This is a genomic window from Micromonospora aridisoli (genome assembly GCF_056150025.1).
Map to the genome: position 1 here is coordinate 57,497 of NZ_JAXCFK010000003.1, position 40,947 is coordinate 98,443.

Annotated in this window: 42 protein-coding genes, 1 pseudogene and 1 riboswitch (1 of these 44 running past the window's edge); of the genes and pseudogenes, 7 read left to right on the forward strand and 36 right to left on the reverse strand. The window is 72.7% G+C overall.

Translation table 11 applies throughout. The annotated features are described in order from the left end of the window. The 4 genes from SM447_RS07215 to rpe form a co-directional block, all read right to left on the reverse strand. Positions 1 to 202, reverse strand: the 5' portion of a protein-coding gene (locus SM447_RS07215; RefSeq protein ID WP_474571959.1) for a riboflavin synthase. 419 nt of this gene lie to the left of the window's left edge; the window shows 202 of its 621 coding nt (coding positions 1-202); the start codon lies at positions 200 to 202; its stop codon lies beyond the left edge, outside the window. Between the two features lie 2 nt (positions 203 to 204). Beyond that, a complete protein-coding gene (gene ribD / locus SM447_RS07220; protein WP_474571960.1) occupies positions 205 to 1,266 on the reverse strand; it encodes a bifunctional diaminohydroxyphosphoribosylaminopyrimidine deaminase/5-amino-6-(5-phosphoribosylamino)uracil reductase RibD in 1,062 nt (353 codons plus the stop codon). Positions 1,267 to 1,417: 151 nt separating this feature from the next. Further along, positions 1,418 to 1,590, reverse strand: a riboswitch (FMN riboswitch). A gap of 57 nt (positions 1,591 to 1,647) precedes the next feature. After that, positions 1,648 to 2,628, reverse strand: coding sequence for a response regulator (locus tag SM447_RS07225; RefSeq protein WP_474571961.1), 981 nt, complete (start codon positions 2,626 to 2,628; stop codon positions 1,648 to 1,650). Position 2,629: 1 nt separating this feature from the next. Continuing rightward, entirely contained in the window at positions 2,630 to 3,313 is a 684-nt protein-coding gene (gene rpe, locus SM447_RS07230) for a ribulose-phosphate 3-epimerase (protein ID WP_474571962.1), read from the reverse strand. 246 nt (positions 3,314 to 3,559) lie between these two features. On the opposite strand from rpe, the gene SM447_RS07235 reads away from it, so the two are divergent. Then, positions 3,560 to 4,447, forward strand: a complete 888-nt coding sequence (locus tag SM447_RS07235) for a septum formation family protein (RefSeq protein WP_474571963.1) — start codon at positions 3,560 to 3,562, stop codon at positions 4,445 to 4,447. A gap of 110 nt (positions 4,448 to 4,557) precedes the next feature. Then, positions 4,558 to 5,445, forward strand: a complete 888-nt coding sequence (locus SM447_RS07240; RefSeq protein WP_474571964.1) for a septum formation family protein — start codon at positions 4,558 to 4,560, stop codon at positions 5,443 to 5,445. Positions 5,446 to 5,577: 132 nt separating this feature from the next. On the opposite strand, the gene SM447_RS07245 is transcribed toward SM447_RS07240, so the two are convergent. Together SM447_RS07245 and SM447_RS07250 are read right to left on the reverse strand one after the other, a co-directional pair. Next, on the reverse strand, positions 5,578 to 5,772 hold the full coding sequence (locus tag SM447_RS07245) for a DUF397 domain-containing protein (RefSeq protein ID WP_474571965.1): 195 nt from the start codon (positions 5,770 to 5,772) through the stop codon (positions 5,578 to 5,580). Then, entirely contained in the window at positions 5,760 to 6,506 is a 747-nt protein-coding gene (locus SM447_RS07250) for a Scr1 family TA system antitoxin-like transcriptional regulator (protein WP_474571966.1), read from the reverse strand. The genes SM447_RS07245 and SM447_RS07250 overlap by 13 nt, the downstream gene beginning before the upstream one ends. A gap of 202 nt (positions 6,507 to 6,708) precedes the next feature. On the opposite strand from SM447_RS07250, the gene SM447_RS07255 reads away from it, so the two are divergent. Both SM447_RS07255 and SM447_RS07260 read left to right on the forward strand, forming a co-directional pair. Continuing rightward, positions 6,709 to 7,035 carry a hypothetical protein gene (locus SM447_RS07255; protein WP_474571967.1) on the forward strand — a complete coding sequence of 109 codons (327 nt, stop codon included), beginning with the start codon at positions 6,709 to 6,711 and terminating at the stop codon, positions 7,033 to 7,035. Further along, on the forward strand, positions 7,032 to 7,268 hold the full coding sequence (locus SM447_RS07260) for a flavin reductase (RefSeq protein WP_474571968.1): 237 nt from the start codon (positions 7,032 to 7,034) through the stop codon (positions 7,266 to 7,268). The genes SM447_RS07255 and SM447_RS07260 overlap by 4 nt, the downstream gene beginning before the upstream one ends. A 27-nt stretch (positions 7,269 to 7,295) precedes the next feature. Here the strand turns inward: SM447_RS07260 and SM447_RS07265 are convergent. From SM447_RS07265 to pyrR, 19 genes and pseudogenes are all read right to left on the reverse strand, one after another. Continuing rightward, a pseudogene (locus SM447_RS07265) lies at positions 7,296 to 8,721 on the reverse strand (RsmB/NOP family class I SAM-dependent RNA methyltransferase). After that, positions 8,699 to 9,625: a methionyl-tRNA formyltransferase gene (fmt, locus tag SM447_RS07270; RefSeq protein ID WP_474571969.1), complete on the reverse strand. Its 927-nt coding sequence runs from the start codon at positions 9,623 to 9,625 to the stop codon at positions 8,699 to 8,701. The pseudogene SM447_RS07265 and the gene fmt overlap by 23 nt, the downstream one beginning before the upstream one ends. Before the next feature lie 4 nt (positions 9,626 to 9,629). Beyond that, positions 9,630 to 10,190, reverse strand: coding sequence for a peptide deformylase (def, locus tag SM447_RS07275; protein ID WP_474571970.1), 561 nt, complete (start codon positions 10,188 to 10,190; stop codon positions 9,630 to 9,632). Positions 10,191 to 10,233: 43 nt separating this feature from the next. After that, complete coding sequence (locus SM447_RS07280; RefSeq protein ID WP_474571971.1) at positions 10,234 to 11,502, reverse strand: cytochrome P450; 1,269 nt, start codon at positions 11,500 to 11,502, stop codon at positions 10,234 to 10,236. Positions 11,503 to 11,552: 50 nt separating this feature from the next. Next, positions 11,553 to 12,536: an AAA family ATPase gene (locus tag SM447_RS07285; RefSeq protein ID WP_474571972.1), complete on the reverse strand. Its 984-nt coding sequence runs from the start codon at positions 12,534 to 12,536 to the stop codon at positions 11,553 to 11,555. Positions 12,537 to 12,821: 285 nt separating this feature from the next. Next, entirely contained in the window at positions 12,822 to 14,804 is a 1,983-nt protein-coding gene (locus SM447_RS07290; RefSeq protein WP_474572355.1) for a primosomal protein N', read from the reverse strand. After that, a complete protein-coding gene (metK, locus tag SM447_RS07295) occupies positions 14,801 to 15,994 on the reverse strand; it encodes a methionine adenosyltransferase (protein WP_474571973.1) in 1,194 nt (397 codons plus the stop codon). Before metK ends, SM447_RS07290 begins: the two co-directional genes overlap by 4 nt. Positions 15,995 to 16,082: 88 nt before the next feature. Beyond that, a complete protein-coding gene (gene coaBC / locus SM447_RS07300) occupies positions 16,083 to 17,294 on the reverse strand; it encodes a bifunctional phosphopantothenoylcysteine decarboxylase/phosphopantothenate--cysteine ligase CoaBC (RefSeq protein ID WP_474571974.1) in 1,212 nt (403 codons plus the stop codon). Positions 17,295 to 17,308: 14 nt separating this feature from the next. Continuing rightward, positions 17,309 to 17,572, reverse strand: coding sequence for a DNA-directed RNA polymerase subunit omega (rpoZ, locus tag SM447_RS07305; protein WP_007075826.1), 264 nt, complete (start codon positions 17,570 to 17,572; stop codon positions 17,309 to 17,311). Between the two features lie 53 nt (positions 17,573 to 17,625). Then, a complete protein-coding gene (locus SM447_RS07310) occupies positions 17,626 to 18,159 on the reverse strand; it encodes a nucleoside/nucleotide kinase family protein (RefSeq protein WP_474571975.1) in 534 nt (177 codons plus the stop codon). Positions 18,160 to 18,184: 25 nt separating this feature from the next. Next, positions 18,185 to 18,502 (reverse strand): integration host factor, actinobacterial type, encoded by a 318-nt coding sequence (gene mihF, locus SM447_RS07315; protein WP_007458370.1) that lies wholly within the window; start codon positions 18,500 to 18,502, stop codon positions 18,185 to 18,187. 171 nt (positions 18,503 to 18,673) lie between these two features. Next, positions 18,674 to 19,510 carry an orotidine-5'-phosphate decarboxylase gene (gene pyrF, locus SM447_RS07320; RefSeq protein ID WP_474571976.1) on the reverse strand — a complete coding sequence of 279 codons (837 nt, stop codon included), beginning with the start codon at positions 19,508 to 19,510 and terminating at the stop codon, positions 18,674 to 18,676. A gap of 157 nt (positions 19,511 to 19,667) precedes the next feature. Next, positions 19,668 to 20,942, reverse strand: a complete 1,275-nt coding sequence (locus tag SM447_RS07325) for an adenosylmethionine--8-amino-7-oxononanoate transaminase (protein ID WP_474572356.1) — start codon at positions 20,940 to 20,942, stop codon at positions 19,668 to 19,670. 17 nt (positions 20,943 to 20,959) lie between these two features. Next, positions 20,960 to 21,991, reverse strand: a complete 1,032-nt coding sequence (locus tag SM447_RS07330) for a quinone-dependent dihydroorotate dehydrogenase (RefSeq protein ID WP_474571977.1) — start codon at positions 21,989 to 21,991, stop codon at positions 20,960 to 20,962. A gap of 100 nt (positions 21,992 to 22,091) precedes the next feature. Next, positions 22,092 to 25,436 carry a carbamoyl-phosphate synthase large subunit gene (gene carB, locus SM447_RS07335; protein WP_474571978.1) on the reverse strand — a complete coding sequence of 1,115 codons (3,345 nt, stop codon included), beginning with the start codon at positions 25,434 to 25,436 and terminating at the stop codon, positions 22,092 to 22,094. Next, positions 25,429 to 26,592, reverse strand: coding sequence for a glutamine-hydrolyzing carbamoyl-phosphate synthase small subunit (gene carA / locus SM447_RS07340; RefSeq protein ID WP_474571979.1), 1,164 nt, complete (start codon positions 26,590 to 26,592; stop codon positions 25,429 to 25,431). The genes carB and carA overlap by 8 nt, the downstream gene beginning before the upstream one ends. Further along, positions 26,589 to 27,866, reverse strand: coding sequence for a dihydroorotase (locus SM447_RS07345; RefSeq protein WP_474571980.1), 1,278 nt, complete (start codon positions 27,864 to 27,866; stop codon positions 26,589 to 26,591). The genes carA and SM447_RS07345 overlap by 4 nt, the downstream gene beginning before the upstream one ends. Next, positions 27,863 to 28,789 carry an aspartate carbamoyltransferase catalytic subunit gene (locus SM447_RS07350; RefSeq protein ID WP_474571981.1) on the reverse strand — a complete coding sequence of 309 codons (927 nt, stop codon included), beginning with the start codon at positions 28,787 to 28,789 and terminating at the stop codon, positions 27,863 to 27,865. The genes SM447_RS07345 and SM447_RS07350 overlap by 4 nt, the downstream gene beginning before the upstream one ends. After that, on the reverse strand, positions 28,786 to 29,373 hold the full coding sequence (gene pyrR, locus SM447_RS07355) for a bifunctional pyr operon transcriptional regulator/uracil phosphoribosyltransferase PyrR (RefSeq protein ID WP_474571982.1): 588 nt from the start codon (positions 29,371 to 29,373) through the stop codon (positions 28,786 to 28,788). Before pyrR ends, SM447_RS07350 begins: the two co-directional genes overlap by 4 nt. A 315-nt stretch (positions 29,374 to 29,688) precedes the next feature. Here pyrR and bldD point away from each other — a divergent pair, with 315 nt between their 5' ends. Beyond that, a complete protein-coding gene (gene bldD, locus SM447_RS07360; protein ID WP_007458348.1) occupies positions 29,689 to 30,177 on the forward strand; it encodes a transcriptional regulator BldD in 489 nt (162 codons plus the stop codon). Between the two features lie 86 nt (positions 30,178 to 30,263). Here bldD and nusB read toward each other — a convergent pair whose 3' ends face one another. From nusB to aroB, 4 genes are all read right to left on the reverse strand, one after another. Further along, positions 30,264 to 30,674, reverse strand: coding sequence for a transcription antitermination factor NusB (gene nusB / locus SM447_RS07365; RefSeq protein WP_199172361.1), 411 nt, complete (start codon positions 30,672 to 30,674; stop codon positions 30,264 to 30,266). Positions 30,675 to 30,697: 23 nt separating this feature from the next. Then, positions 30,698 to 31,255, reverse strand: a complete 558-nt coding sequence (gene efp, locus SM447_RS07370) for an elongation factor P (protein ID WP_474571983.1) — start codon at positions 31,253 to 31,255, stop codon at positions 30,698 to 30,700. A gap of 493 nt (positions 31,256 to 31,748) precedes the next feature. Next, complete coding sequence (aroQ, locus tag SM447_RS07375) at positions 31,749 to 32,195, reverse strand: type II 3-dehydroquinate dehydratase (RefSeq protein WP_474571984.1); 447 nt, start codon at positions 32,193 to 32,195, stop codon at positions 31,749 to 31,751. Positions 32,196 to 32,250: 55 nt separating this feature from the next. Further along, on the reverse strand, positions 32,251 to 33,327 hold the full coding sequence (aroB, locus tag SM447_RS07380; RefSeq protein WP_474571985.1) for a 3-dehydroquinate synthase: 1,077 nt from the start codon (positions 33,325 to 33,327) through the stop codon (positions 32,251 to 32,253). A 132-nt stretch (positions 33,328 to 33,459) separates the two neighbouring features. On the opposite strand from aroB, the gene SM447_RS07385 reads away from it, so the two are divergent. Both SM447_RS07385 and SM447_RS07390 read left to right on the forward strand, forming a co-directional pair. Beyond that, positions 33,460 to 34,005, forward strand: a complete 546-nt coding sequence (locus SM447_RS07385) for a DUF2243 domain-containing protein (protein WP_474571986.1) — start codon at positions 33,460 to 33,462, stop codon at positions 34,003 to 34,005. After that, the gene (locus SM447_RS07390) at positions 34,002 to 34,820 is read left to right on the forward strand and encodes a cytochrome c oxidase assembly protein (protein ID WP_474571987.1); all 819 of its coding nucleotides are present in this window, start codon (positions 34,002 to 34,004) and stop codon (positions 34,818 to 34,820) included. Before SM447_RS07385 ends, SM447_RS07390 begins: the two co-directional genes overlap by 4 nt. Before the next feature lie 14 nt (positions 34,821 to 34,834). On the opposite strand, the gene SM447_RS07395 is transcribed toward SM447_RS07390, so the two are convergent. The 7 genes from SM447_RS07395 to SM447_RS07425 form a co-directional block, all read right to left on the reverse strand. Beyond that, positions 34,835 to 35,350, reverse strand: coding sequence for a shikimate kinase (locus SM447_RS07395; protein WP_474571988.1), 516 nt, complete (start codon positions 35,348 to 35,350; stop codon positions 34,835 to 34,837). Further along, on the reverse strand, positions 35,347 to 36,525 hold the full coding sequence (aroC, locus tag SM447_RS07400; RefSeq protein WP_474571989.1) for a chorismate synthase: 1,179 nt from the start codon (positions 36,523 to 36,525) through the stop codon (positions 35,347 to 35,349). Before aroC ends, SM447_RS07395 begins: the two co-directional genes overlap by 4 nt. Positions 36,526 to 36,618: 93 nt before the next feature. After that, positions 36,619 to 37,539, reverse strand: coding sequence for a glycosyltransferase family 2 protein (locus SM447_RS07405; protein WP_474571990.1), 921 nt, complete (start codon positions 37,537 to 37,539; stop codon positions 36,619 to 36,621). Continuing rightward, positions 37,536 to 38,153 carry a glycosyltransferase gene (locus tag SM447_RS07410; RefSeq protein WP_474572357.1) on the reverse strand — a complete coding sequence of 206 codons (618 nt, stop codon included), beginning with the start codon at positions 38,151 to 38,153 and terminating at the stop codon, positions 37,536 to 37,538. The genes SM447_RS07405 and SM447_RS07410 overlap by 4 nt, the downstream gene beginning before the upstream one ends. A 77-nt stretch (positions 38,154 to 38,230) precedes the next feature. Then, entirely contained in the window at positions 38,231 to 38,713 is a 483-nt protein-coding gene (locus SM447_RS07415; RefSeq protein ID WP_474571991.1) for a UDP-N-acetylglucosamine--LPS N-acetylglucosamine transferase, read from the reverse strand. 32 nt (positions 38,714 to 38,745) lie between these two features. Beyond that, positions 38,746 to 39,996 carry a hypothetical protein gene (locus SM447_RS07420; RefSeq protein WP_474571992.1) on the reverse strand — a complete coding sequence of 417 codons (1,251 nt, stop codon included), beginning with the start codon at positions 39,994 to 39,996 and terminating at the stop codon, positions 38,746 to 38,748. Continuing rightward, positions 39,993 to 40,895: a sulfotransferase domain-containing protein gene (locus SM447_RS07425; RefSeq protein WP_474571993.1), complete on the reverse strand. Its 903-nt coding sequence runs from the start codon at positions 40,893 to 40,895 to the stop codon at positions 39,993 to 39,995. The genes SM447_RS07420 and SM447_RS07425 overlap by 4 nt, the downstream gene beginning before the upstream one ends. Positions 40,896 to 40,947 lie beyond the last annotated feature (52 nt).

Sequence of the window (40,947 nt, forward strand, 5' to 3'; positions counted from 1 at the left end):
GCGTCTCGCCCATCACGTCGGCGGTGAACACCCCGCCGTCGACGTCGACCACGGTCAGGCAGACCCCGTTGACGGCGATCGAGTCGCCGTGTCGCGCGTCGGAGGTGACCAACGGGCCACGGACCGCTACCAGGGTCGAGTCCTGTGCCGTCGGGGTCACCCCGACGACCTCTCCCAGTTCCTCGACGATGCCGGTGAACATGCCTAGCCCTCCCTCTTCCGGGGCAGCGCGGTGATCCGCAGGTCGGGACCGACCTGCGTAACGTCGGTGATCTCCAGATCGATGGCCTCGGCGATGGTGGTCACGCCCGCGTCGACAAGTGCGGCGGGCCCGGCACCGAGCAGCCGGGGCGCGAGGTAGCCGACGACCCGGTCCACCAGGCCGGCGGCGAGGAACGCCCCGGCGAGCCGGGGGCCGCCCTCCAGCAGCACCGCCCGTACCCCTCGGACGTGCAGGGCGGCGAGCAGCGCCGGCAGGTCGACGCCACCGTCCGGGCCGGTGCCCACCTCGGCGGCGGTGGCCACCCAGGTACGGGCGGCGCCGTCGCGGACCCGGGCGTCGTCCGGCGTACGCCCGGCCGAGTCGACCACCACCCGCAGCGGCTGCCGGATGGCCAGGCTGCCGTCGCGCAGGTTGCGCACGGTCAGCCGGGGGTCGTCGGCGAGCACCGTGCCGACACCGACAACGACCGCGTCGACGGTGGCCCGCAGCGCGTGCACGTCCATCCGGGCCGCCTCGGAGGTGATCCACATGCTGGTGCCGTCGGCCGCCGCGGAGCGGCCGTCCAGGGTCGCCGCGTACTTCCAGATCACGTACGGCCAGCCCCGGCGCATCGCAGTCAGCCAGGCCACGTTGCCGCTCTCCGCCTCGGTGCCGCGTACCCCCAGGTCGACGCGGACGCCGGCGGCGCGCAACGTGGCGGCGCCGCCGGTGGCGACCGGGTTGGGGTCCGGTACCGCGATGACGACCCGGGCCACCCCCGCCTGGATCAGCGCGGTGCTACAGGGGCTGGTGCGGCCCACGTGGTTGCAGGGCTCCAGGGTGACCACCGCCGTGCCGCCCTTGGCCCGCTGGCCGGCCTGGGCCAGCGCGACGATCTCGGCGTGCGGTCCCCCGGCGTACGCGTGGAAGCCCTCGCCGACCACCTCGCCGTCGGCGTCGAGCAGCACACAGCCGACGACCGGATTGGGACTGGTCGTGCCGAGCCCGCGCGCCGCGAGTTCGATCGCGCGACGCATCGCCTCGTCCACGGAGACGCTCGCCATCGCCTGCCGTTGCCCTCTCGCTCGTTCGCGCGGGCGGGGAGCTCGGCCGGGTGGCCACGGGCAGGCAGCGGAATCCGGGTACGGCACAGCCGCCCCGGCCGGGACGCGCGCACGCCGGAGCCCGGCGAGCCACACGGCCCCCTTCCGTCCCGCGCGCTGTCTCCCATCCGGACTGTCTGGGCGCGGACGAACCGCACCCAACCGTCGGCCCCGGATTCTCACCAGGTCCACCGGGCGGACGAACCGCTCCCGGGTCGCGGGCTTACCACGGTCGGACCGTGGATCACCGCCGGTTCGGAATTACACCGAGTCCCGCCAGCGCGTGGTGGGTACTGAGCAAAGTCTTACACGTCCGGCCGCGCGCCGGGTCACCCGGGCGAGCTACTTCACATGACGGTGACCGGGGTCGGCGACGCCGCGTCGGCGATCCACCGCCACGTACGAGCCGGGTTGGCTCTTGGCCACGGTCTTCATCTCGGAGGCGATGGTCATCGCCTCCAGCGGGTTGGTGATGCGCTTGTCGGTGTCGGAGATCGCGACGCCGATGGAGAGGGTGACCAGCGCGGCCCGGCGGAGGTTGCCCCGCCGGTCCTTCAACTCCACGTAGCCGCGTTCCCGGTCGGTGGGGTCGTAGAGCGCGTCCGCCGCCTTCTCGAAGTCCGCCGACACCCGGGAGGTGAGCGGCCGCACCTGCTCCGGCGTGCACACGAAGACGAAGTCGTCGCCGCCGACGTGGCCGAGGAAGGCCGGTGGCAGCGCGACCGAGACCACCGCCCGGTGCAGGCTGCGGGCCAGTGCCGAGATGAAACCGTCGCCCCGGACGAACCCGTACCGGTCGTTGACGCTCTTGAACCGGTCGATGTCGATGTAGCCGACGGCGTAGTCCGCGCCACCCCGGACCCGGTCGGCGATCTCCCGACGGATGCGGCTGTTGCCCGGCAGGCCGGTCAGCGGCGAGACCTCCCGGAACTCCTTGTTGCGTCGCAGCGTGGAGCTGACCCGGGCCACCAGCTCCGCCGTGTCGAAGGGTTTGACGAGGTAGTCGTCGGCTCCGGCGCTGAGCCCGTGGACCTTGTCCACCGTCATCCCCTTGGCCGTCAACATGATCACTGGCAGGGCCGCGGTCATCGGGTCGGCGCGCAGCCGGCGGGTCAGTTCCAGCCCGTCCACCCGCGGCATCATCAGGTCGACAACGGCCAGGTCGGGCCGCTCCCGTTCGATCAGGTCGAGGGCCTCCTGGCCGTCGCCGGCGAGGATCACGTCGAAGCCGTGCAGCCGCAGGTTGAACTCGACGAAGCGGGCGATGTCCTCGTCGTCGTCGACGACGAGGATCACGTCCTTGCGATCGTCGTCGGTCTCCACGTCAGGCCCCGGCCGCCGCCGCGCGCTCGGCCAGCCCGCGCAGCCGGCGTACCGCCTCGGCGGGGTCGTCGGCGCCGTAGACGGCGGTGCCGGCCACGAAGGCGTCGGCACCCGCCGCGGCCGCCTGCTCGATGGTGTCGGCGGCGATCCCGCCGTCGACCTCGATGCGCAGCTCCAGGTGACCGGCGTTGACGTGCCGGCGCGCGGCGCGGACCTTGTCCAGCAGTTGCGGGATGAACCGCTGCCCGCCGAAGCCCGCCTTGATGGTCATGACCAGCAGCGTGTCGAAGCTCGGCAGCAGGTCGAGGTACGGCTCGATCGGGGTGTCCCGGTCGATCGCCAGCCCGGCCCGCGCCCCAGCCGCGCGCAGGTCCCTGGCCAGCGCCACCGGATCGTCACAGGCCTCGGCGTGGAAGGTGACGTTGTACGCCCCGGCGTCGGCGTAGCCGGGGGCCCACCGACGCGGGTCGGTGATCATCAGGTGCACGTCGAAGGGCAGCTTGGTGGCGGCCCGCAGGCTCTGCACCACGGGCAACCCGATGGTCAGGTTCGGCACGAAATGGTTGTCCATGACGTCGACGTGCAACCAGTCCGCGGCGTCCTCGACGGCGCGGACCTCCTCGGCGAGACGGGAGAAATCGGCGGCGAGGATGCTGGGCGCGACGATGGGCGGCGGTACGGTCACAGGGCCAGTGTACGAACGTTGCCGGCGGCCACGGCAGCGTGCCAGCAACCGGGACACCCCGTGACCCGGAGGTGACCAATGGTGCAGAATGACCCCCTTCGAACCGGTGAAACGGAATGAAGCTCGGCTTCGACTGGCTAGACGACCGATTCGCGGCAAGACTCCATCGGGGACGGTGACGGTATCGTGCAGGCCGGTGGGCACGGGAGCCGGCAGCCGGGCGGCTGCTCCCGGAAAGGGCGGACGATGCGACGGTGGCTCGCGGCACTGGCGCTGACCAGTGCTGCTGCGATGTTGCTCAGCGGCTGTGTGCGGCCGGGCGGGACCGACGGCGATCTCACCAACGACTGGCCGGCACTGCGGGCACCGACCATGTTCGTACCGGCCACCGACGCCTGCCTGCCCCGGATCACCTCGGTAGTCCAGGCCAGCACCTACGAGACCGTCGACTGCGCCCGCAACCACCTCGCCGAGACGGTGCACGTCGGCACCTTCACCGACGCCGCGGCCGAGGGCGAGCGGCCGGCACCGGGGTCGGCGGCGCTGCGTACCGCGCGGGCGGAGTGCGACCAGCGGGCCCGGTTGGTGCTCGGCGGCGACTGGCACACCGCCCGGTTGACGCTCAACATCTCCCTGCCGTCGGTACCGGCGTGGAACGGCGGTGCCCGCTGGTTCCGCTGCGACCTGAGCGAGACCGACAGCATCGACAACACCCGGCCGGTCAACCGCACCGGCAGCCTGCGCGGAGCGCTGATCGGCGACTCGCCGCTGGTGCACCGCTGCTTCGACCCGAAGCTGATCGGCGACAGCCTGAACTACATGGCCCCGGTGCTGTGCAGCGAGCCGCACGGTGCCGAGTTCGTCGGGGTCTACATCGAACAGGACATGAGCTGGGAGGAGTTCGTCGGCTCCTCCGCCCAGGCACACCGGCGCTGCATGGAACTGATCGCCGCCTTCGCCGACGTACCCAACAACGCCGACCTGCCCTACCGCGCCGGTTCCATCTTCTACCCGCCGTCGCAGCGGGAGTGGGAGGAGGGCGACCGGGGGGTGCGCTGCATCCTGTGGAGCGACGACCGCAAGCTGACCGGTTCGATGCGCGGTGTCGGGCCGCGGGGACTGCCCGTGACCTGACGGCTCCGACGACCGGCGCACGGTCGCGGGCGGCGTCGTCGCCGTGAGCCGGGGCTGGAGCCGGTGCCGTATGCTGCCGGTCCGACGGCGGGAGCGGGAGGTCGACGGGGATGCGACGAGTGTTGACCGGAGTCACGCTGGGCGTTGTGCTGACGGTGGCGTTGGCCGGCTGCACCACCACACCGGCGGGCACCGACGGTGACCTGGTCGACGGCTGGAGGCCGATGGGCGCTCCCGCGGTGTTCACCCCCGACTCCGGCACCTGCCACGCCCAGCCCCAGGACGTCGGCTACCTCAGCGCGTACGCGCCGGTGGACTGCGCCCAGCCGCACCGCGCCGAGACCCTGCACGTTGGCGCTCTGACGGAGGTGTCGGGACCACGCCCGCCCGCGCCGGGCAGCGCGGGGATGCGCACCGCCTACGGCGAGTGCGACCGTGAGGCCCGTCGGCGGCTCGGCGGCGACTGGCGGGCCGCCCGGATCGGACTCCAGGTCGTCCTGCCCTCGCCGAGGGCGTGGACCGGCGGCGCCCGCTGGTTCCGTTGCGACGCCCACGAGCTGCGCGCCCTCGACAACCCGGTCCCCCAGCGGCGTACCAAGAGCCTGGCCGGCGCGCTGGCCGGGTCGTCGCCGTTGCGGCACGGTTGCTTCAACGCCGAGACCAAGGGCGACGAGGTGACCGAGATGGTCGCCGTCAAGTGCAGCGCGCGCCATCGGGCCGAGTTCATCGGCATCTGGTCGGCCCCGAAGACCGGCTACGCGGCGTTCCTCAAGGACGCCGAACGGAGCCACCGGGCCTGCCGCAGCATGATCGCCAAGTACGCCAAGGTCCCGGACGACAGCAACCTCAAGTACCGCGTCGGCACCATCCTCTACCACCCGGAGCAGGACGAATGGCGCAACGGTAACCGGGGCGTGCAGTGCTTCCTGTGGATCAGCAACCGCACCCTCACCCGGTCGGTCAAGGGCGCCGGCACCGGACTGCTGCCGATCAACTGATCGCCCCGGCGCGCCCACGCGGCAAGGCGCGAGCGTGGTGGGTGTTGCGTCCGTTCGCTGACGACAAAGCGCCCGCCCCCGCATGGGGACGGGCGCTCGGGTGCGGGTCGGGCGCTCGGGTGCGGGTCGGGGTCAGGCCCGCTCGGCGAGCTGGGCGACGAACGATCGCCAGGCCGCCGGGGCGAAGACCAGCGCCGGACCGGCCTGGTCCTTGGAGTCCCGGACGCCGACGACGCCGGGAAGGTTGACGGCGACCTCGACACAGTCGCCGCCGTTCGAGCTGCTGCGGGTGCTTGTGCGCCACACGGCGCCGGTCAGGTCAGCCATGATCGTGCCTCAAGGAAGTCGATGGTCTGGCGACGCGGCAGCGCCACCGAGCGCAGCGTATCCCAGATGGACCAGAGCGCGGCGGTGTCGTTGGTCAGCCGCCCGGCGGCCTGGTCGTCCAGGTACGCGACGTCGCCGTCCTCGGTCGTGGCGATGACGAACGGCCCCGCCTGCCCGGCGTGCAGGCCGGCGTCCAGCGGCAGCACGTGCAGCAGGATGTTGGGCCGCTGCGCCAGTTTCACCAGATGGTCCAACTGTGGATGCATGATGTCCGGGGCGCCTCGCCGGAGGGCGGACTCGTCGATGACCGCGACGAGGAGCGGCGGCCTGCGCCGTTCGAGCACCGCCGACTGCCGACGCATCCGGGTCTCGACGTAGTCGGCCACCTCGTCCGGGCCGAGCAGCCCGCTGCTGAGCACCGCCGCGGCGTACTCGGGGGTCTGCAACAGCCCCGGGACGACCGCGACCTGAAAGGACCGCAGCGCGGTGGCCTGCAACTCCGTCTCCACCCAGGGCCGCAGCCAGGCCGGCTCCCGCCGCCGCAGAACGTCCGGCCAGATGTCCTCGATGTCACGCCCGAGCGCCGCGGCCGCCGCCGCACGGTGCCGAGGGTGCGGCACCCGTCCCGGTGTGACCCACCGCGCGACCGTCTTCGGATCCACGCCGATCTGTTCGGCAAGGCTCTCGGCGGTCTCCCCCGTGTCGGCCATCGCCGCCCTCAGCGCCTGATTCATGCCCACCTCCCGTGGAACGTCCTCAACGTCTACAGAACGAACACCGACGCCCTGTAGTCGTCCACATTCGATGGGCAATGTTTCTGGTGGGCGGCGCGCGCGGGCCTGGAGACGGTAGATCCGCTCGTCGTGTCGCCGGGGGTCGCCCCTGGGCGAGCAGACCGGGGCGACCCCCTCCAATCACGACGGAGGAGGTACCCGTGTGCGTGCGAGAACCGGCGCGTGGCAGGTGACCGGGCGGGAGGCCGGGACGCCCCGGGTCCACCCCGGCGTGTACCTGCTGACCCGGGAAGCGTCCCCGCAGTTCCACCAGCCGATCCTGGTCCGGGTGATCCGGCAGCTCGACCGCCCGACGTACGACGGCTGGGCGTGGATCGACGTCTACCAGCTCGACCGGCACGGGGACGCCACGCAGCGGCGGGCGCTGTTCCTGCGGCCGGCGGGAATGCGGCCGGTCAACGTGCCGCCGGTCCCGTACGCCGAGCGTCGCTCCCGGCCGCGCTCCGCCGCCGCGAACGTGACCGGGTGAACGGCCGGATAGCGGACCACGTCCCGTCCCGCCCGACGTGGCGGTGCCAAGCGTGCGGTATCCCCTGGCCCTGCTCGCCGGCCAAGCTGCGCCTGCTCGCGCGGTACCGGAACGACCGGCCGGCGCTCATGGTCCGCCTGATCCAGTTGCGCGAGGAGGCCGCCGGACAGCTTGCCGGATCCGGCGAGGACACGGCAGGGCTGCACCGGCGGTTCACCGACTGGGTTCCCTGACCCCACCGGAGGCGGCGGGGTGAGGGATCAGGTGCGGCGCAGGACGGCGAGGAACATCGCGTCGGTGCCGTGCCGGTGCGGCCAGAGCTGCACCGTCGGACCGTCCCCGAGCCCCGGCATGCCGGCCGGCAGCAACGGCCGCGCGTCAACGAAATCCACCGGTACGCCGCTGCGACGGGCCGCCTCCGTCACCGTCACGTGGGTCTCCACGGTGTGCGGTGAGCAGGTCACGTAGGCCACCACCCCGCCGGGGCGGGCAGCCCGCAGCCCGGCGGCGAGCAGCTCCCGCTGCAGCCGGGTCAGGGCCGACAGGTCGGACGGCTGACGCCGCCAGCGCGACTCCGGCCGGCGGCGCAGCGAACCGAGCCCGGTGCACGGCGCGTCGACCAGTACCCGGTCGAAGTGTTCCTCCGGCAGCTTCGCCTCGGTGCCCACCAGCCGACCGTCGGTGTGCAGCACCGTCACCGGCAACCCCCGGGTCGCGTTCTCGACCAGCCGGGCCCGGTGTTCGGCCACCTCCACGGCGGTCAGCCGCGCGTTCCGTTGCGCGGCGAGGGCCCCGAGCAGCCCCGACTTGCCGCCAGGCCCGGCGCACAGGTCGAGCCAACGGCCGTCCGGGCCGTCCACCGGCGCGACGGCGAGCGCGTTCGCCACCAGCTGGGAGCCCTCGTCCTGGACGTGGGCCCGACCGTCGGCCACCGCCGCCAGCTCACCCGGTGCGCCGCCGCCGAGATAGACGGCGTACGGCGAGAAGGCGCCGGGCGCACCGCCCACCTCATCGGCGAGGTCGACCGGATCGGCGAGGCCGGGCCGGGCGCACAGGTGCACCGGCGGGCGCTCATTGTCCTCGATGAGCAGGCGGGTGGTCTCGCCGAGATCGCCGCCGAGCGCCTCACTGAACGCGCGGACGATCCACTGTGGATGGCTGTACGCCAGGGCGAGATGACCGATCGGGTCGCTCTCGACCGGCGGCGCCAGCCGGGCCACCCACTCGTCGGCGTCGCGCGTGGCCACCTCGCGCAGCACCGCGTTGGCGAACCCGGTGGCCCCCTGGCCGACCGCCCGCACCAGGTCGACCGTTGAGGAGACGGCCGCGTGCGCCGGCACCCGGGTGTGCAGGAGCTGGTACGCGCCGATGCGCAGCGCGTCGCGCACCGGCGGGTCGATCCGCTGCACGTCCCGCCCGGCCGCGGCGGTCAGGATCGCGTCGAGGGTGCCCAGGTGGCGCAGGGTGCCGTAGGTCAGCTCGGTGGCGAAGGCCGCGTCCCGGCCGGTCAGCCCCGCGTCGCGCAGGATCGTCGGCAGCACCAGATTGGCGTACGCGTCGTCGCGGTGCACCGCCGCGATCGCCTCGTACGCCGCGAACCGGGGCCGGTCGGAGGGCAGTTGCCGGCCCCGACGCTCCCCGCCCCGGCGGGCGGCGGTGTCCCTCACGCGAACTCCTCACCGGCACCGACGCGGGCGCCGCGCGCCCAGTCGGTAGCCGGCATGGCCCGCTTGCCGGCCGCGCGTACCTCGCCGAGACGAACCGGCACGGTCGCCGTGCCGGCCAGCACCCGCGCCTTTTCCACGAGCAGCTCACCGGGCTTGAGGTCGGGCGCGTCTGGTGCCGGGGTGACCGGGCCGAGCTTCACCCGCTCGTCCCGGAAGGTCGTCCACGGACCAGGGGCCGGGGTGCAGGCACGGATGCGCCGGTCCACCGCGAAGGCGGGGTCGCTCCAGCGCACCCGGGCGTCCTCGACAGTCAACTTGGGGGCCAGCGAGACTCCGTCGGCGGGCTGCGGCTCGGCCCGGCCGGTGCCGTCCTCGATCGCGTCCAGCACCGCCACCAGCAGCCCGGCACCGCTGTGCGCCAGCCGCTCCAGCAGGTCCCCGGAGGTGTCCGCCGGGCGGATCTCGTCGGTGAGCGTGCCGTAGACGGGACCGGTGTCCAGCCCCTCCTCCAGTTGGAAGACGCTGGCCCCGGTCACCTCGTCGCCGTGCAGCACGGCGTGCTGCACGGGCGCGGCACCACGCCACGCCGGCAGCAGCGAGAAGTGCAGGTTCACCCAGCCGTGCCGGGGAATCTCCAGCGCGACGGGCGGCACCAGCGCGCCGTAGGCGACCACCGGCACGCAGTCGGGGGCCAGCTCACGCAGCCGGTCCAGAAACTCCGGCTCCCGGGGACGGGCGGGGGTCAGCACCTCGACGCCCTGCTCGTCGGCCCAGGCGCCGACCGGGGAGCGGACCAGTCCCCGGCCACGCCCGGCGGGCGCGTCCGGCCGGGTGACCACGGCGACCAGCTCGTGCCGGGAGGCGGCCACGGCGGCCAGGGCGGGGACGGCGACGGCCGGCGTACCGGCGAAGATCACGCGCATCGGTTCACCGCCCCAGACCGAAGGGACTGCCGGCGGCGTGCGGGCTCAGCTTGACCGTCGGCGGGGCGGCGGCGTCGTACCACTCGGCCTGACGGATCGCCTTCATCGCCTCCTTGCGGCCGGCCGGGTCCAGCCGGTCGACGAAGAGCACCCCGTCGAGGTGGTCGGTCTCGTGCTGCACGCAGCGCGCCATCAACCCGGTGCCGACGATCTGCAACGGGTCGCCGTAGCCGTTGAAACCCTTGGCGATGACGTTCTGCCGGCGCTTGGTGTCGAAGTAGAGCCCGGGGATGGACAGGCAGCCCTCCGGGCCGTCCTGTTCCTCCTCGTCGGGAAACTCCAGCACCGGGTTGACCAGGTGGCCGAGCACGTCGTCGACGTCGAAGGTGAACACCCGCAGGCCCACGCCCAACTGCGGCGCGGCGAGGCCGGCGCCGCTCTGCTCACGCATGGTGTCGGTCAGGTCGGCGATGAGCTTGCGCAGCTCGACGTCGAAGTCGACCACCGGATCGGCCGGCGTGCGCAGCACCGGATCCCCGAACAGACGGATGGGCTGGACGGTCACGCGGGTTGGCTCCTTCGCGGCGGGACGGGAGTGCCGTACCAGTCTACGGAGTGCCGGTTGCCGTGCCGGCCGGCGTACCACGATCCCCGGCCGGCAGCGGTTCACCGACGGTGACCGGCAGGCGGTCGTACCCGCGCAGCGTCAACCTGATCCGACGCCGGGGCTCCCCGGCCGGTGCCAGCGCCGGCAGCCGGCGCAGCAGCGCCGGGAAGGCGACCTGCGCCTCCAGCCGGGCCAGGCCGGCACCCAGGCAGTAGTGCGGCCCGGCGCCGAAGGAGAGCGGGTTCAGTTGCGCCCGCCACGGGTCGAACCGCTCCGGTCGCGGATACCGCCGGGGGTCGCGGTTGGCCGCGCCGAGCAACAGCAGGATCCAGCTGCCGGCCGGCACCTCGACGCCGCCCAGCCGGACGGGTGCGCCGCTGGTGCGGGTGGTCAGCTGCACCGGCGAGTCGAACCGGAGCAGCTCGTCCACGTACGCCGGGGCGTGCTGCGGATGCTCGCGCAGCACGTCCGCGTCGCGGGGGTGGGCCAGCAGCACCGCCAACCCGTTGCCGAGCAGGTTGGTGGTGGTCTCGAACCCCGCCACGAGCAGGATCATGAGGTTGGCCAGCAGTTCCTCGCCGGTGAGCCGGTCACCGGCGTCGTGCGCCTGCACCAGCGCGGTGGTCAGGTCGTCGCCCGGCCGGCGTCGCCGGGCGGCCACCAGCTCGGTGAAGTAGTCCCGCAGCTCGGCCGCGCCGGCATCGGCCACGGCCAGCTCCGCCGCGGTGATCTCAGGCTCCAGGACGCCGGTCAGGTCGGCCGTCCACCGCCGGAACAGGGGACGGTCGGCGGCGGGCACGCCGAGCAGTTCGCAGATCACCCCGACCGGTAGCGGATAGGCGAACTCGGCCATGAAGTCGACCGGGACGCCGCCCCGGCCGGCCGCCGCCATCGCGTCGATCAGCTCGTCCGTCTGCGCCGCGATCACCTCGCGCATGGCACCGATCCGACGCGGGGTGAAGGCACCGGCGGCGAGCCGGCGCATCCGGCTGTGGTCGGGCGGGTTGGTCCGCAGCATCGACCGGGCGATCGACGACACGGACGGGCTGTCCCGCCAGTCCGGCAGGATGCCGTCGCGCAGATGGTCGTCGAGCACCCGGATCCGGGCGTCCCGGAGAAGTTCGTCGGCCTCGGCGTGGCCGGTGACCGCGTACAGGCCCGGCCCGGCCGGCACGATCGGACCGTGCGCACGTAGCCGCTCGTACGCCGGGTAGGGGTCGATCCGCCCTTCGGGCGACATCAGCGACGCGAGCGCCTCGGCGGCGTCCATTCGGCCTCCTCGGGTGTCGGAGGCTCCATCATGCCCGGGCGACGCCCGGCTCAGCCGGCCGCGCCGCTCTCGCCGGCCAGCACCGCGTCGCCGGCCAGCAGGGCGTGCTCCGGCAGCGGCAGGTGGATGCCGTGGGCCGCCTCCCAGTCGTGGATCAGGCTGGGACGGGTCTGCGCGACGAAGTAGTCGATCGCGCTCACCCCGCCGACCACCGGCTCCTCGACCTCGGCGACCAGCCGGCCCGGCACCAGCCGGAAACCGTTGCGCAGCGCGGCGCTGAGCCGCCGGTGCCCGTTGACCACGAAGAAGTACTCGCCGGTGTAACCGATCTCCAGCGGCTCCAGGCCGGTCTCGCCGGCCGCGGCGACCTCGCTGGTGAACGTCGAGTCCCACAGGCCGCGCAGGCCGGCGGCGTCCTCGGTCGGGTAGACCCGGCCCGGGTCGAGCAGCAGCAGCGGCGGCGCACCGCGCAGCACCTCGGGCGCGAGCCGCCCCTCGTACGCGTCGACGATGCGCTCGATCACCTCGTCGGCCGGCGCGCGGGTGGTGTCGCAGATCAGGTCGTAGTTGCGCAGCCTGGCCTTGTCCACGCCGTAGCGGATCAGGAACCGGCCGCGCTCGCTCTCGCTGCGTTCCCTCAGCTTGGCCTTGGCCTCCTCCAGCGAGGTGTAGCTCTCGGCCGGCCCGGAGGGACGCAGCAGCACGCGACGGGCCGCCTCACCCGGCTCGGTGATCATGTGCACCTTGAGTGCGTCCGTGAAGAAGTGCCAGGCCAGTCGAGAGTCCATGACCAGGCTCTCGCCGGAGGCCGCGATGTCCCGCTGGAGCTGGTCGACGTATCCGTCGACGGCCTGGTCCAGCTCGGCGTGCAGGTTGAGCTGAAGGGCGGTCATCTGCCGCTCCTGGGCCATCTTCCGGTAGAGGTCGCCGACGCTGACCCGGCGCAGGCCGAGCCGCTTGGCGATCTCGACCGAGACGGTGCTCTTGCCGCTGCCGAGGTCACCGTTGAAGACGATCGACTGACGAACGGTCACGACTGGTCCACCCCTGATCGCCGGCTGGTTGAGATCATCGAATTTCGCACCGGACGGACGCGGTTCCGCCGTCGTCGCGACGCTCTCCCACACCCTGGAGTCGCCGTACGCCCCGGCATGAAGGGCGATGCTACCACTCCGGCCGGGTCCGGCCTGAGGACGCGACCACGGGTGGGCGCGTCGACACTCAGTGCCATGTTCGGGTCACATAACGCGACTATCCGGGCATGGACCCCCGCCGGCTGTCACCCTTCGTCACCGCCGGCTCCGGGCCGAGGCGTCGGCTCAGAACAGGGTGAGCGGATCGACCTGGAGGCGCACCGGGTCGTTGGCCTTGCGGGCGCTGCGCGCCCCGGCCGCCGCGTGCAGCGCATCGGCCATCGCCGCGGCGCGGGCTCTCGGCACCCGTACCAGCATCCGCTCCCGCTCCCCGTCGGCGGGCACCGGACCGAGCACCTCCGCACCGTCGGGCAGACGCGCCTGGGCCAGCAGGTCGGCCACCGCGGCCGGCAGGCCCGTGACGCTGGCCATCCGCACCGCCGGCGGGAAGCCGAGTTCCCGCCGCTCGGCCAGTTCCCGGGCGGCGAACCAGCCGGCGTCCCAGCGCAGCAACGCCTGCACGGGTGCGAGTGCGCCGTCGGCGACCACCACGACCCGTCCCCCGTCGGCCGCCGGTCGGGCCAGGGCGGCCGCGGTCATCCAGCGGCGCAGCGTCTCCTCCCCGGCGCGCAGGTCGGCCCGGGTGAGCAACGCCCAGGTGTCCAGCAGCAGCACCGCCCCGTAGCCGCCGCCCGCGACCGGCTCGGCCCCCGGGGTCGCGATCACCAGGCCGGCACCGCCGGGCACCTCGGCCAGCACCTCCTCCCGTCCGGAGGTGCGCACCGGCACCCCCGGGAACGCCCGTCCGAGTTCCTCGGCGGTCCGCCGGGCACCGGTGACCGAGGCGCGCAGCCGCCGCCCGCCGCACTGCGGACAGGCGTACGAGGCGGCGATCCGGGCGCACCAGCGGCAGGCCGGCGCCCCGCCCGCGGACGGCAACGCGAGCGGCCCGGAACAGTGCGGGCAGCGGGCCGGGGTACGGCAGTCGGCGCAGGCCACCGAGGGCAGATAGCCACGGCGGGGCACCTGCACCAGGACCGGCAGCTCCGCGCGCAGCGCGTCCCGGGCGGCGGTCCAGGCCAGGCTCGGCAACCGGGCGGTCGCCGCGCCGGGGTCGCGCGCCAGCTGGGGATCGTCACCGGTCGGCACGATCGCCGGGGTACGCGCCCGCAGCACGGCCCGGTCGGCGCTCACCTCGCGGGCCCAACCGGTCTCCAGCAGCAGCTGGGCCTCGGCGGTGCGGGCGTAGCCGCCGACCAGTGCCCCCGCCCCGGCCAACTGGGCGCGGGTGAGCAGCACCTCACGGGCGTGTGGGTAGGGTGCTCGCGGCTCGGCGTGCAGGTCGTCCCCGTCGTCCCAGATGGCCACCAGTCCCAGCCGGGCGACCGGGGCGAACATCGCCGCCCGGGTGCCGATCACCACCGGCGCGTCGCCGCGACGGGCCGCCAGGAAGGCGCGGTAGCGGCGCGCCGGGCCGAGGGCGGCCGACAGGCAGACGTGCCGACCCGCGCCGAGCTGAGCGGTGAGCGCGGCGTCGAGCCGGTCCAGATCCCGCCCGTCGGCGACCACCACCAGCGCGCCCCGGCCGGCGGCCACCGTCGCGGCGACAGCGGTGGCGTAGCGGGCCGCCCAGTCCTCCCCGGGCAGCGCCGACCACACCGCCCGCGGGTCGCGCCCGTCGGCCAGGGCCCGCAGCAGCGCCGGCCCGGCCGGGTAGTCGCGCCAGCCGCCGGGCTCCGGCACCGTGTCGGGGTGCGACCCGCTCGCCGGGTCCGCCTCGTCCGGGGCCGGCTCCTTCTCCACCCGGGCGTGCCGCGGCGGGACCGCCAGCCGCAGCACGTCGGCCAGGCTGCCGGCGTACCGGTCGGCGACGACCCGGGCCAGCTGGGCCACCTCCGGGGCGAGCACCGGCACCGGCGAGACGACCTTGTCCAGGTACGTGAGCCGGGGATGCTCGGATCGTTCGGTCCGCTCCAGCAGCCACCCGTCGACCAGTTGGCCGGCGAAGCGCACCTTCACCCGGACACCGGGTACGGCGTCGGCGGAGAGCGCCTGCGGAACCAGGTAGTCGAAGGGCCGGTCCAGGTGGGCCAGCGGCACATCGACGCAGACACGGGCGACCGGCGACCCGTCAGCGGGCCGCCGGTCGTCACGCCGGGTGGTTGTCAGGCTCCCGCGGCCGACTTGAGGTCGGCGGCACGGTCGGTGGACTCCCAGGTCAGGTCGGGAAGCTCACGGCCGAAGTGGCCGTAGGCCGCGGTCTGGGCGTAGATCGGGCGCAGCAGGTGCAGGTCCCGGATGATCGCGGCCGGACGCAGGTCGAAGATCTCGGTGACGGCCTTCTCGATCGAGGCCACCGGCACCGTCTCGGTGCCGAACGTCTCGATGAACAGGCTCACCGGGTGCGCCTTGCCGATCGCGTACGCGACCTGCACCTCACACCGCTCCGCCAGGCCCGCGGCCACCACGTTCTTGGCCACCCACCGCATCGCGTACGCGGCCGAGCGGTCGACCTTCGACGGGTCCTTGCCGGAGAACGCGCCACCGCCGTGCCGGGCGTAGCCGCCGTAGGTGTCCACGATGATCTTGCGCCCGGTCAGACCCGCGTCGCCCATCGGGCCACCGATCTCGAACCGACCGGTGGGGTTGACCAGCAGCCGGTAGCCCTCGGTGTCCAGGCCCAGGCTCTCCAGCTCGGGAGCGATGACGTGGTCACGCACGTCCGGGGTGAGCAGCGACTCCAGCGAGATGTCCGCGGCGTGCTGGCTGGACACCACCACCGTGTTGAGGCGTACCGGACGCAGGCCGTCGTACTCGATCGTGACCTGGGTCTTGCCGTCCGGACGCAGGTAGGGCACCGTGCCGTCCTTGCGTACCGCGGCGAGCCGGCGGGCCAGCCGGTGGGCGAGCGCGATCGGCAGCGGCATCAGCTCGGGCGTCTCCGAGCAGGCGAAGCCGAACATCATGCCCTGGTCACCGGCACCCTGCGCGTCCAGCGCGCTCTCCGACGCCCCGGTACGCAGCTCGAACGCGTTGTCCACACCCTGCGCGATGTCCGGCGACTGGGAGCCGATGGAGACGCTCACCCCGCACGACGCCCCGTCGAACCCCTTCTTCGACGAGTCGTAGCCGATGCCCAGGATGGTCTCCCGCACGATCGTCGGGATGTCGGCGTAGGCCTTGGTCGTCACCTCACCGGCGACGTGCACCTGACCGGTGGTGATCAGGGTCTCCACGGCCACCCGGCTGTGCGGATCCTGCGTCAACAGGGCATCGAGGATGCCGTCACTGATCTGGTCGGCGATCTTGTCCGGGTGGCCTTCCGTGACCGATTCGGACGTGAAGAGGCGGCGTGTCACGGTACTCCTAAGTTCTTGGACGTCGTTCCGCGGCAGTGTAGTCACCAACCGTCCACGGCACCGTCGACGGTCGTCTTGAGTCCAGCCGTCAGGAGGAGCCACCGGTGAGCCGTGCGACCACCAGGTCCCACACGCCGTCGGCGAGATCCTCCTTGGACTGCTCGGGCATCCGGCTGACCGAACCGTCCACGCTGATGACGGTGGCCGCGTTGGTCTCGGCGCCGAAGACCTTGTCCGGCCCGACCTCGTTGATGACGATGAGGTCGGCCCGCTTACGGGCCAGCTTGGCCCGTCCGTTGGCCTCGGCGTCGCCGGTCTCGGCGGCGAACACCACCAGCACCTGCTCCGGTCGACGACGCTGCCCCAGCTCGGCGGCGATGTCCGGGTTGGTCACGAGTTCGATGGTGGGTGCGGTGCCGTCGTCCGACTTCTTGATTTTGCCAGGCGCGTACGTCGCCGGCCGGAAATCGGCGGGAGCGGCCGCCATCACCACCGCGTCGGCGTCCACCGCCGCCTTCAGCGTCGCCTCGCGTAGTTCGCCGGTGGTGCCGACACGGATCAGATCCGCGCCGGCCGGGTCGGGCAGCTCGACGTTGGCCGAGATCAGCGTGACCCGGGCACCACGGGCAAGGGCGGAACGGGCGAACGCGTAACCCTGCTTTCCGGACGAGCGGTTACCCAGGAAGCGCACCGGATCCAGCGGCTCCCGGGTGCCACCGGCGGTGACCACCACCCGGCGGCCGGTCAGGTCGGCCGGCGCGTCGACGCCACGCGCCAGGATGCGGCGGGCCACGGCGAAGATCTCCGTCGGCTCGGGCAGCCGCCCCTTGCCGGTGTCGACACCGGTGAGCCGCCCCACGGCCGGCTCGACGACCCGGACGCCCCGGGCCCGCAACGACGCGACGTTCTCGACGGTGGCCGGGTGTTCCCACATCTCGGTGTGCATGGCCGGGGCCAGCAACACCGGGCAGCGAGCGGTGAGCAGGGTGTTGGTGAGTAGATCGTCGGCGAGGCCGTGGGCGGCCCGGGCCAGCAGGTCGGCGGTGGCGGGCGCGACCACCACCAGGTCGGCCTGCTGACCGAGTCGCACGTGCGGCACCTCGTGCACGTCGGACCAGACGTCCTCGGCGACGGGCTGCCCGGAGAGCGCCGCCCAGGTCGGTGCGCCGACGAAGCGCAGCGCGGCCGCGGTCGGCACCACGCGGACCTGGTGACCCGACTCGGTGAACAGGCGCAGCAGCTCGCACGCCTTGTAGGCGGCGATCCCGCCGCCGACGCCGAGGATGATCCGGGCGCTCATCGACGCGCGGGAGGTTACGGCTGGTCGGTCGGCTCAGCGGTGAGCAGGCCCGCGTTGATCTCGCGCATCGCGATGGAGAGCGGCTTCTCCTGGGGAGTGGTCTCGACCAGCGGGCCGACGTACTCCAGCAGGCCCTCGCCGAGCTGGCTGTAGTAGGCGTTGACCTGGCGGGCGCGCTTGGCCGCGAAGATGACCAGCGCGTACTTCGACGTCGTCTTCTCCAGGAGCTCGTCGATCGGCGGGTTGGTGATGCCTTCGGGGTTGGCGATGGATCCCACGGATAAACCTCTGCGTCTTTCGCACGGACCGCGCGTGAGCGCGGCGCCGGCGCTCAACCGCGCGGACGCGGCCGGGCCGGAGCCAGGAAGGAAGAACCGATGAATCCTACCAGTTCGTCCACGACCCGCTCGATGCGGTCGTGGGACACGCTGAGGTCGAACGCCGCCGCCACGGCCGGGTTCGGAAGCCGACCGGGCGGATGGAGTAGCACGAGTCGGGCCCGGGGCCACCCGGTCCGCACCAGCATCGCCCCGTCGAGGTCGAGCGGGAGCAGCACCGGCTGCCCGGCGGCGAGCCGGCTGCGCAGCGGGGTGATCTCCGTGCCACGCCGGTGGGCACCGAGCCGGCTCCACTCCAGCAACTCGCCGGCGGCGAGCCGGTGGTCGAACTCCTCCGGCGTGACGAAGTGGCGGTGGACGCCGTCCAGTTCGCTGGCCCCGCGAGGCCGGGTGGTGACCGTGACCGGCGTCCACACTGACGGAGAACGCGCCCGGATCAGCTCGACGACACTCTCCCTGCCGGCGCCGGATGGGCCGGCCAGGACAGTGAGCCGAGCCGCCGGGCGCGCCTCGTCATCCAAGCTCACTGCTTGTTTCTACACGCAGTCGTGCTCAGTTGGCGGCGAACTCCCCAAGCAGGGCCTTGCGCTGCTGCTCGCCGAGGCCACGCAGGCGACGGCTATCGGCGATCTTGAGCTTCTCCATGATCTGGGTAGCCCGGATCTTGCCGATGCCCGGCATGGCCTGCAGCACGGCCGACACCTTGAGCTTGCCGACGACATCGTCGGACTCGGCCCGCTCAAGAACGGCTCCGAGGGTGGTCTTGCCCTGCTTGAGCTGCTCCTTCAGCTCGGCACGGGCTTTGCGGATCTCCGCAGCCTTCTCCAGCGCGGCTGCGCGCTGCTCGGGGGTCAGTGACGGGAGCGGCACCAGTTCTCCTCAGGTCCCTATCGCGACGGGCGGGACGCGCCGCCGCATCTGTGAAACGTGGTGTCGCTGTGAACCAAGGGGTTCCCAGCGCGGGGAAAACTAGCGGTCAACGGAGCTTTCGGCAACGTGGGCACGCAATGATCACCGCAAAGTGACCGAGCCGTCAGTCAGTCATGACATCGCCAGGACCGCCCGGCAGTCCGCCACGGCCCGGTCCGCGGCGGCCCGCAACGCCTCCGGGTCGGGCCCGGCACCCAACACCTCCCGGGAGTACGCGGGCAGCACGGCGGGCAGCGCGGAACCGAAGACGATCCGCAGATCCGCCGCCGTGGCGCCCTGTGCCCCGAGGCCCGGAGCGAGCAGCGGTCCGTTCACCGACGACAGGTCGCAGCCGGTCTCACCGACGGTCGCGCCGATCACTGCTCCGACGCTCCCCAGCGGCTCGGCACCCGCGTTGAGCTGGGAAATCTCGTCGAGAACCGTCTGCGCGACGGTGCGGCCGTCGGCACCGCGGGCCCGCTGCACCGAGGCGCCCTCGGGGTTGGAGGTGAGCGCGAGGACGAAGACGCCACCGCCGTGCTCGGCGGCCAGCTCGAACATCGGGGAGAGCGAACCGACCCCCAGGAACGGACTCGCGGTCACCGCGTCGACATACATGGGGCTGGATGGATCAAGGTAGGCCGACGCGTACGCGCGGACCGTCGAGCCGATGTCGCCGCGCTTGACGTCGAGCAGAACGAGCGAGCCGAGATTTCGTAACTGTCGGATAGTTGACTCAAGTACCGCCACGCCTTGGGACCCGAATCGCTCGAAGAACGCCGACTGCGGCTTGACCACCGCAACCCGGTCACCGAGGGCGTCCACGACGGTCCGGGCGAAGCGGTCGAGCCCCGCCACGTCGTCACCAAGACCCCACCGCGCCAGCAGGGCCGGGTGCGGGTCGATCCCCACGCAGAGCGGACCCCGCTCGCCGATCGCCCGGTGCAGCCGGGCGCCGAAGCTCTCCATACCGCCAGTGCCTTCCTCTCGTCCTCCGCCGACCGGGTTCTCCGCCGCCGCCGACCTACTCAGCAGGCTCGGACAGGGGCGGCACCCGGGTACTCCAATTCGCAACAGCTGCCGATCACCGCTACTCAAATCGAGTCGGGCGTCGGCGTTCGCCTACTCAGCCCGCCGCGACCGCCGCCGCGATACCCGCGGTGATGATCGACAGGTCGGCGTCCGAGGTGACGTACGGCGGCATCGCGTAGACCAGATCCCGGAACGGGCGCAGCCACACCCCCTGCGCCACCGCGGCGGCCGTGGCCGCGCCCAGGTCCACCTCGTGGTCCAGTTGGACCACGCCGATGCCGCCGAGCACCCGCACGTCCACCACCCCCGGCGCAGCGCGCAACGGCTCCAGCCCGGCCCGCAGGCCCCGCTGGAGCCTCGCCACCTGCCCGGCCCAGTCGCCGGCGCGCAACAGACCCAGCGAGGCGTTGGCGACCGCGCAGGCGAGCGGGTTACCCATGAACGTCGGGCCGTGCGCGAGCACACCGCCCATCCTGATCCCCCGGGCGACCTCCGCCGTACACAGGGCGGCGGCCAGCGTGAGGTAGCCACCGGTGAGCGCCTTGCCGACACAGAGCACGTCCGGGGTGACCCCGGCGTGCTCGGCGGCGAACATCGTCCCGGTACGGCCGAAGCCGGTCGCGATCTCGTCGAAGATCAGCAGCACCCCGTGCGCGCGCGTCACCTCGCGCAGCACCCGCAGGTAGTGCGGGTGGTGGAAACGCATCCCACCCGCGCCCTGCACCACCGGCTCCACGATCACCGCGGCCAACTCGTGGGCATGCCGCTCGACCGCGTCGACCAGCGCCGCCTCGTACGCCGGATCCGGCGGCCCGTCGAAGCCGCCCGGCGGCGCCGGGGCGAAGACCTGTCGCGGCAGCACGTCCCCCCAGAGGTGGTGCATGCCGCCCTCCGGGTCGCAGACGCTCATCGGGTGGAAGGTGTCGCCGTGGTACCCGCCCCGCCAGGTGCCCAGCCGGCGGCGCTGCGGTCCGCCGGTGGCCCGCTGGTACTGCAGGCACATCTTCACCGCCACCTCGACGCTGACCGAACCGGAGTCGGCCAGGAACACGTGCTCCAACCCCTCCGGCGCCAGCTCGACCAGAGTCCGGGCCAGCTCCACGGCCGGCGCGTGGGTGAGGCCGCCGAACATGACGTGACTCATCCGCCCCAACTGGTCGGTCACCGCCGCGTCCAGCACCGGATGCCGGTACCCGTGGATCGCCGCCCACCACGAGGACATCCCGTCGACCAGCTCACGCCCGTCCGCCAGCCGCAGCCGCACCCCCTGGGCGCTCTCCACCACGTACGGCACCACGGCGGGCGGCAGCACCGCGTACGGATGCCACACGTGCGCCGCGTCGGCGGCGACAATCTCCTCCGGCGTCATCCGGTCGGGGGTGCGGGTCATGGGGGTGGGGGTGGGGCTGAGCGGGATGCGCGGGCGACGGCGCGGGGCAGTGCGGGGCCGCGGTAGATGAAGCCGGTGTAGAGCTGCACGAGGCTGGCGCCGGCGTCGAACATCCGGGCCGCGTCGTCGGGATCGACGATGCCGCCCACCCCGATGATCGGCAGTCGCCCGCCCGTCTCGCCGTGGACGAAGGCGACCACCTGCCGCGCCCGGTCGGCAAGCGGTCGCCCGGACAGCCCGCCGGCCTCGCCGGAGCGTGCCCGGTCGGCCGGGGCCAGCCCGTCCCGGCCGAGGGTGGTGTTCGTGGCGATCACCCCGGCGGCGCCCCGGGCCAGGCAGACCTCCAGCAACTCCGCGATGGCCGGCTCGGTGAGGTCGGGGGCGATCTTCACCAGTACGGGCTTCTCCCCCACCAGGGCCGCCAGCAGCGCGTCCAGGTGCCCGCGGTCCTGCAACGCGCGCAGGCCGGGCGTGTTCGGTGAGGAGACGTTGACCGCGAAGTAGTCACCGTGGCCGCGCAGCGCGAGGTACGACTCGCGGTAGTCCGCCACCGCGTCGTCCAGGGCCGTCACCTTCGACTTGCCCAGCGAGATGCCCAGCGGTACGCCGAGCGGTCTCGGCAGCGCCGCCAGCCGGTCCGCCAGCGCCTGGGCCCCGGCGTTGTTGAAGCCCATCCTGTTGATCACGGCTTCGCTGTCGGCGAGCCGGAACAGCCGGGGTCGGGGGTTGCCCGGCTGCGGGCGCGCCGTCACCGTGCCGACCTCGACGAAACCGAAGCCCAGCGCCGGCCACGCCGGCAGCGCCACACCGTCCTTGTCCATCCCCGCGGCCAGGCCGACCGGGTTCGGGAAGCGGACCCCGAACACCGTGCGCGGCGCGTCCACGGCGTACCGGGCCCGCAACGCCGCCAACGCGACCGGCGTCCGCGACAGCGCGCTCAACCGCCGCAACGTCCACTCGTGCGCCGCCTCCGCGTCCCCCCCACCGACCCGGAACAACCCCCGCCGCACCGTCCCCTCAAACATCAACCCCGCCCTCCCCCTGGCCGCCGGGCGTCGATCATGAAGTTGTCGTCCAAACACGCCGAGGCGGTCGACAACAACTTCATGATCGACGAGAGCCGGGGAGTCACTGGGCGGACCGGAGGGTGGCGTGCAGGGCCTGGAGGGGGCGTACCTGCATGTCACCCCGGATCCGGGCCTCGATGCCCATGACGGCGGCGGCGGCGCCGGGCACGGTGGTGATGCAGGGGATGTCGGCGGTCACCGCCGCGCTGCGGATCTCGTAGCCGTCCGAGCGGGCGCTGGCACCGGAACCCTGCGGCGTGTTGACGACCAGGGCGACGTGACCGCCCAGGATCAGCGACACCGCGTCGTCGTCGGAATCAGCCTCGTAGTGCTTCGGGACCTGCTCACAGGCGATGCCGTGCCGGCGCAGCACCTCGGCCGTACCGCTGGTCGCGACGATCTCGAAGCCGAGGTCGGCCAGGCGCTTGATCGGGAAGATCATGCCGCGCTTGTCGCGGTTGGCCACCGAGACGAAGATCCTGCCCTCGGTCGGCAACGACCCGTACGCGGCCGACTGCGACTTGGCGAAGGCGTGGCCGAAGGAGGTGTCGATCCCCATCACCTCGCCGGTCGACTTCATCTCCGGGCCGAGCAGCGAGTCCACGCCCTTGCCGGCGGGCGTGCGGAACCGCTTGAACGGCAGCACCGCCTCCTTCACCGCGATCGGGGCGTCCGGCGGCAGCGAACCACCGTCCCCGGTCGCCGGCAACATGCCCTCGGCGCGCAGCTCGGCCAGGGTCGCGCCGAGCGCGATCCGGGCCGCCGCCTTCGCCAGCGGCACCGCCGTGGCCTTCGAGACGAACGGCACGGTACGCGAGGCGCGCGGGTTGGCCTCCAGCACGTACAGCGCGTCGTCCTTCAGCGCGTACTGCACGTTGAGCAGGCCGCGTACGCCGATGCCCCGCGCGATCGCCTCGGTGTACCGGCGGACCTGGGCCACGTGCGAGCTGGCCAGGGTGATCGGGGGCAGGGCGCAGGAGGAGTCGCCGGAGTGGATGCCCGCCTCCTCGATGTGCTCCATGATCCCGCCGAGGTAGACCTCGCCGTCGGCGTCGCAGAGCGCGTCCACGTCGATCTCGATGGCGTCGTCGAGGAACCGGTCGACCAGCACCGGATGGTTCGGCGAGATGTCCGTGGCCCGGCCGATGTAGTCGCGCAGCGTGGTGTCGTCGTAGACGATCTCCATGCCGCGCCCGCCCAGCACGTACGACGGGCGGACCAGCACCGGGTAGCCGATCTCGTCGGCGATCTCCTTCGCCTCCTCGTACGAGGTGGCGGTCCCGTGCGCTGGCGCGCGCAGACCGGCCCGGGCCAGCAGCGAGCCGAAGGCGCCCCGCTCCTCGGCCAGGTGGATCGACTCCGGGGAGGTACCCACCACCGGCACGCCGGCGTCCTTGAGCCGCTGGGCCAGCCCGAGCGGCGTCTGCCCGCCCAACTGCACGATCACCCCGACCACGCCCGGCCCGCCGGCCGCCCGGCCGGAGGTGTCCTCCGCGTGCCAGACCTCCAGCACGTCCTCGAAGGTCAGCGGCTCGAAGTAGAGCCGGTCGGCGGTGTCGTAGTCGGTGGAGACCGTCTCCGGGTTGCAGTTCACCATGACGGTCTCGAAGGCGCCCCGCAGGGCCATGACCGCGTGCACGCAGGAGTAGTCGAACTCGATGCCCTGCCCGATCCGGTTCGGCCCGGAGCCCAGGATCAGCACCTTCGGCCGCGCCGAGCCGACCACCTCCGTCTCCGCGTCGTACGAGGAGTAGTGGTACGGGGTGGTGGCCTCGAACTCGGCCGCGCAGGTGTCCACGGTCTTGTAGACCGGCCGGATGTCGAGGCGGTGCCGCAGCGTACGCACCCCGTCCTCGGCGGCCAGCTCGGGGCGGAGCGCGGCCAACTGCCCGTCGGACAGGCCGGCGCGCTTCGCCCGGCGCAGCAGCCCGGCGTCCAGCACCGGCGCCGCCACGATCTCGGCCCGCAGCTCGACCAGGGCGGCGATCTGGTCCAGGAACCACGGATCGATACCACCGGAGGCCGCGCTGACCTCGGCGACCGAGGCACCCAGCCGCAGCGCCCGCTCCACCGTGTACAGCCGCCCGTCGTGCGGCATGCCCAGGGCGGCCAGGGTGTTCTCCCGGGTGGCCCCCGCCGGGTCGGGGACCGTCCAGAAGCCTGCCGCCTTGGTTTCCATCGAGCGCATCGCCTTGTTCAGCGCCTCGGTGAAGTTGCGCCCGAGGCTCATCGCCTCGCCGACCGACTTCATCGTGGTGGTCAGCTCCGGGTCCGCGCCGGGGAACTTCTCGAACGCGAACCGGGGAATCTTCACCACCACGTAGTCCAGCGTCGGCTCGAAGGCCGCCGGGGTCTTGCGGGTGATGTCGTTGGGGATCTCGTCCAGGGTGTAGCCGATGGCCAGCTTCGCGGCGATCTTCGCGATCGGGAAGCCGGTCGCCTTCGACGCCAGCGCCGAGGAGCGGGACACCCGGGGGTTCATCTCGATGACGACGATCCGGCCGTCGGCCGGGTTCACCGCGAACTGGATGTTGCAGCCGCCGGTGTCCACCCCGACCTCGCGCAGCACCGCGATACCCAGGTCACGCAGGTGCTGGTACTCCCGGTCGGTCAGCGTCATGGCCGGCGCCACGGTCACGCTGTCGCCGGTGTGCACGCCCATCGGGTCGAGGTTCTCGATCGAGCAGACCACCACCACGTTGTCGTGGCGGTCCCGCATGAGTTCGAGCTCGTACTCCTTCCAGCCGAGCACGCTCTCCTCGATCAGCACCTCGTGCACCGGACTGGCGGCCAGCCCGGAGCCCGCGATGCGCTCCAGGTCGGCGTCGGTGTGCGCCATGCCCGAACCGAGGCCACCCATCGTGAACGACGGCCGGATCACCACGGGCAGGCCCAGCTCGGCCACCGTCTCGCGGACCTCGTCCATCGAATGGCAGACCCGCGAACGCGGCACCAGGCTCGACGGGTCGGCCACGCCGAGGCGTACGCCGGCCTTCGCCACGATCTCCTTGAACAGCTGCCGGTCCTCGCCGCGCCGGATCGCGTCGATGTTCGCACCGATCAGCTCGACGCCGTACTTCTCCAGCACCCCGGCCTCGTGCAACGCGACGGCGGTGTTCAGGGCGGTCTGCCCGCCGAGCGTCGGCAGCACCGCGTCCGGGCGCTCCTTGGCGATGACCAGCTCCACGAACTCCGGGGTGATCGGCTCGACGTAGGTGGCGTCGGCGAACTCCGGGTCGGTCATGATGGTGGCCGGGTTCGAGTTGACCAGGCTGACCCGGATCCCCTCGGCGCGCAGCACCCGGCACGCCTGAGTGCCGGAGTAGTCGAACTCGCAGGCCTGGCCGATCACGATCGGCCCCGACCCGATGACCAGGATGTGCTTGAGATCGGTCCGCTTAGGCATTCGTACGCCCCCCACTGAGGGCCCGGCCCTCGATCAGCTCGGCGAAGCGGTCGAAGAGGTAGTCCGCGTCGTGCGGGCCGGCCGCCGCCTCCGGGTGGTACTGGACGGTGAAGGCGGGCACGTCGCGCGCCCGCAGCCCCTCGACCACGTTGTCGTTGAGGCAGACGTGCGAGACCTGCACGCCCCCGAACTCGGTCTCGATCACCTGGTCGGGCACGACCGCCCCGGCCCGGACACCCGGCACCTCGACGGCGAAGCCGTGGTTGTGGCTGGTCACCTCGACCTTGCCGGTGGCCCGGTCCAGGACCGGCTGGTTGATGCCCCGGTGCCCGTAGCCGAGCTTGTAGGTGCCGAAGCCGAGCGCCCGACCGAGAATCTGGCTGCCGAAGCAGATGCCGAACAGCGGAATCCGCCGGGTCAGCACCTCCCGGGCCAGCGCGACCGGCCCGTCGGCGGTCGCCGGGTCACCGGGGCCGGGTGAGAAGAAGACCGCGTCGGCGCCGGTGGCCAGCAGGTCCTCGATGGTCGAGTCGGCCGGCAGCACGTGGGTGGTGACGCCGCGCGCGGCGAGCCGACGCGGCACGTTGCGCTTGATGCCCAGGTCCAGCGCGGCCACGGTGAACCGGTGCTCGCCCTCGGCGTGCACCACGTACGGCCTCGCGGTGGTCACCTCGGCGGAGAGGTCCGCGCCCACCATCTGCGGCGAGGAGCGGACCCGTTCCAGCAACGCCCGGGGGTCGTCCTCGATGCTGGAGACACCCACCCGCATCGCGCCGCGCTCGCGCAGGTGGCGGGTCAGCGCCCGGGTGTCCACCCCGCTGATGCCGACCACTCCCTCGGCGGCGAGCCGGTCCTCCAGTCCACCGGTGGCCCGCCAGTTGGAGTGGATCCGGGCCGGATCGCGTACCACGTAACCGGCCACCCAGATCCGGTCGGACTCGTCGTCCTCGTTGTTGACGCCGGTGTTGCCGATGTGTGGGGCGGTCTGCACCACCACCTGACGGTGGTACGACGGGTCGGTCAGCGTCTCCTGGTAGCCGGTCATGCCGGTGTTGAAGACCGCCTCGCCGAAGGTCTCCCCCACACTGCCGTACGCCTCGCCGTGGAACGTGCGCCCGTCCTCCAGGACGAGAATCGCTGAACGCCTACGACTCACTTGATCGCCTTTCCGTCGAGGACCGTCGCCTCGCCACGCAGGAAGGTCGCCACGATGCGACCCGGCAGCGTCATTCGGGCGTACGGGGTGTTGCGACTGCGGCTGGCCAGCTCCGCCGGCTCGATCAACCGGCGGGCCGCCGGGTCGACCAGGGTCAGGTTGGCCGGTGCGCCCGGAGCCGGGTCATGGCCGTGCTCGGTCAGCCCGGCGATCCGGGCCGGGGTGCGGGACATCCGCTCGGCGATCAGATCCCACTCGGGGCCCAGCACGTCGAGCGCGATCGACAGCGCCGTCTCCAGCCCGAGCATGCCCGGCCGGGCGTACGCCCACTCGCACTCCTTGTCCTCCACCGCGTGCGGGGCGTGGTCCGTGGCGATGATGTCGATCACCCCGTCGACCAGGGCGGCGCGCAACGCGGCGATGTCGGTGGCGGTACGCAGCGGCGGGTTGACCTTGAAAACCGGGTCGTAGGTCTCCGCACTGGTGTCGGTGAGCAGCAGGTGGTGCGGGGTCACCTCGGCGGTGACGCGTACCCCCCGGGCCTTGGCCTGGCGCAGCACCTCCACGCTGCCGGCGGTGGAGACGTGGCAGACGTGCAGCCGGCTGCCGACGTGCTCGGCCAGCAGCACGTCCCGGGCGATGATCGCCTCCTCGGCCACCGCCGGCCAGCCGGTCAGGCCCAGCCGGGTGGAGACCTCGCCCTCGTGCATCTGCGCGCCCTCGGTGAGCCGGGGCTCCTCGGCGTGCTGGGCGATGATCCCGTCGAAGGCCTTCACGTACTCCAGCGCACGACGCATCAGCCGGGGGTCGGCGACGCAGTGCCCGTCGTCGGAGAAGATCCGCACCCGGGCCGCCGAGTCCGCCATCGCACCCAGCTCGGCCAGGCGCTCACCAGCCAGGCCGACGGTGACCGCGCCGATCGGCTGCACGTCGACCAGTCCGGCCTCCCGGCCGAGCCGCCACACCTGCTCCACCACCCCGGCGGTGTCGGCCACCGGTGAGGTGTTCGCCATCGCGCAGACCGCGGTGTAGCCGCCGAGCGCCGCCGCCCGGGAACCGGTCTCGACGGTCTCGGCGTCCTCCCGGCCGGGTTCGCGCAGATGGGTGTGCAGGTCGACCAGGCCGGGCAGGGCGACCAGCCCGGCGGCCTCGACCACCGTGGCGTCCGGCGCGGACAGCCCCGCGCCGGTCTCGGCGACGACACCGTCGCGGATCAGCAGGTCGGTCGGTGCGGCGCCGAGGACGCTGACGTTCCTGAGCAGGTACGAGTTCACCGGTTGTTCCCCCCGAGCAGCAGGTAGAGGACGGCCATCCGGACGGAGACCCCGTTGGCGACCTGTTCGACGATGGTGGAGCGGGGCGAGTCCGCGACCTCCGGCGTGATCTCCATGCCCCGGTTCATCGGGCCGGGATGCATGACGATCGCGTGCTCCGGCAGCCGACCCATGCGCGGGCCGTCCAGCCCGTAGCGGCGGGCGTACTCGCGGGCGGAGGGGAAGTAGGAGTCGTTCATCCGCTCCCGCTGCACCCGCAGCATCATCACCACGTCCGACGACGGCAGCACCGCGTCGAGGTCGTAGCAGACGTCGGTGCCGGGGGCCAGCGCGGCGGCGATGTCGACCGGGATGAGCGTGGGCGGTCCGACCAGGGTGACCTTGGCGCCGAGGGTGGACAGCAGCAGCACGTTGGAGCGGGCCACCCGGGAGTGCAGCACGTCACCGACCACCGCCACCGACAGACCGGCCAGCCGACCCAGCCGGGACCGCATGGTGTACGCGTCGAGCAGCGCCTGGGTGGGATGTTCGTGGGTGCCGTCGCCGGCGTTGACCACCGAACCGTCGACCCAGTCGGCGAGGCGGTGCGGGGCACCGGAGGCGGGATGGCGGACCACGACCGCGTCGGCCCCCATCGCCTGCAGGGTCAGCGCGGTGTCCTTCAGGCTCTCGCCCTTGGCGACACTGGAGCCCTTGGCCGAGAAATTGATCACGTCGGCGCTGAGCCGCTTGGCCGCCGCCTCGAACGAGATCCGGGTACGGGTCGAATCCTCGTAGAAGAGGTTGACGACGGTCCGGCCCCGCAACGCGGGCAGCTTCTTGACCTCGCGCCCGGCCACCGCGGCCATCTCGGCGGCGGTGTCCAGGATCTCGGTGGCGGTGTCGGCGTCGAGGTCGGCGCCCGAGAGCAGATGCCTGATCATGCGGGGGCCTCCTCGCCGTAGAGCCGGACCTCGTCCGCGCCGTCGGTCTCGGCCAGCGTCACCTTCACGCTCTCGGCCAGCGCGGTCGGGATGTTCTTGCCGACGTAGTCGGCGCGGATCGGCAGTTGCCGGTGCCCGCGGTCGACCAGCACGGCGAGCTGCACCGAGGCCGGCCGCCCCAGGTCGCCGAGCGCGTCCAGGGCGGCCCGGACGGTCCGGCCGGAGAAGAGGACGTCGTCGACGAGGATCACCCGCCGGCCGTCGATGCCGCCGGTCGGCACCTGGGTCGGGCCGACCGCCCGGGTGGCGTGTCGGCGCAGGTCGTCGCGGTAGAGAGTGATGTCGAGCACGCCGACCGGTACGGAGATGCCCTCGAAGGCGCTGATCCGGGCGGCGAGGCGGCGAGCGAGAGGGGCGCCCCGGGTGGGGATACCGAGCAGCACGGTGTCGGCCGCGCCCTGGGTCTTCTCGAGGATCTGGTGAGCGATGCGATCGACGACGCGTTGCACGTCGGCGCTGCTCAGGATCACCTTCACCGAGGGTTGTCGCGGTGGCGACGACTGGGCAGCCGATGGGTAGGCCACGGCGGACCTCCTTCCCCGCCTCACGGGACGGGTCGTTAAAGGACGTCGGATCCTCCCGGCCGGCCGCGTACGACCGGCGGAGGGGCTTCGGCAACGTTACCAGTGGTCGCCGCCGCGTCGACGCGCGGGCACCAGGGACGACGGCCCCACGGGGCGATGTTCGCTGACCGACCGGTCAGCCAGGCGAAACGGGACAACTCACCCGGCGTGCTCAACGGGAAGGTCACGACCACTTGACCACGTGTACGAATCCCCGTACCGTCACGCTCCGTAGCGATCGCTGGGAGAACCCCGAGCAGCACTGGGAGTGTCCGAATGCCCTCTGAATACGCCAAGTCTCTGGGCGCCCGCCTGCGCTCCATCCGCCAGCAGCAGGGCCTGTCCCTGCAGGGGGTGGAGGAGAAGTCGAACGGGCGTTGGAAGGCGGTGGTGGTCGGCTCGTACGAGCGCGGCGACCGGGCCGTCACGGTGTCCCGTCTGGCCGAGCTGGCCGAGTTCTACCGCGTGCCGGTCTCGGAGTTGCTGCCCGACGGCAGCGGGGTGCGGCACGAGCCCACCAGCAAGATCGTTCTGGACCTGGAGCGCCTCTACGACGAGGCCAGCGAGGACCTCGCCTACGTCGCCCGCTACGCGCGCGCCATCCAGCAGCAGCGTGGCGACTACAACGGCCGGGTGCTGTCGATCCGCGCCGACGACCTGCGCGCCCTCGCCATCGTCTACGACGCCTCGCCGTCCGGCCTGATCGAGCGGCTGACCGAGCACGGCGTGCTGGTCGCCGACCCGCGGGCGTTCTTCGCCTCCTGAGCAACTAGGCAGCGAAAGGCCCGTGCCGGGGATGGCACGGGCCTTTTCGTCGCCGCTGCGGCAACCCCGGTGGCGTACGCCTGCCGTCAGCGGGTGGCGTACTCGGCGATCCGGCCGAGCAGTCCGTTGAGAAAGCGGGGCGAGTCGTCGGTCGACATCTGCCGGGCCAGCTCCACGGCCTCGCTGATCGCCACCGCGTCGTCGATCTCGTCGAGATACAGCAGCTCGTAGACCGCGATGCGGGCCAGGTTGCGGTCGACCACCGGCATCCGGTCCAGCGTCCAACCCTCGGCGTAGCTGGAGATCAGCTCGTCGATCCGGTCCAGGTGCCCGGCCACCCCCTCGACCAGGCCGACGGCGTACCCCAGGTGGTCGGGGCGCGGCTTCTCGATCCGCTCGACGTACCCCGCCAGCACCTCGGCCGGCGGACGATCACGCAGGTCGGCCTCGAAGAGCACGTCCAACGCCCGCTTGCGCGCCTTGCGGCGCGCCGGCATCTGCTGCTTCGGACCCTCGGCCATCAGGCGCGGCCGAGGTAACGGCCGTCGCGGGTGTCGACCTTGATCTTCTCGCCGGTGGTGATGAAGAGCGGCACCTGAACGGTCGCGCCGGTCTCGACCGTCGCCGGCTTGTTGCCACCCGTCGAGCGGTCACCCTGCAGACCCGGCTCGGTGTACGTGACCTCCAGCACGACGGAGGTCGGCAGCTCGACGTAGAGCGGCACGCCCTCGTGGGTGGCCACGATCGCCTCGGCCTCGGGCAGCAGGTAGTTGGCGGCCTCGCCGACCGTCCCGCCCAGCACCGTGATCTGGTCGAACGTCTCCATGTCCATGAAGACGTAGTCCTCGCCGTCGGCGTACAGATACTGCATCGTGCGCTTGTCGACGGTCGCGGTCTCAACCTTGGTGCCCGCGTTGAAGGTCTTGTCGACCACCTTGCCGGAGAGCACGTTCTTCAGCGTGGTACGCACGAACGCACCACCCTTACCGGGCTTGACGTGCTGGAACTCGACGACGGACCAGAGCTCCCCGTCAAGGTTGAGTACCAGGCCGTTCTTCAGGTCGTTGGTGGTGGCCATTTCCTGCCTTGATCATCATTTGGCGGACAGACCTGGCAAGTCTACTAGCCGCCCGGCAACCCACCGACCGCCGCCGCCCACGCCCGCCGCCCACGCCCGCCGCCCACGCCCGCCCAGCCGCCCCGGCGCGGCTCGGCTGGGCCTGCATCCGGCCATGTGCAGGTGCGACCCGGCCACAGCGCGATTCCGCCCGACCCGGAACGACACGGCGCGACCGCCCCGGACCCCGGCACTTTCTGTCATGCCTCGCCCCGGCCCTCTTGCCCCGAGTGGCCCCTTTGCTCTGCTTCAACCCACGCAACAGTCACTTTCCGTGGCGAAAACGCCGCGGACCACTTCCGCACGAGGTGGGAAAGATGCTGGTCAGCGACCTGTGCGTCACTTGAAGCAGAGCAAAGGGCCGACAAGGAAGTTGGGCGGGGGCGCCGGCCAGGCACGGAGAGTAGAAATCACGGTACGTAGTTGTGGCGGCGAGCGGGGCGCTGCCGGGGCGTCAGGTGGTCTGGTTGACGCGGCTGGCCAGGTGGTGCAGGGCCAGGCGGTAGCCGTCGACACCGAGCCCGCAGATCACGCCGGTCGCCACCGCCGAGACGACCGAGTGGTGCCGGAACTCCTCCCGGGCGTGGATGTTGGAGATGTGCACCTCCACCAGCGGCCCGCGCAGCATGGCGCACGCGTCCCGGACCGCGACGGAGTAGTGCGACCAGGCCGCCGGATTGAGGACCACGGCGGCACCCTCGTCCGCGGCGGCGTGCAGCCAGCCGAGCAGCTCATGCTCGGCGTCGGTCTGTCGCACGACGACGTCCAGGCCGAGGTCCCGCCCGGTCGTCTCGCAGAGCTTCACCAGGTCGGCGTAGGTGGTCACCCCGTAGACGTCGACCTGCCGGGTGCCCAGCCGGCCCAGGTTCGGCCCATTCAGTACGTACACCCGGGCGCTCACTGAACCGTCCCCGTCCGTGACTGCGGGGCCCGCAAGCCCGGCTCGCTGCTCGCACTCACCGTGACACCGCGCCGTAGGCGGCGTGCAGCAGGTCGTCGCCCGGACCGTCCAGGATCGCCGGTCGGGCCAGCCCGTCGAGCACCACGAAGCGCAGCCGGCTGCCCCGGGCCTTCTTGTCGACCCGCATGGTGGCCAGCAGCTGCGGCCACGCGGCGGCCGCGTAATCCGTGGGCAGGTCGAGCGCCGTCAACACCGCACGGTGCCGCCCGGCGGTGGCCGCGTCCAGCCGGCCGGCGAGGCGGGCCAGCTCCGCGGCGTACACCAGGCCGACCGACACCGCGTGACCGTGCCGCCAGCGGTACCCCTCGACCTTCTCGATCGCGTGGGCCAGGGTGTGCCCGTAGTTGAGCACCTCGCGGACGCCCGACTCGCGCAGGTCCCCGGCCACCACGTCCGCCTTGACCCGGATCGCCCGTTCGATCAGCTCCCGGGCGACCGGCCCGGCCGGATCGGTCGCGGCGGCCGGATCGTCCTCGACCAGGTCGAGGATGACCGGATCGGCGATGAACCCGCACTTGACCACCTCGGCCAGCCCGGCGGCCAGGTCGGCCGAGGGAAGGCTGTCCAGCGTGGCCAGGTCGGCCAGCACCCCGACCGGCGGGTGGAAGGCACCGACGAGATTCTTGCCGGCGGCGGTGTTGATCCCGGTCTTGCCACCCACCGCCGCGTCGACCATGCCCAGCAACGAGGTGGCCACCGGCACCCAGCGCACCCCGCGCAGCCAGCAGGCCGCCACGAATCCGGCCAGGTCGGTGACCGCGCCACCGCCGAGCCCGACCACCGCGTCGGTACGGGTGAACCCCGCCTCGCCGAGCCGGTCCCAGCACTGCGCCGCCACGTCGACATGTTTGCCGGCCTCGGCGTCGGGCACCTCGATCGGCAGCGGCGTCACGCCGGCCGCCGTCAGCCCGGCGCCGACCGCGTCGGCCAACTCCTTGAGCGGCGGCGCGTGCAGCACCGCCACCCGATCGGCGTCGGGCAGCAGACCGGGCAGCGCGTCGAGCAGGTCGCGCCCGACCAGCACGTCGTACGGCCGCTCGCCGCCCACCGGGATCCGGGTCACCTCGTCCATCGCCGGGAGCCTAGCCCACCGACCGACGTGGCGACCGTCGCCGCCCACCGCGTGCCCGAGGGTTGGAACGAGGTTTAGCGCTGGGCTTACCGGGCACGGCAGGCGGAAAACTGCTCGGGCGAGGAGACCTGCATGAACGGGCGGACGATCGACGGTGCCGACATCAGGTTGCCGGCCACCATCCTCGGCGTCGGTCTGGGCGGCTTCGTCGACGGCATCATGCTGCACCAGGTCCTCCAGTGGCACCACCTGCTCAGCAACACCGGCGACGACAACATCGGGATCCGCGAGTACCCGGTCGACACCGTCGCGGGTCTCCAGATGAACACCCTGTGGGACGGCCTCTTCCACGTCGTCACCTGGGTGGCGGTGCTGACCGGGCTGGCGATGCTCTACGCCCGGGTGACCCGGTCCCGGGGCCGGCTGTGGCGCTCGCCGATGCTGTGGGGTTGGGCCCTCATCGGCTGGGGCCTGTTCAACCTCGTCGAAGGCATCATCGACCATCACATCCTGGCCATCCACCACGTGCGCAGCGGTCCGCACCAGCTCTGGTGGGATCTCGGCTTCCTCGCCCTGGGCGTCGTGCTGATCGTCGTCGGGTGGCTCGTGCAGCGCCGCGCCGCCGCCGTGGACGTCTGCGTCGACCGGCCGGAGCCGGATCGGAATCGCCGCCGGTGAGCCCGGCACTGCTCTCCACGCACGCCGCCGGGCACGCCGCGACCGTCAGCACGGCACTGCTCGTACCCCTGCTGGCCGGCTGGCTCTACCTGGCCGCCGCGCTGCGGCAACGCGCACCGGACCGGGCCGGCTGGAGTCACTGGCGCACCGCCGCCTTCGCCGTCGGATGCGCCCTGCTCGCCGTCGCCCTGTTGGTGCCGGCCGACGGGTTCGCCGCGCACATGTGGCAGCACCTCCTGCTCGGCATGTTGGCCCCACTCGGGCTGGTGCTCGGCGCGCCGGGCCTGCTCGCCCTGCGCTGCCTCGACCGGCGGACCGGGCGCGCGGCACTGCGGGTGTCGGGGCACCCGGCGCTGCGGCCACTGATCCACCCGGTCACCGGGTTGCTGCTCACCGCCGGCGGGCTGTGGCTGCTCTACCTCACCCCGCTGTACCGGGCCACCCTCGCCAGTCCGGCGCTGCACGACCTGGTCAACCTGCACTTCCTGCTCAGCGGGCTGCTGTTCACCTGGTCGATCGCCGGTCCGGAACCCTACCGACATCGGGCCCGGGTACCGGTCCGGCTGGTGGTGCTCGGTGCGGCGGTGATCGCCCACGCCAGCCTCGCCCAACTGCTGTACACGGGCCTGCTGGTCGACGTTCCGGCGACTCCGGAGCAGCTGCGCGCCGGCGCGACGGTGATGTACTACGGCGGCGATCTCGCCGAGATCCTGCTCGCCCTCGCCCTGCTGATCACCTGGCGCCCGGCACCGCCACAACGGCGCGTGCCAGCGTCAGATGTTAAGAAGGGCCCCCTGCTCTACCGCAGGCGTTAATAAGGTGCCCTTCCTTACTGCTTCAGCAGGGCGACGATCTCGGCCACGATCTCCTCGGGCGTACGGCCGTCGGTGGCGACCGTGGCGGTGGCGACCTCGGCGTACAGCGGTCGGCGCTGGTCCATCAGGTGCTTGAGGGTGGCCCGGGGGTTGATCGCCAGCAGCGGCCGCCCGACGCCGAGACCGACCCGCTTCACGGCGTCGGCAAGCCCGACGTCGAGATGGACCACCCGGTGACCGACCAGTTCGGCTCGGTTCTCCTCGGCCAGCACCGCACCGCCGCCGAGGGCGAGCACCCCGGAGCAGGAGGCCAGCGCCGCGGCCAGCGCCGCCCGTTCGAGGGTACGGAAGTGGGCCTCCCCCTCGTCGACGAAGATCTCCGGAATGGGCTTGCCGGCGAGGCGCTCGATGTCGGCGTCGGTGTCCCGGAACTCGACGCCCAGCGCTTCCGCCAGGCCCTGCCCGACGGTGGTCTTGCCCGAACCGGGCGCGCCGACCAGCACGCAGACCGGCCGGGTGGCACCGGTCACCGGATCACCAGCGCGTCGAGGTAGCCGGCCAGGTTACGGCGCATCTCGACGACCGAGTCACCGCCGAACTTCTCCACCGCCGCCTCGGCCAGCACCAGCGCCACCATCGCCTCGGCGACCACCGCCGCGGCCGGCACCGCGCAGACGTCGGAGCGCTGGTTGATGGCGGTGGCCGGCTCTCCCGTGGCGACGTCCACCGTGGCCAGGGCGCGGTTCAGCGACGAGATCGGCTTCATGGCCGCCTTCACCCGCAGCGGCTCCCCGGTGGTGATGCCGCCCTCCAGGCCACCGGCCCGGTCGGTGACCCGGCGTACGCCGGTCGCGGTGGGCATGATCTCGTCGTGCGCCTCGGAGCCCCGGGACCGGGCCTGCTGCCAGCCGTCGCCGATCTCCACGCCCTTGATCGCCTGGATCGACATCAGCGCGGTGGCCAGCCGGGCGTCGAGCTTGCGGTCCCACTGCACGTGGCTGCCGAGGCCGGGCGGCACGCCGTACGCCAGCACCTCGACCACGCCGCCGAGGGTGTCGGCGGCCTTCTTCGCGGCGTCGACCTCGGCGACCATCCGGGCGCTGGCCTCAGGGTCGAGGCAGCGCAACGGGTCGGCGTCGATGCGTTCGGCGTCCTCCGGGCGCGGGCGCAGCCCCGGCTTCGCGGCGACCGGGCCCAGCTCGACCACGTGCGAGACGATCTCCACGCCGAGGGCCTGCCGCAGCAGCGCCTTGGCCACCGTGCCGACGGCCACCCGGGCGGCGGTCTCCCGCGCGCTGGCCCGCTCCAGGATCGGCCGGGCGTCGGTGTGGCCGTACTTCTGCATGCCGGCCAGGTCGGCGTGCCCGGGCCGGGGTCGGGTCAGCGGCGCGTTGCGGGCCTGCCGGGCCAGCTCGTCGGGGTCGACCGGGTCGGCGGCCATCACGGTGCGCCACTTGGGCCACTCGGAGTTGCCGACCCGCAGGGCGACCGGGCTGCCCAGCGTCACGCCGTGCCGCAGCCCGCCGATGACCTCGATCTCGTCCTGTTCGAAGGACATCCGGGCGCCCCGGCCGTAGCCGAGCCGGCGGCGGGCCAGCTCCCCGGCGATATCGGTGGAGGTCACCTCGACACCGGCCGGCACCCCCTCCAGCATCGCGACGAGGGCGGGCCCGTGTGATTCCCCTGCGGTCAACCAGCGCAACACAGCCATGAGTCTGTCACGCCCGGTGCCCGCCGCCCCGCACCGCCCGCCCCGTCCCGCCCTACGGACGCCCGCCCACGCCGGCGGGCTCGACGGTCAGATGCCCCGGCCGCGCTTGTGCAGGGTGCGCAGCACCGTGTCGGCGCGGACCACCCGCCCGGCAACCGCCAGGGCCAGGTACGCCCGGGGCTCGCGTGGGTTGCGGCGGATGGTCCGCCGGGCCCAGCGCATCGCGCCCCGGGGGTCGCCCGAGGCCGCGTGGGCGAAGGCGATCTGCCCGGTGACCCGCGCCTGTCCCGCCGGCTGGCTGGCGAACTCGGGGTAGCGGTCCAGCAGCCACTGCAACGCCTCGGAGATGGTGTCCCACCGCTGGGCGAAGTACGACCGCTTGTGCCAGCGCACCGTCACGTACGGGGTACGCAGGTTGACCAGCGGGGCGCTGCGGGCGGCCCGGAGCAGGAACTCGTAGTCCTCGGCGTAGCTGCCCGGGATCTCCTCGTCGACGAGCCCGAACCCGTCGCGCAGTGCCGCCGCCCGGATCACGAACGTCGACGGGTGCAGTTCGGTCATCCGGTCGCGCAGTAGCTCGTCCAGGCTGATCGAGGCGCGGTCCAGCACCCGCTCGACGGTGTGCCCGTCGTAGCTGACCCGGATGCCGCAGCTGACGAACTCGGCGCCGGGCACCTCGGCCAGCGCCTCGGCCTGGGCACGTAGCTTGCCGGGCAGCCACTCGTCGTCGTCGTCGCAGAAGGCGACCAGCTCGCCGGTGGCCGCCAGGGTGCCCGTGTTTCGGGCACCGGCCAGGCCCGGGGTGCGGGTGTTGGTGACCACCCGCACCGGCCGGTCCGGGGCGGACAGCTCCGCCAGCGTCGGGTCCGGCTCGGACTGGTCGTACACCACGACCACCTCGACCGGGGCGGGGTAGTCCTGGGCGACGATGGCCCGTACCGCGGCCCGCAGCAGCTCCGGCCGGTTACGGGTGGGCACGACGGCGCTCACGCTCGGGTACGGGGTCACCGGTTCCGCCTTCCGTTCGGGCCGGGTCGGTGCCACGGCCGCCACCAGGGTCGGTGGTGCCGTTGCGCGGCGGCCGCCACCAGGTCTTCGACGATCACTCCCACCCGCCGCACCGCGGCCCGCCGTCCGTCGGCCGCGCCGGCGTCCACCGCGACGGTGAACCGGGACCGGTCGGCGAGGCCGGTGGCGAGCGTGTCCAGCAGCTCCTGCCGGGACTCGCAGAGCGCCACCAGGCCGGCCGCGCCGAGCCGGCGGGCGAACAGCAGCTGGTGGTCGTCGACATGCTCGCCGCGCGTCGGGTCACGGGGCACCACGATCGGCAGGTGTCCGTGCCGGCGGGCCTCCAGGATGGTGGCCGGTCCGCCGTGGCAGACGACCAGGTCGGCCTGGGCCATGGCGGTCTGCAGCTCGGCGTGGCCGAGGAACGGCACGGCGTCGGGCAGGCCGGAGACCCGGGTGTGTCCGTGCTGCACGGTCAGCCGGATCTCACCGGCGAGCTCGTCGTGCCACCGGCTCAGCCAGTCGACCAACCGGTCGAACGGGTGCTTGTCGGTGCCGACGGCCACCAGCACCTGTGGCCGGCCGTCGGGGCGCGGCTCGCGGGGCTCCGGCACCCGTACCGTCGGCGCGTCGGGGGCCGGGCGGGGCCGCACCGGCGCGACGCGGTGCCCGTCGCCGGGCGCGTCGCCGCTCACAGCAGCGTCCCCACGACGGTGGCCTCCGGGTACTGGCGACGCTGCTCCTCCCACTGGACGAGCATCGCGGACAGGAACGGGCGGCACAGCCGGGCGGTCAACGTCGGTGTGTCGATCCGGTCGTAGACCTCGATGTAGACGGTCGGGATCCGGCGCAGTCGGGCCAGCACCACGAACGGCACCGCCACCCCCGCGCCGGTGGTGACCACCGCGGCGACCCGCCGTCGGCGCAACACCCGGGCGGCCAGCCACGCGTTTCGCAGCAGGTTGCCCAGATGGCGGGTGGTCGGATGGTACGCCGGAACGACGTCCTCCCCGTCGAGCAGGGACAGCGCCTCCGGCGTGTCGAAGGTGACCCAGCACCGTCGCCACGTCTCGTACCAGGGCCGCAGGGCGAGCAGCTGGGCCAGGTGCCCTCCGCTCGATCCGACCAGCAGCAACTCGGGCTGCCGGTCGGGTTCCTCGATGGTGTTGTCCACGTGACTCCCCACAAGTCCGCCTGACATCTCGGTCAGTTGTGTCGTTTCCGGATGGTGTCCAGCAGGGCGGGATGCAGCGCGCGGTTCCAGCCGGCACCGGCGTCCGCCAGCCGCCAGGTCCGCAGCCACATCTCCACCAGATAGGCGTCGGCGACCAGCCGCTGCCGTGCCCGGTCGAGCCCGAGCGCGTGGCCGTACCGGGCCAGCCACGCGTCGACCTGCCGGGCCGCCTCGGCGGCCGGCTCACCCCGTGCCACGAGCGCGCGCTGGAACGCGTCATGGGCCAGGTCGAATCCGACGGGTACCTCCGACCCGCTGTGCTCCCAGTCCCAGGCGACGAGGTCCGCGCCGTGCCGACCGAGGTTCCACGGCACCCAGTCGCCGTGCCAGTGGCCGAACTCGACGGCGACGTCGGCGTGCCGGCGGGCCAGGTCGGCCACGGCCGCCGACGCCCGGTCGTCGACGGTGTCGGCGGCGCGCCGCGCCTCGGTGCTCAGCCGGGTCAGGAACGGCGAGCCGGCCAGTGGCCGCGGCTCACCGGGCGGGCGTCCGCGGCGGGCCACCGCGAGCAGCGCCGCGAGGTCGGGTGGCGCGTCGACGGGCACGCCCCGGATCCGCTCCGGCAACGGCTCGACCACGGCCACCGCCTGGCCGGCCCACCCGAACTCGGTGAGCAGGCGCGAGGTGCCGGGGTGTCCGGCGCTTCCGGCCAGCCCGGCCACCTCCCGCAGCGCCGCCGCCTCGGCGGTGACCAGCGCCCGCGTCGCGTCGTTCCAGCCGATCTTCGCGTACCCGCGCGGGGTGCCCCGGTCGTCGAAGAGTTGCAGCGTCGGCTTGTGGTTCGGGTCCGGTGGGCGTACCCCGCAGGCGGCGTGCACCGGTACGCCGAGTTCGGCGCCGACCCGCTCGGCGAGCAGCACCTCCGCCGGATCGAGCCCGGCGGGCAGCGCCACGGTCAGCACCGGAAAGGGTGCCCGGTCCACCGCGCCGGCCCGAGCGGCCACCCCGAGCACCGCCCGTACCGCCCGCACCTTCGTCGGTCGCAGCGCGTTGTACGCCAGCAGCGCCGCCGCCGCGACCCGGGGCGAACCGAGGGGCAGCAGGAACCGCGCCCGGGCCACCGACGGCACCACCGCGTAGCGTGCCGCGACGGTGTGCCCGGCCGGCGGACCGGCGTCGACGGTCACCGCGACCCGCGAGTCGGAGAAGACCGCCCGGGTGACCCAGCCCAGCCCGTCGTCACGGCACCGGGGATCACCCGCGGTCGTGGCCGACGCGGTCACGCGACCTGGTCCGGCCAGTCGAGCCGCAGCCCCAGCCGCTGCCGCAACGCCTCGTTGTGCGGGCGGTAGTAGGCGGTCAGTTCGGCGCGCAGCGCCGGCTCCAGTGGCGCGGACCGCCGGTCGTTGTAGACCTTGAAGTCGGGCAGGTCGAACGGGGGCAGGCCGAGAAACTCCAGGGTGCGTCGGTAGGTCGCCCGCGCGTCGCGGTACAGCTCCTCGCTGGGCAGGAAGAGGAGCTGCGACCGGTCGAAGCGCTCCAGCCACGGCTCCAGGTGCTCCAGGTAGCGGCCCCGGGCCCGGTAGGTGTACCAGTCGTAGGGTTCGCTGAAGTAGTTCGGCTCGGCGATCAGCCGGTCCCGTTCCCCCGCCGTACGCTCCGCCTCGGCGGCCAGCGCGGCGGCGAAGTCCAGCGGCTCGACGCCGTTGGTCCGCCGTTCCTTCCAGTGCGAGTAGGCCCGCTCCACCGGATCGCGCAGCAGCACGATCAGCCGCACCGAGGGCATCAGCGCGCGGACCCGCTCGGCGGCGAGCGGGTGGAACATGTACAGCGGCGCGGCCTCACCGACGCGGACCGGGCCACCGTGGCGGTTCTCCAGCACCTCCCGCTGCCGCACGGTCGGGAAGTGCGAGCGGTACCAGGCCTCGCCACGACTCCAGTGCTCCTCGAAGTAGTGCGAGGACTTCGTGTTCCAGGCCGGGAAGAGCCGGGGCACCAGCGGATGCTGGATCAGGTAGTTCCACAGCGAGGTGGTGCCGCCGCGCTTGGTGCCGATGATGAGGAAGTCCGGCAACGGCCGGCGGTCGCTGGTGCGTACCCCGTAGTCGACGAGGCTCTCCCGTACCCGGTTCGTCACCTGGGTCGGCACCAGCTGCTTCACCCGGTCGCGAATGGACGACACGACTTCTCACCTGCCCTTCGACGTCCGTGGCGGGTCGCCGGCCGGCGACCCG

Excerpts from the sequence above, each read along its gene's own strand:
- SM447_RS07280 (WP_474571971.1), bottom strand. The coding sequence starts at position 11,502 with ATGGACGCCGCCGAGGCGCTCGCGTCGCTGATGTCGCCCGAAGGGCGG.
- carB (WP_474571978.1), bottom strand. The coding sequence starts at position 25,436 with ATGCCTAAGCGGACCGATCTCAAGCACATCCTGGTCATCGGGTCGGGG.
- nusB (WP_199172361.1), bottom strand. The coding sequence starts at position 30,674 with ATGCCGGCGCGCCGCAAGGCGCGCAAGCGGGCGTTGGACGTGCTCTTC.
- SM447_RS07245 (WP_474571965.1), bottom strand. The coding sequence starts at position 5,772 with ATGGCTGACCTGACCGGCGCCGTGTGGCGCACAAGCACCCGCAGCAGC.
- ribD (WP_474571960.1), bottom strand. The coding sequence starts at position 1,266 with ATGGCGAGCGTCTCCGTGGACGAGGCGATGCGTCGCGCGATCGAACTC.
- coaBC (WP_474571974.1), bottom strand. The coding sequence starts at position 17,294 with ATGAGCGCCCGGATCATCCTCGGCGTCGGCGGCGGGATCGCCGCCTAC.
- fmt (WP_474571969.1), bottom strand. The coding sequence starts at position 9,625 with ATGCGCGTGATCTTCGCCGGTACGCCGGCCGTCGCCGTCCCCGCCCTG.
- SM447_RS07350 (WP_474571981.1), bottom strand. The coding sequence starts at position 28,789 with ATGATCAGGCATCTGCTCTCGGGCGCCGACCTCGACGCCGACACCGCC.
- bldD (WP_007458348.1), top strand. The coding sequence starts at position 29,689 with ATGCCCTCTGAATACGCCAAGTCTCTGGGCGCCCGCCTGCGCTCCATC.
- SM447_RS07240 (WP_474571964.1), top strand. The coding sequence starts at position 4,558 with ATGCGACGAGTGTTGACCGGAGTCACGCTGGGCGTTGTGCTGACGGTG.
- SM447_RS07250 (WP_474571966.1), bottom strand. The coding sequence starts at position 6,506 with ATGAATCAGGCGCTGAGGGCGGCGATGGCCGACACGGGGGAGACCGCC.
- aroB (WP_474571985.1), bottom strand. The coding sequence starts at position 33,327 with ATGGACGAGGTGACCCGGATCCCGGTGGGCGGCGAGCGGCCGTACGAC.
- SM447_RS07235 (WP_474571963.1), top strand. The coding sequence starts at position 3,560 with ATGCGACGGTGGCTCGCGGCACTGGCGCTGACCAGTGCTGCTGCGATG.
- pyrF (WP_474571976.1), bottom strand. The coding sequence starts at position 19,510 with ATGGAGAGCTTCGGCGCCCGGCTGCACCGGGCGATCGGCGAGCGGGGT.
- SM447_RS07385 (WP_474571986.1), top strand. The coding sequence starts at position 33,460 with ATGAACGGGCGGACGATCGACGGTGCCGACATCAGGTTGCCGGCCACC.
- efp (WP_474571983.1), bottom strand. The coding sequence starts at position 31,255 with ATGGCCACCACCAACGACCTGAAGAACGGCCTGGTACTCAACCTTGAC.
- SM447_RS07325 (WP_474572356.1), bottom strand. The coding sequence starts at position 20,942 with ATGACGCCGGAGGAGATTGTCGCCGCCGACGCGGCGCACGTGTGGCAT.